51 protein-coding genes and 1 pseudogene are annotated in these 45321 nt (G+C 70.2%); 37 read left to right on the top strand and 15 right to left on the bottom strand.

The window, feature by feature from the left end; translation table 11 throughout:
- Nucleotides 1-40 precede the first annotated feature (40 nt).
- The 4 genes from E1J50_RS10015 to E1J50_RS10000 are packed head-to-tail and all read left to right on the top strand — an operon-like array spanning nt 41 to nt 3492.
- A complete protein-coding gene (locus E1J50_RS10015) occupies nt 41-568 on the top strand; it encodes an arsenate reductase ArsC (protein ID WP_050735114.1) in 528 nt (175 codons plus the stop codon).
- The gene (arsC, locus tag E1J50_RS10010) at nt 568-993 is read left to right on the top strand and encodes an arsenate reductase (glutaredoxin) (protein WP_050735113.1); all 426 of its coding nucleotides are present in this window, start codon (nt 568-570) and stop codon (nt 991-993) included. The genes E1J50_RS10015 and arsC overlap by 1 nt, the downstream gene beginning before the upstream one ends.
- Before the next feature lie 35 nt (nt 994-1028).
- Nucleotides 1029-2324, top strand: coding sequence for an arsenic transporter (locus E1J50_RS10005; protein WP_132253033.1), 1296 nt, complete (start codon nt 1029-1031; stop codon nt 2322-2324).
- A gap of 7 nt (nt 2325-2331) precedes the next feature.
- Nucleotides 2332-3492, top strand: a complete 1161-nt coding sequence (locus E1J50_RS10000; RefSeq protein ID WP_050735111.1) for an MFS transporter — start codon at nt 2332-2334, stop codon at nt 3490-3492.
- A 242-nt stretch (nt 3493-3734) separates the two neighbouring features.
- Here the strand turns inward: E1J50_RS10000 and E1J50_RS09995 are convergent, their stop codons facing one another.
- The 8 genes from E1J50_RS09995 to E1J50_RS09960 all read right to left on the bottom strand — a co-directional run bounded on the left by E1J50_RS09995 (nt 3735) and on the right by E1J50_RS09960 (nt 12181).
- Nucleotides 3735-4211 carry a DUF411 domain-containing protein gene (locus tag E1J50_RS09995; protein WP_132253035.1) on the bottom strand — a complete coding sequence of 159 codons (477 nt, stop codon included), beginning with the start codon at nt 4209-4211 and terminating at the stop codon, nt 3735-3737.
- A 20-nt stretch (nt 4212-4231) separates the two neighbouring features.
- Nucleotides 4232-7384 carry an efflux RND transporter permease subunit gene (locus E1J50_RS09990; protein ID WP_132253030.1) on the bottom strand — a complete coding sequence of 1051 codons (3153 nt, stop codon included), beginning with the start codon at nt 7382-7384 and terminating at the stop codon, nt 4232-4234.
- Complete coding sequence (locus tag E1J50_RS09985) at nt 7381-8904, bottom strand: efflux RND transporter periplasmic adaptor subunit (RefSeq protein ID WP_050735109.1); 1524 nt, start codon at nt 8902-8904, stop codon at nt 7381-7383. Before E1J50_RS09985 ends, E1J50_RS09990 begins: the two co-directional genes overlap by 4 nt.
- Nucleotides 8901-9305, bottom strand: a complete 405-nt coding sequence (locus E1J50_RS09980; protein WP_050735155.1) for a FixH family protein — start codon at nt 9303-9305, stop codon at nt 8901-8903. The genes E1J50_RS09985 and E1J50_RS09980 overlap by 4 nt, the downstream gene beginning before the upstream one ends.
- Nucleotides 9306-9386: 81 nt before the next feature.
- A complete protein-coding gene (locus tag E1J50_RS09975) occupies nt 9387-9800 on the bottom strand; it encodes a hypothetical protein (RefSeq protein ID WP_050735108.1) in 414 nt (137 codons plus the stop codon).
- 577 nt (nt 9801-10377) lie between these two features.
- Nucleotides 10378-10620, bottom strand: a complete 243-nt coding sequence (locus tag E1J50_RS09970) for a hypothetical protein (protein ID WP_039903393.1) — start codon at nt 10618-10620, stop codon at nt 10378-10380.
- A gap of 359 nt (nt 10621-10979) precedes the next feature.
- A complete protein-coding gene (locus E1J50_RS09965) occupies nt 10980-11630 on the bottom strand; it encodes an NrsF family protein (protein ID WP_132253028.1) in 651 nt (216 codons plus the stop codon).
- Nucleotides 11627-12181: a sigma-70 family RNA polymerase sigma factor gene (locus E1J50_RS09960; protein WP_039903061.1), complete on the bottom strand. Its 555-nt coding sequence runs from the start codon at nt 12179-12181 to the stop codon at nt 11627-11629. The genes E1J50_RS09965 and E1J50_RS09960 overlap by 4 nt, the downstream gene beginning before the upstream one ends.
- Nucleotides 12182-12703: 522 nt before the next feature.
- Here E1J50_RS09960 and E1J50_RS09955 point away from each other — a divergent pair.
- The 11 genes from E1J50_RS09955 to E1J50_RS09905 all read left to right on the top strand — a co-directional run bounded on the left by E1J50_RS09955 (nt 12704) and on the right by E1J50_RS09905 (nt 22337).
- Nucleotides 12704-13315 carry a DUF2231 domain-containing protein gene (locus tag E1J50_RS09955; RefSeq protein ID WP_050735106.1) on the top strand — a complete coding sequence of 204 codons (612 nt, stop codon included), beginning with the start codon at nt 12704-12706 and terminating at the stop codon, nt 13313-13315.
- Between the two features lie 245 nt (nt 13316-13560).
- Nucleotides 13561-13989, top strand: coding sequence for a hypothetical protein (locus E1J50_RS27790; protein ID WP_238195257.1), 429 nt, complete (start codon nt 13561-13563; stop codon nt 13987-13989).
- 168 nt (nt 13990-14157) lie between these two features.
- Nucleotides 14158-14454 carry a hypothetical protein gene (locus tag E1J50_RS09945; RefSeq protein ID WP_007564146.1) on the top strand — a complete coding sequence of 99 codons (297 nt, stop codon included), beginning with the start codon at nt 14158-14160 and terminating at the stop codon, nt 14452-14454.
- A 47-nt stretch (nt 14455-14501) separates the two neighbouring features.
- The gene (locus tag E1J50_RS09940) at nt 14502-16034 is read left to right on the top strand and encodes a TolC family protein (RefSeq protein ID WP_132253025.1); all 1533 of its coding nucleotides are present in this window, start codon (nt 14502-14504) and stop codon (nt 16032-16034) included.
- Between the two features lie 41 nt (nt 16035-16075).
- Nucleotides 16076-17494: a multicopper oxidase family protein gene (locus E1J50_RS09935; RefSeq protein ID WP_043380886.1), complete on the top strand. Its 1419-nt coding sequence runs from the start codon at nt 16076-16078 to the stop codon at nt 17492-17494.
- Nucleotides 17495-17657: 163 nt separating this feature from the next.
- Nucleotides 17658-17948 carry a copper-binding protein gene (locus E1J50_RS09930; protein WP_007563975.1) on the top strand — a complete coding sequence of 97 codons (291 nt, stop codon included), beginning with the start codon at nt 17658-17660 and terminating at the stop codon, nt 17946-17948.
- A gap of 75 nt (nt 17949-18023) precedes the next feature.
- Complete coding sequence (locus E1J50_RS09925; protein WP_007563973.1) at nt 18024-18734, top strand: copper-binding protein; 711 nt, start codon at nt 18024-18026, stop codon at nt 18732-18734.
- A complete protein-coding gene (locus tag E1J50_RS09920) occupies nt 18734-19444 on the top strand; it encodes a transglycosylase SLT domain-containing protein (RefSeq protein ID WP_007563971.1) in 711 nt (236 codons plus the stop codon). Before E1J50_RS09925 ends, E1J50_RS09920 begins: the two co-directional genes overlap by 1 nt.
- A gap of 121 nt (nt 19445-19565) precedes the next feature.
- Nucleotides 19566-20363, top strand: a complete 798-nt coding sequence (locus E1J50_RS09915) for a GNAT family N-acetyltransferase (protein ID WP_132253022.1) — start codon at nt 19566-19568, stop codon at nt 20361-20363.
- Nucleotides 20364-20429: 66 nt separating this feature from the next.
- Entirely contained in the window at nt 20430-21734 is a 1305-nt protein-coding gene (locus E1J50_RS09910; RefSeq protein ID WP_007563965.1) for an ABC transporter ATP-binding protein, read from the top strand.
- Between the two features lie 201 nt (nt 21735-21935).
- Nucleotides 21936-22337 carry a MerR family DNA-binding transcriptional regulator gene (locus E1J50_RS09905; protein WP_308445189.1) on the top strand — a complete coding sequence of 134 codons (402 nt, stop codon included), beginning with the start codon at nt 21936-21938 and terminating at the stop codon, nt 22335-22337.
- 129 nt (nt 22338-22466) lie between these two features.
- Here E1J50_RS09905 and E1J50_RS09900 read toward each other — a convergent pair whose 3' ends face one another.
- Both E1J50_RS09900 and E1J50_RS09895 read right to left on the bottom strand, forming a co-directional pair.
- Nucleotides 22467-22691 (bottom strand): GDCCVxC domain-containing (seleno)protein, encoded by a 225-nt coding sequence (locus E1J50_RS09900; protein ID WP_007563961.1) that lies wholly within the window; start codon nt 22689-22691, stop codon nt 22467-22469.
- A complete protein-coding gene (locus E1J50_RS09895) occupies nt 22691-23113 on the bottom strand; it encodes a hypothetical protein (RefSeq protein WP_007563959.1) in 423 nt (140 codons plus the stop codon). The genes E1J50_RS09900 and E1J50_RS09895 overlap by 1 nt, the downstream gene beginning before the upstream one ends.
- Before the next feature lie 69 nt (nt 23114-23182).
- On the opposite strand from E1J50_RS09895, the gene E1J50_RS09890 reads away from it, so the two are divergent.
- The gene (locus E1J50_RS09890; protein ID WP_007563956.1) at nt 23183-23608 is read left to right on the top strand and encodes a MerR family transcriptional regulator; all 426 of its coding nucleotides are present in this window, start codon (nt 23183-23185) and stop codon (nt 23606-23608) included.
- Nucleotides 23609-23753: 145 nt separating this feature from the next.
- On the opposite strand, the gene E1J50_RS09885 is transcribed toward E1J50_RS09890, so the two are convergent.
- Nucleotides 23754-24299, bottom strand: coding sequence for a MerR family transcriptional regulator (locus E1J50_RS09885; RefSeq protein WP_007563954.1), 546 nt, complete (start codon nt 24297-24299; stop codon nt 23754-23756).
- 67 nt (nt 24300-24366) lie between these two features.
- On the opposite strand from E1J50_RS09885, the gene E1J50_RS09880 reads away from it, so the two are divergent.
- The 6 genes from E1J50_RS09880 (at nt 24367) to E1J50_RS09855 (ending at nt 29303) form a co-directional block, all read left to right on the top strand.
- Nucleotides 24367-25122: a cation efflux transmembrane domain-containing protein gene (locus tag E1J50_RS09880; RefSeq protein WP_050735098.1), complete on the top strand. Its 756-nt coding sequence runs from the start codon at nt 24367-24369 to the stop codon at nt 25120-25122.
- A 47-nt stretch (nt 25123-25169) separates the two neighbouring features.
- Nucleotides 25170-26156 carry a cation diffusion facilitator family transporter gene (locus tag E1J50_RS09875; protein ID WP_132253020.1) on the top strand — a complete coding sequence of 329 codons (987 nt, stop codon included), beginning with the start codon at nt 25170-25172 and terminating at the stop codon, nt 26154-26156.
- 7 nt (nt 26157-26163) lie between these two features.
- Nucleotides 26164-26850, top strand: a complete 687-nt coding sequence (locus E1J50_RS09870; RefSeq protein ID WP_007563950.1) for a ZIP family metal transporter — start codon at nt 26164-26166, stop codon at nt 26848-26850.
- A gap of 12 nt (nt 26851-26862) precedes the next feature.
- The gene (locus E1J50_RS09865; RefSeq protein ID WP_007563949.1) at nt 26863-27609 is read left to right on the top strand and encodes a response regulator transcription factor; all 747 of its coding nucleotides are present in this window, start codon (nt 26863-26865) and stop codon (nt 27607-27609) included.
- Entirely contained in the window at nt 27606-28940 is a 1335-nt protein-coding gene (locus E1J50_RS09860; protein ID WP_007563947.1) for an ATP-binding protein, read from the top strand. The genes E1J50_RS09865 and E1J50_RS09860 overlap by 4 nt, the downstream gene beginning before the upstream one ends.
- Before the next feature lie 99 nt (nt 28941-29039).
- A complete protein-coding gene (locus E1J50_RS09855; protein ID WP_007563945.1) occupies nt 29040-29303 on the top strand; it encodes a hypothetical protein in 264 nt (87 codons plus the stop codon).
- A 213-nt stretch (nt 29304-29516) separates the two neighbouring features.
- On the opposite strand, the gene E1J50_RS09850 is transcribed toward E1J50_RS09855, so the two are convergent.
- On the bottom strand, nt 29517-29756 hold the full coding sequence (locus E1J50_RS09850; protein ID WP_007563942.1) for a hypothetical protein: 240 nt from the start codon (nt 29754-29756) through the stop codon (nt 29517-29519).
- Nucleotides 29757-29928: 172 nt separating this feature from the next.
- The gene (locus tag E1J50_RS09845) at nt 29929-30165 is read right to left on the bottom strand and encodes a hypothetical protein (RefSeq protein ID WP_007563940.1); all 237 of its coding nucleotides are present in this window, start codon (nt 30163-30165) and stop codon (nt 29929-29931) included.
- A gap of 230 nt (nt 30166-30395) precedes the next feature.
- Between E1J50_RS09845 and E1J50_RS09840 the strand changes: the two genes are divergently transcribed.
- From E1J50_RS09840 to E1J50_RS09775, 14 genes are all read left to right on the top strand, one after another.
- A complete protein-coding gene (locus E1J50_RS09840; protein WP_039902985.1) occupies nt 30396-30767 on the top strand; it encodes a hypothetical protein in 372 nt (123 codons plus the stop codon).
- 120 nt (nt 30768-30887) lie between these two features.
- Nucleotides 30888-32240 carry an efflux RND transporter periplasmic adaptor subunit gene (locus tag E1J50_RS09835; protein ID WP_007563937.1) on the top strand — a complete coding sequence of 451 codons (1353 nt, stop codon included), beginning with the start codon at nt 30888-30890 and terminating at the stop codon, nt 32238-32240.
- 11 nt (nt 32241-32251) lie between these two features.
- Nucleotides 32252-35500 carry an efflux RND transporter permease subunit gene (locus tag E1J50_RS09830; RefSeq protein ID WP_007563935.1) on the top strand — a complete coding sequence of 1083 codons (3249 nt, stop codon included), beginning with the start codon at nt 32252-32254 and terminating at the stop codon, nt 35498-35500.
- 5 nt (nt 35501-35505) lie between these two features.
- Nucleotides 35506-36063, top strand: a complete 558-nt coding sequence (locus tag E1J50_RS09825; protein ID WP_007563933.1) for a hypothetical protein — start codon at nt 35506-35508, stop codon at nt 36061-36063.
- Nucleotides 36064-36103: 40 nt separating this feature from the next.
- Nucleotides 36104-37045 (top strand): cation diffusion facilitator family transporter, encoded by a 942-nt coding sequence (locus E1J50_RS09820; protein ID WP_007563931.1) that lies wholly within the window; start codon nt 36104-36106, stop codon nt 37043-37045.
- A gap of 225 nt (nt 37046-37270) precedes the next feature.
- On the top strand, nt 37271-37549 hold the full coding sequence (locus tag E1J50_RS09815) for a hypothetical protein (RefSeq protein ID WP_124262910.1): 279 nt from the start codon (nt 37271-37273) through the stop codon (nt 37547-37549).
- A gap of 184 nt (nt 37550-37733) precedes the next feature.
- On the top strand, nt 37734-38342 hold the full coding sequence (locus tag E1J50_RS09810) for an MFS transporter (RefSeq protein WP_245516505.1): 609 nt from the start codon (nt 37734-37736) through the stop codon (nt 38340-38342).
- Between the two features lie 130 nt (nt 38343-38472).
- Complete coding sequence (locus E1J50_RS09805; protein ID WP_050733501.1) at nt 38473-38910, top strand: EamA family transporter; 438 nt, start codon at nt 38473-38475, stop codon at nt 38908-38910.
- Between the two features lie 67 nt (nt 38911-38977).
- Nucleotides 38978-39637, top strand: a complete 660-nt coding sequence (locus E1J50_RS09800; RefSeq protein WP_050733500.1) for a response regulator transcription factor — start codon at nt 38978-38980, stop codon at nt 39635-39637.
- Nucleotides 39634-40929: a sensor histidine kinase gene (locus E1J50_RS09795; RefSeq protein ID WP_007563921.1), complete on the top strand. Its 1296-nt coding sequence runs from the start codon at nt 39634-39636 to the stop codon at nt 40927-40929. The genes E1J50_RS09800 and E1J50_RS09795 overlap by 4 nt, the downstream gene beginning before the upstream one ends.
- 92 nt (nt 40930-41021) lie before the next feature.
- The gene (locus tag E1J50_RS09790) at nt 41022-41798 is read left to right on the top strand and encodes a COG4705 family protein (RefSeq protein ID WP_050733499.1); all 777 of its coding nucleotides are present in this window, start codon (nt 41022-41024) and stop codon (nt 41796-41798) included.
- Between the two features lie 68 nt (nt 41799-41866).
- Nucleotides 41867-42274: a histidine kinase gene (locus tag E1J50_RS09785; protein WP_132253018.1), complete on the top strand. Its 408-nt coding sequence runs from the start codon at nt 41867-41869 to the stop codon at nt 42272-42274.
- A gap of 29 nt (nt 42275-42303) precedes the next feature.
- A complete protein-coding gene (locus E1J50_RS09780; protein WP_007563915.1) occupies nt 42304-43143 on the top strand; it encodes a COG4705 family protein in 840 nt (279 codons plus the stop codon).
- Entirely contained in the window at nt 43116-43895 is a 780-nt protein-coding gene (locus E1J50_RS09775) for a COG4705 family protein (RefSeq protein WP_007563913.1), read from the top strand. The genes E1J50_RS09780 and E1J50_RS09775 overlap by 28 nt, the downstream gene beginning before the upstream one ends.
- A 117-nt stretch (nt 43896-44012) precedes the next feature.
- Here the strand turns inward: E1J50_RS09775 and E1J50_RS09770 are convergent, their stop codons facing one another.
- A complete protein-coding gene (locus E1J50_RS09770) occupies nt 44013-44222 on the bottom strand; it encodes a hypothetical protein (protein WP_007563911.1) in 210 nt (69 codons plus the stop codon).
- Nucleotides 44223-44285: 63 nt separating this feature from the next.
- Between E1J50_RS09770 and E1J50_RS09765 the strand changes: the two genes are divergently transcribed.
- Nucleotides 44286-44579, top strand: coding sequence for a hypothetical protein (locus E1J50_RS09765; RefSeq protein ID WP_007563909.1), 294 nt, complete (start codon nt 44286-44288; stop codon nt 44577-44579).
- A 491-nt stretch (nt 44580-45070) separates the two neighbouring features.
- Here the strand turns inward: E1J50_RS09765 and E1J50_RS09760 are convergent.
- Nucleotides 45071-45321 (bottom strand): annotated as a pseudogene (locus E1J50_RS09760) (DNA gyrase subunit B); the annotation flags it as partial.

The raw sequence follows: 45321 nt of genomic DNA, 5'->3' as shown, positions 1-45321 counted from the left end.
GCCCTCGCCGCCTGCAACTGCCCACCCGGAGACACCCTCTATGCCTGATCGCGTCTACAACGTCCTGTTTCTCTGCACCGGCAACTCGGCCCGCTCGATCCTGGCGGAAGCGATGCTGAACCAGGATGGGCAAGGCCGCTTCCGGTCCTACTCCGCCGGTAGCCAGCCCAAGGGCGAGCCGCATCCGCTGGCGTTGCAGACGCTACGGGAGAGCGACTACCCCGTGCACGGGCTGCGCTCGAAGTCCTGGGACGAGTTCGCCGCGCCCGGTGCTCCGGTGATGGATTTCGTGTTCACGGTCTGTGACAACGCAGCCGGCGAACCCTGCCCCTTCTGGACTGGTCAGCCCGTGACCGCTCATTGGGGCATCGAGGACCCTGCCGCTGCGGAAGGCTCGGAGATCGAGCGCAAGCGCGCCTTCGTGACAGCGCAGCGCTACCTGAAGAACCGCATCGCGGCCTTTATCGCCCTGCCGCTCGGCAGCCTCGACCAGGCGGCCCTGTCGGCCAAAGTCAGAGAGATCGGCCAACAAGCCGGTGCCACCGCGCTCCGGCCGGAGGTCGCTTGATGGACGTCATCATCTACCACAACCCGGACTGCGGCACGTCCCGCAACACCCTGGCGATGATCCGCAACGCCGGAATCGAGCCTCATGTGATCGAGTATCTGAAGACGCCGCCCGCCCGGGCGCTGCTGGTGCAGCTCCTCGCCCGGGCCGGCCTGCCCGTCCGCGACGCACTGCGGGAGAAGGGCGCGCCGTTCGCCGAGCTGGGCCTTGGCGATCCGGCATTGACCGATGCGCAGCTGCTCGATGCCATCGAGGCGCATCCGATCCTTCTCAACCGCCCGCTGGTGGTCAGCCCCAAGGGCGTGCGGCTGTGCCGGCCGTCCGAAGCCGTGCTGGACCTCCTGCCGGGGCAGCAAGGCGAGTTCGTCAAAGAGGATGGCGAGCGGGTCGTGGACGAGCACGGCCGCCGCGTCGGCACTGCCTGAACCCCAACCCCGACCCATAAGAAGAAAACGCCCGGATGCTCGCGCTCGCCATCTTCCTCGTCACCCTCGTCTTCGTCATCTGGCAGCCAAGGGGCCTCGGGATCGGATGGAGCGCGCTGGCAGGCGCGGCGGTCGCGCTCGCCACGGGGGTGATCCATCCGGGCGATATTCCGGTGGTCTGGCATATCGTCTGGGACGCCACCTTCACCTTCGTGGCGCTCATCATCATCTCGCTGCTGCTCGATGAGGCCGGTTTCTTCCATTGGGCGGCGCTGCACGTCGCCCGCTGGGGCAGTGGGTCCGGCCGGCGGCTCTTTCCGCTTGTCGTGTTGCTCGGCGCGGCCATCGCTGCGGTGTTCGCCAACGACGGCGCGGCGCTGCTGCTGACGCCGATTGTGCTGGCGATCCTGCTCCGGCTCGACTTCAAGCCGGCGGCGGCGCTGGCATTCATCGTCGCCTGCGGGTTCGTGGCCGACAGCACCTCCCTGCCGCTGGTGATCTCCAACCTGGTCAACATCGTCTCCGCCAACTTCTTCGACGTGACCTTCGGCAGGTATGCGGCCGTCATGGTGCCGGTGAACCTGGTGTCCCTGGCGGCGACCCTGGTGGTGCTTTGGGCTTTCTTCCGGCGCGACGTGCCGGCGGCCTACCCGGCGGCCGCCTTGGAGCGCCCGGTCGGGGCCATCCGCGATCCGCTGGTGTTCCGGGCGGCGTTCCCGCTGCTTGGCGTGCTCCTGCTCGCCTACTTCGTCACCGCGCCGTTCGGCGTGCCGGTGGCGGCCGTCACCTGTGCCGGTGCGGCCGTTCTTCTACTGCTTGCCGACCGGGGCAGGGTCATCCCGATCCGCAAGGTGCTGACCGGCGCCCCCTGGCAGATCGTGCTGTTCAGCCTCGGCATGTACCTCGTGGTCTACGGCCTGCGGAACGCCGGCCTGACCGACGAGCTGGCCACGGGCTTGGTCTGGCTCGCCGGCCATGGCCCGTGGGTCGCCACGGTCGGCACCGGCTTCGCGGCGGCGATCCTGTCGTCCGTGATGAACAACATGCCATCTGTGCTGATCGGGGCGCTCTCGATCCAGCAGGCGCCGGACCTGTCCCCGCTGACGCGCGAGCTAATGGTCTATGCCAACGTGATCGGTTGCGACCTCGGCCCGAAGTTCTCGCCAATCGGCAGCCTCGCCACGCTGCTCTGGCTGCACGTCCTTGACAGCAAGGGCCAGAAAATCACCTGGGGCCAGTATATGAAGGTCGGGCTTGTCATCACCCCGCCCGTGCTGCTGGTCACGCTCGTGGCGCTGGCGGCTTGGCTGCCGCTTCTCGGCACCCGGTAGGCAGCCCGTGTCCGAGGCCCGCCGCTGGCCGGTGATCTCCGCCCTCGGCGTCGTGCAGATCCTCACCTGGGGCTCGTCGTTCTACCTGCCGGCGGTGCTTGCCGGCCCGGTCGCCGAAAGCACCGGCTGGCCGCTCGCCTGGGTCGTCGGCGGACTGTCACTCGGCCTGCTGGTCGCCGCGTTCGCCTCGCCGCATATCGGGACGGCGATCCACCGCCACGGCGGCCGGCCCATCCTGGCGCTGGCCGCGCTGCTGCTGGCTGCCGGGCTGACTATGCTGGCGCTGGCTCCGATCCTGCCGGTCTACCTCGCCGGCTGGCTGCTGCTCGGCCTCGGCATGGGTTGCGGCCTGTACGATCCGGCATTCGCGACCCTCGGCCGGCTCTACGGCGCGGCGGCGCGGCCGGCGATCACCACCCTGACCCTGTGGGGCGGGTTCGCCAGCACCGTTTGCTGGCCACTTTCCGCCTTCCTGGTCGCGCATTTCGGATGGCGCGGTGCCTGCCTGGCCTATGCCGGCCTGCACCTCGCGGTGACGCTACCGCTTGTCCTCCTTCTGATCCCCAAGGCCCCGGCACCGCCGTCGGCGGGGCATCACCAGGACCGAACCGGCCCGCTGTCCGCGAAGGAACGGCGGGCGTTCCGGCTGTTCGCCGGCGTGCTGATAATCGGCGGCGCGATCATGTCGCTTGTTTCGGTGCACCTGCTGACGCTCCTGCAGGCGCGGGGCGTGGCGCTCGCTTCGGCCGTCTCCTACGGGGCGCTGATCGGCCCGGCTCAGGTCGGCGCCCGCGTCGCGGAAATGTCGTTCAAGGGCCGGCACCATCCCCTGTGGACCCCGACCGCAGCCCTTGGCCTCGTCGCCCTCGGCCTGGTGCTGCTCGCCGGCGGCCTGCCCGGCGTCGGGGTCTGGCTGGTCCTCTACGGCGGCGGCAACGGCATCTATTCGATTGCGCGGGGCACGGTGCCCTTGGCCCTGTTCGGCCCCGTTCGCTATCCGCTGGTCGTCGGCCGCTTGGCACGGCCGGGGCTGATCGCGCAGGCGCTAGCGCCGCCGGCCGGCGCTTTCGTGCTGACCTACGCCAGCCCGGATGCCCTTTGGTGGCTCCTGCTCATCCTCGGCCTCGCCAACCTCGGACTTGTCGGCGGGTTGTGGCGGACACGGTAATCGCTCCACCGCTTCGGCAGCTATGGGAACTCGGTCGCGCTTCAGCATCCTTGGCTTCGACTTCCCAGTCCCCGGGACAATCGCCCCCCACGCCGTCCGTCCGCTTCGGCCAGGGTGGGCGGACCGGCCGGCCGACCAAGCTCCGCGAGAAGCCGGGCATCGGCTCCTGGGGGGATGCCTCAACGTCGGTTCACCGCCCCGAACGAGTACGGTGACGGCGAGCGCCCGCGCGACGGCTGCGCTCAAGCCGGCGCGCCTCCACGATAACGGGCGAAGGCGCCGCGCCCCTCCGGCCCGAACAGGACCACCTCGTAGATGTCGGGCTCCCTGCCCTCGACCTCCATGCCGGGCGAGCCGGCCGGCATGCCCGGAACGGCCAGCCCGGTTCCGTTCGGGCGCTCGGCCAACAAGCGCCTGATGGCGTCCGCCGGCACGTGTCCCTCGACCACGTAGCCGTCAACGAGAGCGGTGTGGCAGGAGGCGAGGTCCCTCGGCACGCCGAGACGCGCCTTCACCGGGTTCACGGGACCCTCGGTCACCGTCACCGTGAAGCCGGCCTGTCGCAGGTGGTCCACCCACTTCGCGCAGCAGCCGCAACTCGGGTCCTTCGTCACGGCGACGGTCGGCAGGCTCTCCCCCATCACGGGTCGTCCGAGGGACACTCCCGCCGCCAAGCCCGCGAGCACGGCACGCCGGGACGGCATCATGTCTGACTTCATCATTCGCTCCTGTCGATTCCTCATTCGGCCGCCAGAGGCATCCGTGCACCCTCCGCGGCGGCCTCCGGCAACCCGCGACCTTTCACCAACGCGTAGACGGCCGGAATCACGACGAGGGTCAGCACGGTCGAGGACACCATCCCGCCGATCATCGGCACGGCGATGCGCTGCATGACCTCGGAGCCCGAACCGGTGCTCCAGAGGATGGGCAGGAGACCCGCCATGATGGCGACCACCGTCATCATCTTGGGCCGCACCCGCTCGACGGCGCCGACCATGATGGCCTGCCGCAAGTCCTCGCGCGTGAGGGGGCGTCCCTCACGCCGGCACCCTGCCCGGACCTCGTCGAGGGCGTGGTCGAGGTAGACCAGCATGATCACGCCGGTCTCGGCCGCGACGCCGGCGAGCGCGATGAAGCCGACCGCCACCGCCACCGACATGTTGAAGCCCATCCACCACATCAGCCAGACGCCGCCGACGAGCGCGAACGGCAGCGAGAGCATGACGATGAGGGTCTCGGTCAGACGGCGGAAGTTCAGGTAGAGGAGCAGGAACACGACGAGCAGCGTCAGCGGCACAACGATCCTGAGGCGGGCTTCGGCGCGCTCCAGGTACTCGTACTGCCCGCTCCACTGCAGCGTCGTGCCCTGGGGCAACCTGACCTCCCTGTCGACCGCGGCCCGGGCGTCGGCCACGTAGCCGCCGAGGTCGCGCCCAGTGAGGTCGACGAAGATGTAGACCGCGAGCTGGCCGTTCTCGGTCCGGATCGAGGTCGGCCCCCGGGTAAGCTCGACCTTCGCGACCTCGCCGAGCGGCACCGTCCCGCCGGCCGGCAGCGGCACCTGCACCTCGTCGGCGATGGCCCGCGGGTCGGAGCGGAAGGCGCGCGGGTAGCGTACGTTGACGGTGTAGCGCTCGCGGCCCTCGACCGTGTTGGTGACGCTCTGCCCGCCGAGAGCCGAGGCGACCACGTCCTGGACGTCGCCCACCATGAGCCCGTAGCGGCCGAGCGCCTCCCGGTCGGGCGTGATGTCGAGGAAGTACCCGCCGATGACCCGCTCCGCGTAGGCACTCGACGTGCCCGGCACGTCGCGCACCACTGCCTCGACCTGACGGGCGACCTTCTCCATGGCGCCGAGGTCGGTGCCGAGCACCTTGATGCCGACCGGCGTCCGGATGCCGGTCGAGAGCATGTCGATGCGGGCCCGGATCGGCTGCGTCCAAGCATTCGAGACGCCCGGGAACTGCAGCGCCCGGTCCATCTCCGCCTTGAGGCTCGCGAGCGTCACGCCCGGGCGCCACTCGGCCTTAGGCTTGAGGCTGATGATGGTCTCGGCCATCTCCATCGGCGCCGGGTCGGTCGCGGTGCTGGCGCGCCCGGCCTTGCCGTAGACCGAGGCGACCTCGGGGAAGGACTTGATGATCCGATCCTGGGTCGCCAGCAACTCGCCCGCCTTCGTCACCGAGATGCCGGGCAGGGTCGTCGGCATGTACATCAGCGTCCCCTCGTCGAGTTCCGGCATGAACTCCGAGCCGAGCTGGCGCGCCGGCCAGACGGTGACCGCCAGGACGCCGAGGGCGAGCAGGATGGTGGGCAACCGCGCCCGCAGTACGCCTGCGATGACCGGGCGATAGAGCCAGATCAGGAGCCGGTTCACCGGGTTGCGATGCTCCGGGACGATCCGTCCGCGCACGAACAACACCATCAGCGCCGGCACCAGGGTCACCGACAGGAGCGCCGCCGCCGCCATGGCGAAGGTCTTGGTGAGCGCGAGCGGCCCGAACAGGCGCCCCTCCTCGCCCTCCAGGGTGAAGATGGGCAGGAAGCTCACGGTGATGATGAGGAGTGAGAAGAACAGCGAGGGGCCGACCTCGCCCGCCGCCTCGACCAAGATCTCGACCCGCGGCTTGTCCGGCGGCGCCCGCTCCAGGTGCTTGTGGGCGTTCTCGATCATCACGATGGCCGCGTCGATCATGGCGCCGACCGCGATGGCGATGCCGCCGAGCGACATGATGTTGGCGCCCAGCCCCAGCGCCTTCATCCCGGCGAACGCCATCAGGATGCCGACGGGCAGCATCAGGATGGCGACCAGCGCGCTTCGGACGTGTAGGAGGAACACGATGCATACGAGGGAGACGACGACGCTCTCCTCGACAAGCGTGTGCCGCAGCGTCTCGATGGCCGCGTCGATGAGTTGCGAGCGGTCGTAGACCGGCAGGATCTCGGTGCCGGCCGGCAGGCTTTTCGCCACCTCCGCGAGCTTCGCCTTCGCGTTCTCGATGACGGTCAGGGCGTTCGCGCCGAACCGCTGCAGGACGATGCCGCCGGCGACCTCGCCGTCACCATTCATCTCGGTGATGCCCCGCCGCTCGTCAGGCCCGAGTTCGACCCGGGCGACGTCCCGCACCCGCAGGGGAGCACCACCGGTGGTCTTCAGGACGATGTTGTCGATGTCGGCCACGCTCCGCAGGTAGCCGCGTCCGCGCACTATGAACTCGAACTCGGAGAGCTCGACCGTGCGGCCGCCGACGTCGGCGTTGCTCGCCCGGATCGCGTCCCGGAGCTTGTTGAGCGAGATCCCCTGCGCCCGTAGGCGGTTCGGGTCGACCACGACGTTGTACTGCTTGACGAAGCCGCCGACGCCCGCGACCTCGGCCACGCCCTCGGCCCGCGACGCCCCGAAACGGACCACCCAGTCCTGGAGGGAGCGCAATTCCGCGAGCGTGCGCTCCTTGGCCACGACCACGTACTGGTAGACCCAGCCGACGCCGGTGGCGTCCGGACCGAGGGTCGGGGTCACGCCCGCCGGCAAGCGGCTGGCGGCCGCGTTGAGGTACTCCAGCACTCGACTACGGCCCCAGTAGGGATCGGTGCCGTCCTCGAAGATCACGTAGACGAAGCTGACCCCGAAGAACGAGAAGCCGCGCACCACCTTCGCCTTCGGGACCGTCAGCATGGCGGTCGTGAGAGGATAGGTGACCTGATCCTCGACCACCTGCGGGGCCTGGCCCGGGTACTCGGTGTAGACGATGGCCTGCACGTCCGAGAGGTCGGGGATGGCGTCGAGCGGCAGCGTTCGCAGCGCCATGACGCCAGCGGCCACGGCGAACACGGTGCCGACCAGCACCAGGACGAGGTTGCGGGCCGACCAGCCGATGAGGCGCGCGATCATGGCTTGCCCTCAAGGTTCGAGGCCTGCCGGTCGCTCGCCTTCGGGGCGGACATGGACTGAAGCGCCGCCTTCAGGTTGCTCTCGGCGTCGATCAGGAAGTTCGCCGCCGTGACGACCCGGTCGCCGGCGTCGACGCCCTCGCGGACCTCGACGTAGCCCGTGCCGCGAACCCCGACCTTGACCTCGCGGGGCTCGAAGCGCCCCCCGCCCCTGTCGAGCAGCACCACCTGCCGTGCACCTGTGTCGATGACCGCGTCGTCGGGCACCGCCACGACGGGCTTGCCCGCCCCCGTGGCGATCTCGACCTCGGCGTACATGTCCGGCAGGAGCGCGCCGTCCGGGTTCGGCAGCTCGATGCGCACCCGCGTGGCCCGGGTGTCCGGGTTTACCTGCGGATAGATCACCCCGACCTTGCCGGAGAAGGTCCGGCCCGGGGCCGAACGCAGGCGCACGGTCACGGCCTGTCCGGCGCGAACCCCGGCCAGGTCGCGCTCGGGCACGTCGGCCAGCACCCACATGACCGAGATGTCGCCGATCCGGAACAGGGTGTCGCCGGCCGCGGCCTTCATGCCCTCGACGGCCGAGCGCTGCAGCACCAAGCCGTCCCGGGCCGACGACCAAGTGATGGCCATCGGCACCTTCCGGGTGCGCTCCATGTCGTCGATGACGGCCTCGGAGACGTTGAGGTTCTGCAGGCGTCGCCGAGCTCCGTCGAAGCCGGGGTTGGCGATGAGCTGCGCGGCGGCGGAATTGATGTCGGGGGAGTAGACGTGGACCAGCGGCTGGCCCTTGCGGACGCGGTCGCCGGTGGTGACGTCCTCGACATGGTCGACGTACGCGTCCGACCGGGTCGCGATGACCGTCACGCGCCGCTCGTCGAGGGCGACGGTACCGGGCACGCGCACCGGCTGCGCCACCACCCGCCGCTCCACGGTTTCGGTTCGGACGCCGGTCCGCTGGACCTTGCCGGGGGAGACCGTCACGACGTTGCCGCCCTCGTCCTCGCCCGCGTAGACGGGGATGTAGTCCATCCCCATCGAATCCTTTTTCGGGGTCGCCGAGGTGTCCGGCAGGCCCATCGGGTTGCGGTAGTAGAGCACCTTGCGCGTGCCCCGGTCGGGCTTTCCGGCCGCCGCCGTTCCAGGCGCCGCCATGCCGTGCCCGGTCACGTCGTGGCCGGCCATGTCGGGGGATGTCGTCTCGCTCCCTTGTGCCTGGTCGAAGCGCACGTCCTCGCTGGCCCGAACCGCCCGGAAGTCGTGCCCCTCCGCAGTCGTTCTCGGCGACGCGGAGTAGACCGGCTTCCCATCCGGATCCTGGTAGTAGACCACCGGACCCGTGACCTTCGGCGGCGCCGGTGCCTGCGGACCCGGCATGCCGGTCGGCAGCCAGTGGGCGAACTCGGTCCGTGCGCGCTCGACGAGGACCGGAACGGGGCTGCCATCGCGCCCCGCCCAGTACCCGGTGCCCCCCGCCGCCAACGCGGCGAGGATCCCGGCGAGCCATGCCGAGCGGCTCACTTGACCGCCTGGAAGACGAGCCTGTCCTCGACGGTGCCGGTTTCGCCCTGGACCTTCGCCCCCAGCGAGAGCCGCCAGCCCCCGGCCATCGTGAGCTTCGCCTTGAAGCGGTAGATGCCAGGCTCCGTCGACGGGACCTGCTCGATCGTCGAGGTCATCTCGTCCATGCTGTCGGGCGCCATGTCGATGCGCTTGGCGAAGATCACCGCGTCCGGAACGGGCTTGCCGGTGCGCTTGTCCATGAGGCGCACCGAGAGGATGGTCTCGCCGACCTTCGCCTCCGTCCGGGTCGGCTCGAAGGCGTAGTCCTTGATGCCGGCGAGCGCCGGCAGGGCCGGGACCGACAGCGCGGCGCCGAGCAGCGCGGCACCGAGGGCGCGCGCGAAGGGGTACGTGGTCACGGATTTCGTCTCCTGAACGCGATGGATGGCCACGCGCGGACGCGCGGCGTCGTGCCGGCGTTCACGCCGGCGGCATCGGGCTCAGGCTCGGGGGGGCTCAGGTAGGGGGCGGCCGGACAGGCTGGCGAAGGACGCCGCATCGGGCCACACCCGGCTCGTCCGCGTCGCCACCGGGGCCGGGACGGACGCCGCGGTCGGCAGGAGGGAGGCGACGCTGGCGAGGCAGAGCGCCAAAAGCGGACAGCCGGCCTTGGCGCAGTCGGGCTTCGCCACCTTCCCGGGCGGGCAGCACGGCATGTCGGCCATGTCCGCGTCGCCCACGTCCATCCCCTCCATCTCGGCATGGGCAATGGCCGAGGTCGCCTCAGGCGCGGCTTGCGCCATGATGAACGCGCGCATCCCCGCGGCGGCCGCGGGCGCGGCCACCGGCGTCAGGGCGAGGCTGAGTACCGCCAGGAGCGGCAACAGTCGCCGAAGGGCGATCAAGAACGTCACGCAGGTACGATGCCAGCTTTTCGATCCGGGCGGAAGGCCAGTGTCACGGGAGACGGCGCGTCTCAAGTCTTGAGGGTCAAGGTTTCGTTCCGTCGGGCGGTCGATCCGCCGACCGACCTCGCCGGGCGGGCGTCTCGGCGACCCGTTTCTCGTGAGCCCGCCGGACCGCGCCATGGCGCGTCCGGCCTGCCGTGCCATGGCCGTCCCCGAACGGCAGGCAGAGGCCGGATCGAGGCCGCTACCCATGGAAGCCGCATCGACACCGTCGGTCCCCTGGCAAGCCCGCGGACATGGTGTGGCCGTCTGCCGGGCGCGCAATCTGGAAGGCGGTCAACAGGGGAATGGTCGCGTGCATCGCAGGCGTGAGCCGGTCGTCGCCCTCGGGCTGTTGCGCTGGCCGCCCATCGCAAGGGCGCAGGTTCCGGGCTCCCGGCATCCGCGCGCGTGCTGTCCGGGCATCTGGGAAACCTACCGCACACTTGGCCCTCCGCGCGGTAGGCGGTGCAGGGCGGCGCGCCAAACCTCACCCCGTACAACCCCAATCGGCCGGTCCGGCGGTTCGGACCCCGCGGGAGGTTCAGAAGTGCTGGGCGGGGGGTGCCGACCGGGCGGCGGCAGGGCGACGGGGCACCGCGCTGATCGATCCGGTCGTCAGGCCGACGTCCGGAGCTTCGACCTGAGGCGTTTCGGTCCGTTGCGATTGATGCGTCTGGGGCAGAAAACGGGGTGGGACGTTGTCCATCCATCCCGCGAGCGCGTAACCCGGCAGTCCGGCGAGCATGGCGATTCCTGCAAAGGCGGGGATGATCTTGCTTTTCATGGCGGAACCCGTTGATCTGACGAGAAGCTTGCCGCTCCTTGTCTTTAAGTCCGGATGTCTTGGACGTACCGTTACAGCGCGCTGCGAACCTTTGTGGGGTTGGGCCGGGGTCGCCCGGCGCGGCGCCTCGCTCACCGGGGGGATGATCCTGCAAGCGATTGTGGGATGCGCGGCGGCCGCATTGCCTCGCGCGGCCGGGCGGGTGGGAGGGTCATGCCCGTCGTCGTGCCGGATCCCATCCGCGGCGATACCGCAGCGAGGCCCGTGACATGAAGCGTCGGCCGGCGACAGGCCCCCAAACCGTCGCGTCGCCCCTTGAACCCCGGCAGGCGATCCGGAGGATGTTCCGAACCGGCTCGCTACCAGCGAAGGAGGCGCGGTCCCAGGAGCGCTCCGACGAGCGTGCACATCGCGATCGTCCCCCCGTACCAGACGGCGACGAACGGTACGGTATCGTCCATGCAGTGCAGTGAATAGCCGAGCGCGCTCACGGCTCCCGCGGAGAGGCCGACCAGGGCACCCGCCCGCACGAGATCCGTCGGCGCTCCGAACCGTCGAACCGCCCAGGTGACGACGGCGAACGGCACGACGGCGATCACGGGGATCGAGATGAGGCATTCGAGCCAGGTGTGACCGGATACCATGCCGTGCCAATGTTCGGTCGGCGCCATCAAAAGGCTCACGCACGCCAGCGCCGCGACCACGAGGAACGGCAAGGCGGCGACCCCGAGATGGACGCGGCTCTCGCCGCCGGGCCTGACCGCCCTGACGAGATACCGGAGCGCGAGACTCCCGACCGCGGCCGCGAACGAGAACTTGAACGCGAGGACCAGGAGCGGCCGGACCTCGGTCAGGCCGGGACGCAGGCCCAGAAACGCCAGCGCCAGGCACAGCGCGGCCGTCGCGCCGACCGCGACCGCCAGCGCGAGCCGGCGGGTCATCCAGGGGGCCCCGACCGGTTCGCGCTCGAAGCTGGCGCCCAGCAGGCCGATGAGTTCGTCGGTCTTCATCTCGCCTTGCCTCCCACGAGATTGGCCAGGGTCTTCAGGCCGCGGTGGACGCTCACCTTGATCGCGGTCTCGGACATCCCGGCACGTTCGGCCGCCTCGGCGGCGCTCAGGCCCTCGACCTTCGTCGAGAGGATCGCGTTCCTCATCTTGGGCGGTAGGTGCGCCAGGAGGCGCTCGACGTCGAGCGAGCTCTCCGCCGCGACATGATCGTCGCGAGCCACCAGCACGCCGGCATCCTCGACCGGGACGTCGGCCGCGGCCGTACGCGTACGCCGAAAATGGTCGATGAGCTTGTAGCGGGCGATGGCGTGGATCCACGGCGTCACCGGTTGCGTGACGTCATAGGTGTGCCGCCGCACATGGATCACCATCAGCGTCTCCTGGACGAGATCCTCCGCCTCGGTGTCGGTACGGCCGGAGCGAGCCAGCTTGCCTTTGTAATACGCGCGTAGGTGCGACCCGAGCCGCCCCAGGAAGCGCCGGTAGTCGGCCGCGCTGCCCGCAAGGCTGGCGATGAGCAGCGCGCGCAGTTCCTCTTCCACCTGCAGCACCGGGACTAGGCGGGCCGGTTCGTAGCCGCTGAGCGGATGTCAGAGATACGTCGCATGTTCCGCCACCCCACCGTGTCCTCACGACCGCAGCACCATCCTGTAGGAGCGTGTCGTACGGCGATCTGCGCCCTGAGGCTCGTCGGCCGAAAGCGACGTATGATCGGCCGCGCCGCTCGGAGAACAATCCGCAAGCGGCCGCCGAAACGTTACAGCGCTCGCGGCATGCCCGGGAGCGTAGGCATGTGCCGCGCATAATTGCCAAGCCTATGCCCCGATCTTAGACCCAGCCGTACCCGACGCCACGGGCCGGGCGGGAAGCCTCCGGAGCCTCGCCGCCGGCGCTCTCCCTTCGCATGGACAGGCTTGCCGAGAGCGCCGCGGAGAGGGCGGTCTCCGATCCGGGGAAGACGGCGGGCTCGGCCCGGGGCCGGCGTTCGGCGCCATCGCTTTTCCCCTCACCGCGGGCGGTCCGGGCAAGAAGCCGGCCCGTCCCGCCATCGACGTTTTCCTAGGAGTACGATCATGATCGAGGTGATCCCGAACTGGCATCCGGTCGCGGTCCATTTCACGGTCGCCCTCCTCATCACGGCCAGCGTCCTCTTCGCCGCGGGGACCCTGTTCAGGAAAGCGGCATCGGGAGGCGCGCTCACGGCCGCCGCCCGATGGAACCTCGCGATCGGCGCGGCAGTCACGGTCGCGACCCTCGCCACGGGTTGGTCGGCGTACAACACGGTCGATCACGACGCGCCCTCGCACGCGAACATGACCGTCCACCTTCGCTGGGCCGTCGCCACCGCGCTCGTGTTCCTCGCCGCCGCCGGCGTCGCCTGGCTGGAGCGCCGGAAGGTCGCAGGCGCGGGCGTCCTGCTGCTGGTGCTCCTCGCCGGAGGTTCCGGGGCCCTCGTGGTCACGGGCTGGCTCGGCGGCGAGAACGTCTACCGTTACGGCCTGGGCGTCATGGCGCTCCCGAGATCGGGCGACCACGTCCACCCCGCAAGCGGCGGCCATCCCCATGAGCACGGCCACGACCACGAGACCGCGGACGCCCCAAAGACGCCCGATGCCGCCGCGGGCAAGGTAGTGACGCGCCCGGCGCCGGACGCCCCCTCCACACCGCACGAACACGCTCATTGACGGACGGGCCGCGGTGATACCCGTCCCGGGTACCCCCAAGCGCCCGTCGCATGAACGCGGCGGGGGTCCTGGCACCGGTGTGGCGGTCAATCCGCCGAGTGCGGCTTCGCCGTCGACACCGGCATGTGGCGAACTTCCAACACGCTGAGTTTGTGGGACATCGGTCGAGCACCACGGATTGCAGCTTCCACCCCGGCGTGAGAATGTCCGCGAAGATTAGGCAGGGGCCCTGATCAGTGAATGTCGTGCGCGCATTGCTGCTTGCCGTACTCGCCTTGGCCTTGGCCATCGCGCCGGCAGCGCCGTGCACCATGGGCCGGCAGTCGATGGCTCACCGCCACATAGCAGCCGCCGCGGCGACGCCTCTCGCGCACGCCGCCGGCGCCTTGGGCGGCCAGAACGAGCCGGACGAGGCTGGGATACGGGGGACTTCCCTCGCCGTGCCGGCGGCGGCCGCCGACGAAGGATGCCCCGGCCATCGGCATCGCCCCAAGCATCCTCCCTGCCCGGCGACCTGCTGCCCGCTCGCGTGCCAAGCCGCGCTTCCCACCCTGCCATGGGCGAGCATCACCCTGGAATTTCATCCGTCCGAGCGGGTCCTGATCGTCCAGGTGGACGGGGCCGTCGACGCGCATCCGCTACGGATCGAGCGGCCGCCGAGGCGCCAAGCGTGACGCGCGGGCGGATCTAGCGCCCGCCCCCGGCCGCTCCGAAGGGACGGCCTCGCACACCCACAACGAGCCGACGCCTTCGCCGGGCGCGACGCCGTCGCCGCTCGACCCGCGGCCCGTGCCACGCCTGGGCCTGCCTTCGGCCGTCCGCCTCACCTCGGGAAATCCAAGATGTTCAAGTTGCCGAGACCGGCCGCGCTCGCGGCGGTCCTGCCGCTCGCCGGCTGCATGCCCGCCGCCGTTCCCGCCGGGCTCGTCCTGCCCTCGGAGCCGGACATCCCGGTCCGGCCGCCCCGCTACGCGAAGGTGACGCAGGGCGTGAAGGATTTCGGCGTCGTCGACCCAAAGGATTGGCGCGAGCTCAATCGCCAGGTCGCGCCGAAGGCCGGGTCCGGCGGTACGGGGGGCATGCCGGGCATGGACGGGATGCCCGGCATGGGCGGCAAGCGCGATTCGGGGGGCCGGTGATGGCCCGTCGCTGTAACCAAACGGGCGGCGGCGCCGGACTACCGGGCATGAGTGGCACGACGACCGCGCCGGGACACGCCGGTACGAGCGCGCGACCGCCGGACGAGGCCGTCCGGGGGCGGTTCGTGCGCGTGGCCGCGAGCATCACCGGCCTCGGCCTCGCCTTGGCAGGCTGCGCGAGCTTCTCGCCGGACGCGGGCCTCTCCGTGGCCGGCGGCTACGCGGCGCTTGAACTGCGCAAGGACATCGTGAAGGCGGACGACCAGGGCGTCGCGCCGAGCGCGGACGCCCGCGTGGACGCGTTGCTGCGCCGTCCCTTGACCGCCGACGGCGCGGTGCAGGTCGCGCTCCTGAGGACCCGGGGCTTGCAGGCCGCCTTCAACGACCTCGGCGTCTCCGAGGCGCAGTACGTGCAGGCCACGCTGCCGCCCTCGCCGCGCCTCTCGATCACGCAATGGGGATTGGGTTTCAACACGGAGATCGAGCGCTCCGTCGCCGCCAGCGTGCTGGAGTTGGCTACGCTCCCGGTGCGCGCCGAGATCGCGCGGCAGCGGTTCACGGCCGACCAGTACAACGCGGCGGAGCAGGTCCTGCGGCTCGGGGGCGAGGCGCGCCGGCAATTCTACCGTACCGTCGCGGCCAACCAGGCGACCGCCTTCCTCGAACAGGCGCTGGCCGGCGCGGAATCCGCCTCGACGCTGGCCAAGCAGCTGGGCGAGACGGGGGCTCTGAACAAGCTGGAACAGGCGCGCGAGCACGCCTTCTACAGCGAGTTGGGCGCGCAGCTCGCTAAGGCGCGGGTGCAGCAACGCGCCGAACGGGAGCGGCTGACCCGACTGCTCGGTCTCTGGGGGCGGGACATCGATTTCCGCCTGCCCAACGGCCTGCCGCCCCTGCCCGGGAGGCTCGTCGACGGGCACGCCATCGAGGCCGAGGCGATGATCAAGCGGGCCGACGTGCAGGCAGCCCGCTTCGAGCTGCAATCGCTCGTGGGGCAGTTCGGGCTGAACCAGGCCAGCGGCTTCGTCAGCGTCTTCGATGCGGGCTTCGCGAACCGGTTCTCGCGGTCGAGGACCGCGGGGGGCGAGGGCGGTGCCCCGAAGGTCGACAAGGCCAGCCTGAACGGGTTCTCGGCGGATCTCGTCATCCCGATCTACGACTTCGGGGCCACCGCTGTCCGGGGGGCGCAGGAAAGCTACCTCGCCAGCGCCAACCGCCTCGCCGAGCGCGCGGTCAACGCCCGCTCCGAGGTGCGCGAGGCTTACCAGCGCTATCGCGGCCAGTACGACATCACTCGGCATTACCAGACGAGCGTCCTGCCCCTGCGGCGGACGATCCAGGACCAGGCGCTGCTCCAGTACAGCGGCATGCTGCTGGACGTCACGACGCTGATCGTCGACGCCCGGGCCAGGATCCTGAGCAACATCCAGGCGATCGAGGCGCAGCGCGACTTCTGGATCGCGGCGACCGACCTCAAGGCGGCGACCGTCGGCGGCGGGTTCTCGGGGGGCAACTTCGGCGGCGAGGCCGCCGGGGGCACCCCGGGCACGAGCCTCGCCGTCGCGACGCCCGGCGGCTGAGGTCGGGGGCCCGCGCCGCCCATGACATTCGGAGGGAAACCATGACCGACATCTCGCGCAGAGGGATCCTGGGAGCGGGCGGCCTCGTGCTCGCCGGCACGTCGATGATCAGCGGGCGCGTCCAGGCCGCGGGCCTGCCCGAGGCCCCGATCATGGACAAGGCGACCATGCAGCCGCCGCTCTATCCGACGAGCGGGCCGGACTACCAGCCGGTGGTGACGCTCAACGGCTGGACGCTGCCGTGGCGCATGCGCGGCGACTGGAAGGAGTTCCACCTCATCGCCGAGCCGGTCGTGCGCGAGATGGCGCCCGGCATGGACGCGCGGCTCTGGGGCTACAACGGCCAGTCGCCGGGACCGACCATCGAGGCGGTCGAGGGCGACAAGGTCCGCATCTTCGTCACCAACCGCCTGCCGGAGGCGACCGCCGTGCACTGGCACGGGCAGACGCTGCCCAACGGCATGGACGGGGTCGCCGGCCTGACCCAACCCGGCATCCCGCCGGGCAAGACGTTCGTCTACGAGTTCATCCTCCGGCGCTCCGGCACCTTCATGTACCACCCGCACTCGGACGAGATGGTCCAGATGGCGATGGGCATGATGGGCTTCTTCGTCGTGCATCCGCGCGACCCCGCCGAGCGGCGGGTCGACCGCGACTTCGTCTGGCTGCTGAACGCCTACGACATCGAGGCCGGGTCCTATGTGCCCAAGGTCAACACGATGCTCAACATGAACATGTGGTGCTTCAACAGCCGGGTGTGGCCGGGCATCGATCCGATGGTCGCGCGCCAGGGCGACAAGGTCCGGATGCGCTTCGGCAACCTGACCATGACCAACCACCCGATCCACGTCCACGGCGTCGACTTCAAGGTCACCGGCACGGACGGCGGCTGGATCAACGAAAACTATCAGTTGCCGGAGGTGTCGGTCGACGTCGCGGTCGGGCAGATGCGGGCCATCGAGTTCAACGCCGACAACCCGGGCGACTGGGCGATCCACTGCCACAAGTCGCACCACACCATGAACGCCATGGGCCACAACGTGCGGACCTACATCGGCGTGAACCTGAAGAGCACGGCCAAGCAGATCCAGAAGATCGCCCCAGGTTACATGCCGATGGGTTCGACGGGCGGTGGCATGATGTCCGAGATGGAGATGCCGCTGCCCGAGAACACGCTGCCCATGATGACCGGCGCGGGCCCGTTCGGGTCGGTCGAGATGGGCGGGATGTTCACGGTCCTGAAGGTCCGTCCGGGACTGGCGGCCGGCGATTACCGCGACCCCGGTTGGTACAGGCATCCGGAAGGCACCCTCGCATACGAGTGGACCGGCGAGCCGATGCCGGAGCCGGCCCGCGCCCCGGACACCCCGAAGGCCCGGCGCGCCCGGCAGACCGACCTGCGGGTCGTCGATCCGCGGACGCGCCGCACGGCCTCGAACGCGGGCGGCCACGAGCACTAGGCGGACGCCCACAACGCGCCAGACGGCCTGCCGGAATCGCCACGAGCGAGGCAGGCGAACCCGTTCGGAACGGGAGCGATCCCGTCCGAAGTCCGCCGCGCCGGTCGCCGATCCCCTCAACGGCGCCGGCGTGGCGGTTCAATCGACCTGAGGAGAAGAAACCATGAGAAGCAAGTTCCCGCTCGCCGTCCTTTCGGCGGCCTTCCTGGCGATCGCGGCGCCTGCATGGGCGCAGTCCGTGAAGGGGACGGTGACGAAGGTAGACCCGGCCGCGGGCAAGGTCACGCTCGACCACGCGGCGATCCCGAAGCTCGACATGGATGCGATGACGATGGCGTACCCCGTCAAGGATCCCGCGATGCTCAAGGATCTGAAGGCCGGCGACAAGGTCGATTTCGACGTCGCGGAGGCCGGCGGCGCGTACACCGTCACGAAGATCCAGAAGACGAAGTAGCGCCCTGGAGGGAAGCCCCGTGCGGCTTCCGCCCGGTCCCGCGCGAGGGCTTCGGAGCCCTGAGATGGAGCAACCATGCGACGCCTGATCCTGTCCACCGCGCTCGCGGCCGCGCTCGTCGGCCCGATCCCGCAGCACGCCGGCGCGCAGCCCGCCAAGGGCGCGCCCGCAGCCCTGGAGCGGGCGCGCGAAACGATGTCGAACCGTTTCCGGGACACGAAGCTGACCGGCGACCCGGACCGGGACTTCGCGGAGCTGCTGATCGCCAGCTACGAGGAGACGTTGTTCCTGGCCAAGACGCAGCTCGACTACGGCGGAGACCGGCAGCTGCGCGAGCTCGCGCAGAAGATCCAGGACGAGCAGCAGGCCAAGATCGACGCCCTGAAGCAGTGGCAGGTCCGCAGCCGCGAGGCCGGCTACCGGCCGCAGCCGAACCAGACGCCGTCGGGCGAGGGACCGTTGGACCGTCGAGCGAAGGGCGACCCGGCCCAGGGTCAGCCGGAAACGCCCCCCGCGGAGAAGGCGGCCCCGCAGCCGGCTCCGCAGGCGACGCCGTCGAACGCCCCGCTCGTCGCCGGAACCGTCAAGAAGGTCGACGACGCCGCGGGCAAGGTGACCCTCGACCACGAGACCATCCCGAACATCGGGATGGACGCGATGACGATGGCCTACAAGGTCCAGGACCCGGCCATGCTCAAGGGCCTGAGGCCCGGCGAGCGGGTGCGGTTCTCGGCCGACCGCGTGAACGGTTCGATCGCCGTCACCCGCATCCAGAAAGCCAAGTAGTGGGATACGGCCGGAACGTCCCACGCCCGGCGGCACCTCGCGCCCTGGGCGTCCTCCTCGGCCTCGCCGCCGTTGCCGGCGCCGGGGCGGCCGCGGCGGAGGGCACCACGGGACCATCCGCGACGGCCACGGCCCCCGGGAACGCCAAGGCCCGCGGTCGCACCGCCTATGGCGAACTCCTCATGCGGGAGGCGACGGCACGCGGGGTCCCGCCCGCGCTCGCCGAGGCGGTCGCGTTCGTCGAGAGCGGCTACGACGCCGGGGCGGTCGGAACGGTCGGCGAACTCGGGTTGATGCAGGTCCGGCCGGCCACGGCGGCGATGCTCGGTCATCGCGGGCCGGCCGCGGAACTTCTCGACCCTGCCACGAACATCCGCTTCGGCGTCGCCTACCTCGCACGGGCCTGGAGCCTCGCGGGCGGCGATGTCTGCCGTGCCCTGGCCAAGTATCGTGCCGGCCACGGCGAGGAGCGCATGACGCCGCACTCCGTCGATTACTGCCGGCGCGCCCACGACCGGCTGGCCGCCATGGGGTCGCCGCTCGCGGCGGTCGCGGCGACGGCCGGTCCCGGCATCCCGCGGACATCCGCATCGAAAACCCGCGCGGCGCCGACGGCCGTCATGTTCCTCGCGAACCGGTTCTGGGCCGCGCACGTCGCGCGCGTCCGGGCCGTCGAGATCCGGACCGCCCGGATCATGGAGGGCGGCTGATGCGGCCCGAATGGGCGGCGCTCCCGCCGCTCCCCTGGGTGCGCCGGAAGGCGCCGGTCACCCGTGCGCGTCGACGCATGGCCGCCCTGGTGCGCCGGCGGCGAATGGAGGGAGGCTCGGCATGACGTTCAAGCCTTACCCGCACGCGCGCGGCGACGGCTCCCTCGGCGATGGCTTGGCGATGCTGCGCGCCAGGGTGGCCCGGCGCATCGCCCTGGGCCCCTACTCCAGGCGGGTCTCGATAGGTTTTGGGCGGAACCTGTCGGTCGCCATCGAACCGCCGGTCGCCAAAATCCCGGTGCGATTGCGCGACTTCCGGCCGGACGACCTCGCGGCCCTCTTCCCCTCCGGCGGCGACGAGGCGGCGAAACGCGAACGCGATGACGTCGAGTGGCGAGTGCGTGCCGCCGCGCACGGCGTCCTGCCGAGCCGCTGCTACGTGCTCGAAGAGGTCAGGTCGGGCCGCCCGTGCCACGTCCAGTGGCTCACCGACCCGGGTTACGGCGACGCGGTCCGTCGGTCCGGGGCCCTGCCGGTTCTGGCAGCCGACGAGGCCATGCTGGAGAACGCCTTCACGCCGAAGGGCTTCCGCGGCCTGGGCGTCATGGCCGCCGCCGTGTACCTGATCGCCGAACGCGCCCGGTCACTGGGCAAGGGACACTTGGTGGCCTTCGTCGACGCCGACAACGCCGCCTCCCTCAAGGCGGTCGAACGGGCGGGCTTCAGACCCTGTTCGATCCGCACGAGACGCCAGTTCGCCTTCGGGACGTTCCGAACCGTCCGATTCGAACCGCGGGCGGGGGCCGTGGGTCGCGGCGCGCGCGCCACGCCGCGGGACGAGGGCTACGGCGCTCACCCAGGGGACGGCATCCAGTCGGAGGTGGACGCACGAGAGGCGGAGCCGCCGGATGCCGACTGAGCCCATCAATCACGCCGGGTCGCGAAGCGCGCCCTCCCCTCCCGGACATTCGGACCGATCCGCCCCGTGACGGCAATCGAAGCCATCCACGCCCTCGCCCACAGGCTCACGGGCCTCGACTACCCACACGGCCACTGGTGGATCGTCGCCGATGCCCTCCTCGTCTTCGTCGTGGCGCCTGTGTGGACCGCGTGGCTCGTCGGCCGCGCCGCGCTGCGCCGCCGTCGGCGGACGGCGGATGCTGTCGCCGCGGCGGGAGCCACCGATGCCCTGCGGGACGCCCCGTCCCGTGGCCGTCGGCATCGCGGCTTCGCGCTCCGGCCGGGACGGCGCCTGGAGGCATACGTCCTGGGTGCCACGGCGGGCATCCAGGTCCGCTTGGTCTTCCTGTCTCTCGCCACGCTGCCGGCCGCCTGGCTGACCCTTGAGATACCCAAGCACATCGTCAACCACACGCTCGACGACGCGCGGGGCGACGGGCATCCCGGCATGACGTTCCTGGGACTCCCCCTCGGCCGCACGGAACTCCTGTTCGCGCTGTGCGCCGGCTACCTCGCCGTCCTCACCGTGAACGGCCTCCTGAAGTACGCGGCGAACCGGGTCCGCGGACGCGTCAACGAGCGGGTCGTGCGACGCCTGCGCCTGGCCGTCCTGCGGCGCGTGCGGACGGAGCGCTCGGTCGAACGCCGCACGACGCTCTCCGCCGTGGCGGTCCAGGAAGTCGAGCCCATCGGCTACTTCGGCGGCAGCCTCGTCGCGGTCCCCATCGTGCAGGGGGGCGTGCTGGTCACGAGCGTCGCCTTCCTCCTGCTCCAGGACGTCGCCCTTGCCTTCGCCGCGCTGATCATGCTGCCGGTGCAGCTTACGGTCCTGCCGCGCCTCCAAAGGCGTCTGAACGCGAAGGTCCGGCAGCGCGTCCTCGCCACGCGGACGCTGGGCGCCCTCGTCACCACGCCCGAGGTCGCCGGGCGTCCGGGCCTCGCCCCTTCCGCGGCGGAGCGCGATGCATCCGCCTCGTCGTTGCGGCGCCACATGGCGCACGTCGAGGAGCTTGAGCGGCTCCGCGTCGCCATCAACGACATGAAGGGCGGCATCAAGAGCCTGTACAATTACACGTCCAACCTCACGCCGTTCTTCTTCTTCCTGATCGGCGGCTATCTCGTCGTGCAAGGCCGCCTCACGCTCGGCGCCCTGGTGGCGGCGCTCGCGGCCTACAAGGAGATCGCGCCCGCCCTCAGGGAGCTGTTCGATTTCGCCCAGGATTGGTCGGACGCGGCGGCGCGCTTCGCCGAGGTCACGCGGGCCGTCGACCTTCCGGCTGCCGTTCAGCCAGGCATCACGAGGTCGGTTTCGGCACGGGAGGCGGCCTAGCCGACGGGCGCCCAACCTGTGCCGTTCCCCGACCGCGGCCTCCCCCCGCTCCGCCTCCCGGGGCCCGCACCATACGAGGTCCTGGCGCGGCCGCCCCCGGTAGCGAAGGCGACCGCGGCCCTCGGGGCTCCACCGTCGGTGCTTCCGGCCACGGCGACGTCGCGTGCCCTAAGGCCGTCCGGCGCGGCTCGGCCGGCGGCGATGCGAGCACGCTCCGGATCACACCGGCGTTCGAGCCGAGCGAAGCGGTCGCGGGGCCGGGTCGGTCGCGGCGTCCAGACTCATCCGGGTGCGCCGACGTGCCTCGACGGAACTAGGAGTGGGGCGATGAGGATCGGGGAGGTGGCACGCGCCTGCGGGATCTCGCCCAAGATGATCCGCTACTACGTGCGGACGGGCCTGATCCCGACACCGACCCGGTCGGTGTCGGGCCTTCGGGTTTACGCCGAGGACGAGGTGCGCAGGCTGCGGTTCGTGCACGCGCGGCATCCGTCGATAGTCGCGCCGCCGCTGGCTGCCATGGGGCGCGCGTGCGCCACGTTCACAATCCTACGATTCTGGGCAGGTTTCTGGCTGCTGCGCCGGCAGTGTTTTTGTCCTTAGCGCGCCAGACTGGGACGCTTTGCATCAGGCGACCCGCACGGCGTTCGGATGGGTTTGCGCAAGCCGACCTCGGTTTTGGCGCAGCGCCACTCACCGGGTGGGCGTGATGGAGCTAAACAGTATGGCTGCTCAGCCCTTGCAGCAGCTCGCCGGTTCATTTCGTTCCTGAGCTTCCTGGATCGGCGGGCACGGGACATCGCCGTACGAGCAGAATACACAGCAATCGCCCTTCTTCGGGCGGAGCAGAGTGCCGCAGCCAGGGCATTCGTAGAAGAACTGGCAGGCGTCGGTCGGCATCGTTTCCGAAGCCCGGTGCCCACAATGCGGACAGGTCAGGATCGAGATCAGCTTCATCAGGCTGTCCGCAGCATCTTGATCAGGGCGGGCTCAAAGTAGCTCCCGGCCGCAGCGGCGGCGATGAACAGCGTGGCGAGGCTGAGAAGCACCAGGGGGGCGGATGACCGACGCGGAGCTGGGCATGATCCATCCGGCCCGCAAGCAGCCCGTCGCCGCCGCGCGTAGAAGAACCAGCCGGCGATGACCGCCAGGACGCTGACGAGCATCAGCGGCGTGCGAAGAGAGGCGAGCACGCCGAGGACCGTGAAGACCCCAGCACCGATCCCGAGGCCGCCCAAGACTATGGGCAGCACGCAGCACGACGAGGCCGCCAGGGCACCGAGCCCCGTGATGGCGCCGAGCGCAGCGATGCTGCCAACGCTGACCGCGGCCGGTTCGTGGACGGGTCGTTCGGCAGGCGGTGTCTGATCGAGGGTCATGTCTCGTATCCATCGTGATCCTCGGCTACCCTGCATCCTGTAGCCACTACAGGATCAAGGGCGATCTTCATGGGTACGGCTAAGGGGGCGCGAAGCGGGGCCCTGACCATCGGTCAATTGTCGCTGCGGACCGGCGTCAACATCGAGAACATCCGGTACTTCGAGAAGGTCGGCCTACTCCCTTCGCCCCCGCGCACCGAGGGTGGCCATCGGTCCTACGGCGTCGAGCACGAGCGCACCCTGGCCTTCATCCGTCGCGGACGCGAACTTGGCTTCACGCCGAACGAGGTTCGGGCGCTGCTCGAACTGCGTCGGCCTGGTAAGGCAACCTGCCGCGAGGGACAGGGGATCGCGAGGCACCACCTTGACCGGGTGCGTGCGAAGATCGCGGACCTGTCAAGGCTCGAACGTCTCCTGGCCGAAACCATCGAGCAGTGCCCCGGTGGGGCGGCTCCTGGATGCCCGGTGCTCGATATGATCGACCCCGCCGAGTGAGCTTCGGAGCACCCATCCGACGCCTGCATCCTCGGTAGACCCAGAGGCCCCCACCGTCGGTCCGCTCCGGCCGCGAACCAGAGCGGTTACAGGAAGCGGTCCTGGCATTCGGTTGCTTCAAACCTCGAATGTTCGGAAGTCCCAATCACGGCTGAGCCCGGCCCTCCCGAAATATCATGTCGTCTTCCTGATCGAATGTCGACGACGATGCGCTCCGGGGCCGGGCTCCCTGCTTCGCTTCCGGCCTTGTGGGACGCCGGCTCCGGGTAGCGCGGTGGCCCTCATCCTCGCAGCAGGCATGGTCCGAGAGGACCTCGATGACACGGCACTCGCCGACCCGGCCTTGGCCGCACGCGTCGGTCATGCGGGCGAGCTCGCCCTTCAGGGCCATGAGCCGCTCGATGCGGCGCTCGACCTCGGCCATGTGACGCCGGGCGATCTTGTCGACCTCGGCGCAGGAGCGGTCGGGCTGGGCGGCCAGCGCCAGTAACTCACGGATGGCGTCCACCTCGAAGCCGAGCTCGCGCGCGTGGCGGATGAAGGCCAGGCGCTCGATGTCAGCCCGCCCATAGCGGCGGCGGCCGCCTTCCGTCCGCGGCGGCGGCGGCATCAAGTCGGCCGTCTCGTAGTAGCGGATGGTCGTGGCGAGCACGCCGGTACGCCGCGACAGCTCGCCTATCGACAGCTCCATTTTTCCGCTTGCTCCTCTAGTCGCTGGAGGAAGTAGGCAGTCGTCCACGACTTGGAAAGGAGGCGTCATGGCCAAGGAGTGCTGCGGCTCGACCGTTGGCTGTCAGGCATCGAGGGCGGAACGTGCGCATCCGGCGGCGCCGCCGCAGGTCGTCGCGGGGGGCGATTGCGGCACGGGGGATGCCTGCGGCTGCTCTGGGGGCGTGCCCGTCTTCGACGGGGTCGACCCGCGCTACAAGCGCGTGCTGTGGACGGTCATCGCCGTCAACGGCGCCATGTTCCTGACCGAGATGGCCGCCGGGCACCTTGCCGGCTCGCAGGCGCTCCAGGCCGACGCCCTCGACTTCCTGGGCGACACGGTCACCTACGGCCTGAGCCTCGCGGTCATCGGAGCGTCCCTCAGGGCTCGGGCCACGGCGGCGCTCGCCAAGGGGCTGTCCCTCAGCGTGATGGCAGTCTGGGTCTTTGGCTCGACTGCCTACCACGTCCTGGTGCTCGGGGTGCCCAAGGCCGAGGTCATGGGCGTCATCGGGCTGATGGCCCTGGCAGCCAACCTCGGCTCGGTACTGCTGCTGCGCCCCTACAAGGACGGCGACGCCAACGTGCGCTCGGTCTGGCTGTGCTCGCGCAACGACGCCATCGGCAACGTCGTGGTGATGGTGGCTGCGCTCGGTGTCTGGGGTTCCGCGTCGGCCTGGCCCGACCTCGCCGTCGCGGCGGTGATGGCCGGCATCTTCCTGACCTCGTCGGTGCAGATCCTGCGGCAGGCCTGGGCGGAGTATCGCGAAGGCGCCGTCACGACGCGAACCGCGGCGTCCGGATAAGGCGCGCACCGATCCGCGTACAGACCAAGACGGATACAGGGACGACCATGACATCACACGACGCACGCGCAGGAGATGATCACGGATCGCATGACCACGACGGCGAGGCGGGTCACGACCATGCCGGGCATTCCCATGGGCCAGGGCACAGCCATGCCCCCGCAAGCTTCGGGACGGCATTCGCCATCGGCATCGCGCTCAACGTCGGCTTCGTGGCCGTCGAGGCGACCTACGGGGTCCTGGCGAACTCGGTGGCCCTGCTCGCCGATGCCGGCCACAACCTCTCGGACGTGCTCGGCCTCATCGTGGCCTGGATCGCGACGGTGCTGGCCAGGCGGGCCCCGAGCGCGCGGTTTACCTATGGGATGAAGGCCTCGTCGATCCTGGCGGCCCTTTTCAACGCCGTGTTCCTGCTGGTCGCCGTCGGCGCCATCGCGTGGGAGGCGATCCAGAGGTTCGGTGAGCCCGTCCCGGTCGCAGGCAAGACCGTGATGGTCGTGGCCGCAATCGGCATCCTGGTGAACGGCATCACCGCGTGGCTGTTCGCCTCCGGGGCCAAGGGCGACATCAACATCCGCGGGGCGTTCCTGCACATGGCGGCCGACGCCGCCGTCTCGGCCGGGGTGGTCATCGCCGGCCTCGTCATCCTCTACACCGGATGGACGTGGCTCGATCCGGTGGTGAGCCTCGCCATCGTGGCCGTCATCGTCTGGAGCACGTGGGGGCTCCTGCGAGACAGTCTTACGCTGTCCCTCGCCGCCGTCCCGCCGGGCATCGACCCGGTCGCCGTACGCCGCCACCTCGAAGGGCTGCCCGGCGTCGCGGCCCTGCACGACCTGCACATCTGGGCGATGAGCACCACGGACACCTGCCTCACGGCGCACCTCCTCATGCCCGGCGGCCGTCCCGACGACGCCTTCCTGATGGCGGCGGCCACCGGCATCAGGGAGCGGTTCGGCATCAGCCACACGACCCTCCAGGTGGAGACGAGCGAGGCCACCGCCTGCGCCCTGGCTCCGGACCACGTGGTCTGAGCGCGGCATGCAAGCCTGGTCCTATACCCTGATCCCCGCCGCGGCCGCCGTCGTCGGCGCGGCGGTGGCGGTCAACCTGCGGCCGGGCCCCGTCCTGGTCAGCGCCATCCAGCACTTCGCCGCGGGCGTCGTCTTCGCGGCGGCCGCGGGCGAGATCCTGCCCGACGTCAAGCATGCCGGATCGCCCTGGGCCATGCTGGTCGGGGGCGCGCTCGGCGTCGCCGCGATGCTCCTCGTCCGTATCCTGGAGAAGCGGGTGAAGGGGCCGGCCGGGCTGATGTCGGTCACCGGCATCGACATCCTGGTGGACGGCCTCGTCCTCGGCATCGCCTTCGCGGCCGGGGCGAAGGCCGGCATCCTGCTCACCGTCGCGCTGACCATCGAGGTGCTGTTCCTGGGACTAACCGTGGCGAACGAACTCGGCGAGGGCGGCGCGTCGAAGGGCAAGGTGGTCGGCCTGACGGCCGCCCTCGTGCTGCTGCTCCCGCTCGGAGCCCTGCTCGGCGGGCCCGTCGGCTCGCTGCCCGCCGCCGTCCAGGCCGGCTTCCTCTCCTTCGGCCTGATCGCCTTGCTGTACCTCGTGACCGAGGAACTCCTCATCGAGGCGCACGAGACCGAGGACCGCCCCTGGGTGACGGCGATGTTCTTCGCGGGCTTCCTGCTGCTGCTCCTGCTCGACGGGATGATCGGCTAGGCTGTATCCGGAATGCTTGCCGCGGGCGAAACCAGGTCCCTCCCGGACGAGGCCCACATCCTGCTCGTCGAGGACGACGACGGCATGCGCGTGCTCGTCGGCCGCATCCTGCGGGAGAGCGGCTTCCGGGTCACGGGCTGCCGCGGCGGCGCCGAGATGTGGTCGCTCCTGCCCGACACGCCGGTTGACCTCGTCCTCCTCGACGTCATGCTGCCGGGCGCGTCCGGGTTCGACCTGCTCAGGGCCCTGCGGGCGAAGGGCACCGTCCCGGTCATCATGCTGAGCGCCCGCAACGAGGAGGCGGACCGGGTGCTCGGCCTGGAACTGGGCGCCGACGACTACGTCGCCAAGCCGTTCGGGCGCCCAGAACTCCTCGCCCGGATCCGGGCGGTGCTCCGCCGGTCGGCGCTCGCGCCGGTGCCGAGCGCGGCGTCGCGGCCGGAATCCCTCGCCTTCGCCGGCTGGCGGCTCGACCTGCGCAGCCGCGCCCTGACCGATCCCGAAGGCGCCGCCGTCGACCTGTCGGGCGCCGAGCACGACCTGCTGCTGGTGTTCCTGGAACACCCGGGCCGGGTGCTCGGCCGCGAGCAGATCCTGGAGATGGGCCGCGGGCGCCTCTCCGCGCCGTCGGACCGCAGCGTCGACACCCTGGTCAGCCGGCTGCGGCGCAAGCTCGAACCGCCCGCGGGGACGGCCGCCGTCATCAAGACGGTGCGGGGCACCGGCTACATGCTGGCCGCCAAGGTCGAGCGGGCATGAGGGGCGTCCTCGGCCTCGCCCGCAGCCTGGAGGGGCGCACCGTCGTCGTCCTGCTCCTGGCCGTGCTCCTCGTCCATGGCGGCGCGCTGGCGATCTACCGCCTCTCGGCGGCGGCCGCCGCCGACGAGGCCTTCGCCACCGAGGTCGCCCGCCAACTCGTCATCGCGCGCGAGGCCGTGTCGCGGCGCCCGCCGGAGGAGCGGGCTGACGAGGCCGAGGCCCTCTCGTCGAACCATTTCGAGATCGGCTGGGACGCCCCAGCGCCGGCTCGCCCCCCGGGGGCGACCGATCCCGCGCTCCGGGACCTGCGCGACCGCCTCCTCGCCCTCGAACCGGTCCTCGGGGCGGGGCTCGCCCTGAACCTGGAGGCGCCGGACGAGCCGCTCCACCGGCAGGACCTGCGCGGGATCATCCCGCTTCCGGACGGGAGCGCGCTGACCTTCCGGTCCGCGCACGCCCCGAGCCTCGTCCCCGTCGCGCCCTGGGCCTCGCTCGCCACCGCCATGGCCATCCTCGTCGGGGTGGCCGCGGTCGTCCTGATGCATCGGATCGCCGGCCCCTTGCGGGAGCTGACCCGGGCCACCGGACGGATCGGCCACGGCGCCCCCGTCCGGGTTCCCGAGATTGGTCCCGACGAGACCCGAGGGATCGGCCGTGCCCTCAACGCGATGCAGGAGCGCATCCACCGGCTGGTCGGCGAGCGGACGCAGGCGCTCGCCGCCGTGTCCCACGACCTGCGAACGCCCATCACCCGGCTCCGCCTGCGCCTCGACCACGTCGAGGACCCGGCCGGGCGCCGCGCCATGGCCTCCGACCTCGACGACATGCAGGCGATGGTCGACGCGACGCTGGCCTACCTGGGGGGCGACGCCGACCCGGAGCCGCGGCAGGTCACCAACGTCGCGAGCATTTTGATGGGGGTCGCCGACGCCTCCGCGGATGCCGGCCGGGCGGTCGCATACGGAGGACCCGGCCGGGCCCTGGCGACGGTGCGCCCAGTCGCCTTCCGGCGGGCGCTGGAGAACCTCGTGGACAACGGCGTGCGCTACGGCGCGCGGGTGCGCATCGCCCTGGCGGCCGAAGAGACAGCGCTGGTCTTGCGCATCGACGACGACGGGCCCGGCATCCCGGCATGCGACGTCGCCTGCGCCTTCGAGCCCTTCACCCGCCTGGAGGGGTCGCGCAACCGAAACACCGGCGGGACCGGACTCGGCCTGACCATCGCGCGGCGGGCCGTGGAAGCGGAGGGAGGCACGCTCATCCTGACCACGAGGCCGGAGGGCGGATTGCGGGCCGAGATCCGCGTGCCCCGGGCTGGGCGCGGCGGCTGACACACTTCGTCACGAACGCGGCGTCCCGGAGACAAACGGCTTGGCTATCTCGGACTTCGAAGCGGCCGACGCGGTCGGCGCCGAACAGGAGACCGACAGATGAAGCGCACGCTCGCCGCCGTCCTCGCCGCCGGGATGCTGGCCGCGGCCACGGGGTCCGCCTTCGCCGTGGACAGCCACGGCAATGCCTCGAACCCCGAGCGCGCCGTCCCGAACACCGGTGGCGTGTCGGGCGGCCCGGCCCATCGCGACGACCCGCGCGTCAGCGAGGCCCGTGAGAAGCGGCCCGACGGCAAGCCGGCGCATTCGGACAACGACGGGCATGCCCACGGGCACAGCCACGACAAGCCCGGCAAGAAGTGAGCTCGCCGGGCAGGCCGCGGGGGCGGGAGGCGCGGACATGCGGATGCTGCCCCTGCTCGTCGTCTTCGCGCTCCTGGCCGCGGTGATCGGCTACGCGCTCGCCGAGCCTGCTCGGCACGTCGTTCACGATGCGCCGACCCCTCGCGCGTCGTGATGCGCCCGCACCGGCGCGAGCCGGTGCGGGCGACCTCTTCTCGACGCCAGGCGGCGACCTCAGTCGTCGAAGTCGTGATGGTGATGGTGCCGCTCGAACCGGCCCGGCCCGTAATCCTCGCGGCGCGGGTGATGGTGCCGGACCACGACGTCGTCATGGTTGCCGTGGCGGTAGACATCGACATGGTCGTGCGGCCGCCGCTCGCCGTAGCCGTAGCCGCGCTCGTAATACTGGGCCGAGGCCGCGGCCGGCGCGAGGAGGATGGCCGCCGCCATCAAGCCTGCTAGGTGCCGTCGCATCGCTGTCTCCTCCGGGGATTCCTATTGCGGCGGTTTGCGCGGCGGCCGTTGAACAGGTTCTGAGACCGTCGTTCAGGAAGCCGTCACCCCAGGTTCGCCGACGTCCTCGAAATGCGAGGGGCCGGGCCGGACGTCGCTGCCCCCGGCCCGGCCCCGTCGCGATGTCAGCCGCTCAGTGGCGGTGCTCTTCCACGACGGTCTTCTCGTGATGGTCGTCATGATGTTCGTGCACGACCGGCCGGTCGCGATGGTTCTCCTCGACGGTGGTGTGCGTATGGTCGACATCGCGGCGGTGGCCGTCGCCGTGAACCCCGACTCCGCCGGGGCCGACGTCCACGTGCTGGGCGAGCGCACCGACCGGCGCGAGGGCCAGGGCGGCCGCGGCGGCGGCGGCGAACATGATCTTCATCCAAGGATCTCCATGTTTCGCGGTCGGCCGGGAATGCGGCCCCCCGCGAAACCGTTCCCGGATTTTCCTCGCCCGGTATTCGTCTCGGCCGAGCGAGAAACGGCTTGGCCGCTTTCGCGTCGTGACCGCGGCTGACCTTGCATGGCGGCCACAAAATCTGTTCAGACCGGGTTCAAGAGGCCAGGACGATGCCTTGTCCGATCCGGGATAAATCGCGCATAAGGCCGGAGATGGGTTCAGGACGCGGGCATAGCCGCAGGTGGGCGGCACGGGGATGGTGGGCGTTCGCCGCACGCCTGCTCGCGCTCGCCCTCGCCCTGTCCCTCGTCGCGCCCGCCGCCGGCCTCGCCGCCGACGTCGCGTACCACGATGGCGGCGGCAGGCACGTCACGGAGATCGCGAGCATTGAGGCCGCGCCCGACACCGGCGCGACCGACCCCGGCATGGCCTGCCACCTCCATTGTGGCTGCCACCAGGCGGCACCCGCCGTGGCGGACTTCTCGGAGCCGGTCTTCGGGGTCGCCCGGCTGGCCTATGCGCATTTGAGCCAGACGGTTTCCTCCGTCTCGCCGGACCGCCTGCCGAGGCCCCCCCGCGCCTGAGGTGACGCCGCAGAGGCGCGTCCCGAACCCGGAGCCCGCGCTCCGGGCCACTCCTCACGCCACAGAAGCGGGACTGCCGCGTCCGTCCGAACGGCGCCCGATCCCGGCCGAGCAGGTCTCATGCGCATCCTCATCACCGCGGTCCTCGTGGCCGCCGGCATCGTCGTCGGCGCCGCCGTCCCCGCCATATCCGCGTTCGTCCGCGGCCTCCTGACATCGGCCGGGCTGCCGCCGGCCATCCTCACCTTCGCCGCCGGCCCGCCCCCTGGCGGGAAGGCGCCGAAGGACGAGGCCGACCATGCCGAAGGCGACGGCCACGACCACGGCAAGGCCGCCGCGCCGAAGGCCGAGGGAGCCCACGCTCACGGCGAGCACGAGCATTCCGAGGCGGAGGGCGAGGAAGGCCACGTCAAGATGACGGCCGAGCAGGTCGAGGGGCAGGACATCGGCGTCGCCAAGGCCGAGGGCGGGACGCTCTCGCGACACGTCCTGGTGCCCGGCACCATCACGCCCGATACCGACCGGATCGCCCGCGTCCCCGCCCGCGTCGTCGGCACGGTGTCCGAGATGCGCAAGCGCCTGGGCGACGACGTCAGGAAGGGCGAGGTGGTCGCCCTCCTCGACAGCCGGGAAGTCGCCGACGCCAAGAGCGAGTACCTCACCGCGATGGTCCAGTCCGACCTCCAGAAGATCAACTTCGAGCGCCAGCAGAAACTCTTGGCGTCGGCGGCGGCATCCCAGGCGGCGTTCGACAACGCCAAGGCCGTGTTCCAGGAGAACCAGCTGCGCGTCGACCTCGCCCGCCAGAAGCTCTCGGCGCTGGGCCTGAACGCCGCCGAGGTCGCCGCCGCGCAGAAACGCGACGAGGCGACGCCGAACGCCTCGACGCTGCGCCAGTACGAGCTGCGGGCGCCCATCGCCGGCCGCATCGTGGAGCGCAAGGTCGATGTCGGCACGGCGGTGGGCAAGGAGGGCGACCCTGCCGACGTCTACACCGTCGCCGACCTCTCGACCGTCTGGATCGAGCTCGCGGTCCCCACCTCCGACCTCGCCGAGGTCCGGGAGGGCGCGCGGGTCACCGTGAACCGCGGCGGCCGCAGCGAGCAGGGCAAGGTGGTGTTCGTCAGCCCGCTGCTGAACGCCGACACCCGGTCCGCCCGGGTCGTGGTCTCGCTGCCCAACAAGGACATGGCCTGGAGGCCCGGCACCTACGTCACCGCCGAGGTCGAGACCGCGACGGACCAAGTGCCGGTGCGGGTCGCCAAGTCGGCGCTCCAGACCGTCGAGGGCAAGCGCGTCGTCTTCGTGCGCACGGACGAGGGCTTCGAAAAGCGCGAGGTCGAGCTCGGGCGCTCCGACGACGACGGCTTCGAGGTCGTCTCGGGCCTCAAGCCCGGCGAGACCATCGCGGTGGCCAACACCTTCCTCCTCAAGGCCGAGCTCGGGAAGAGCGAAGCCGACCACGACCATTGAGGAAGCCCGACATGATCAGCCGCATCCTCGACTTCTCCGTGCACCAGCGCTGGCTGGTTCTGCTCCTGTCGCTGCTGGCCGCCGGCTTCGGCGGCTACTCGGTCACCAAGCTGCCGATAGACGCGGTGCCCGACATCACCAACAACCAGGTGCAGATCAACACGACGGCGCCGTCGCTCTCGCCCGTCGACATCGAGAAGCAGGTCACCTACCCGGTCGAGACCGCGCTCGCGGGCATCAAGGGGCTCGAATACACCCGCTCGCTCTCGCGCAACGGCTTCTCGCAGGTCACCGCGGTCTTCGCGGAGAAGCTCGACATCTACTTCGCCCGCCAGCAGGTCGCCGAGCGCCTCGCGCAGGTGAGGCGGGACCTGCCGCCCGGCACCGAGCCCAGCATGGGGCCGATCTCGACCGGGCTGGGCGAGATCTACATGTGGTCGATCCATTACGCGAAGCCCGGCGAGCGCACGGTCTCGAAGGCGGGCAAGCCCGGCTGGCAGCCCGATGGCAGCTACCTGACCCCCGAGGGCCAGCGCCTGAAGACCGAGCTGGAGCAGACCGCCTACCTGCGCACCGTCCAGGACTGGATCATCCGCCCCCTAGTCAAGACCGTGTCCGGCGTGGCCGGGGTCGACGGCATCGGCGGCTTCGAGAAGCAGTACCACGTCCAGCCCGACCCGACGCGGCTCGCGTCCCTCGACCTGTCCTTCTCGGACGTCGCCCGGGCGCTGGAGGCCAACAACGCCAACCAGGGCGCCCGCTACCTGGAGGACAACGGCGAGGGCTACGTCGTGCGCGCCGCCGGCCGCCTGGAGAGCATGGACGAGATCGGCGACGTGGTCGTCGCCACCCGGGGCGGCGTGCCGGTGCGGATCAAGGACATCGCCGAGGTCCGCATCGGGCGCGACCTGCGCACGGGCTCGGGCAGCGAGGACGGCCAGGAGGTCGTCGTCGGCACCGCCCTGATGCTGATCGGCGAGAACAGCCGCACGGTGGCTGCCGCGGTCGACGCGCGCATGGAACAGATCCGCAAGAGCCTGCCGCCCGGCGTCGAGGTCCAGACCGTCCTCGACCGGACCCGGCTCGTCGAGGCGACCGTGAAGACGGTGGTGAAGAACCTGTCCGAGGGCGCGGCTCTCGTCATCGTCATCCTGTTCCTGCTGCTCGGCAACATCCGGGCCGCCATCATCACGGCCCTGGTCATCCCGGTCGCCATGCTGATGACCATGACCGGCATGGTCGAGGCGAAGATCTCGGCCAACTTGATGAGCCTCGGCGCCCTCGATTTCGGGCTGATCGTCGACGGGGCGGTGATCATCACCGAGAACGCCCTGCGCCACCTCGCAGAGAAGCAGCAGGAGCTGGGCAGGGGGCTCGACACCGAGGAGCGCCTCCAGACGGTCCGCGCCTCAGCCGAGGAGATGATCAAGCCGTCGCTCTACGGGCAGGCGATCATCATCTTGGTCTACGTCCCGCTCCTGACCTTCACGGGGGTCGAGGGCAAGATGTTCGAGCCGATGGCGCTGACCGTGATCATCGCGCTCGTGGCGGCCTTCGTGCTGTCGCTGACCTTCGTGCCGGCGCTCATCGCCATCGTCATCACCGGCAAGGTCACGGAGAAGGACAACCTCATCATCCGGGCGCTCAAGGCCGCTTACCGCCCGGTGCTCGGCGCGGCGGTCCGGGCGCCGTTCGTCTTCGTCGGCGCGGCGCTCCTGCTGCTCGTCGGGGCGGGCATCCTGTTCACCCGCCTCGGGACCGAGTTCATCCCGCAGCTCGACGAGAAGAGCATCGCCCTCAACGCCACCCGAATCCCATCGACCTCCCTCACCCAGTCGCAGGCGATGCAGCTCAAGGTCGAGAAGGTGGTCTCGAAATTCCCGCAGGTGGCCTACGTCTTCTCGAAGACCGGCACCGCCGAGGTCGCCTCCGACCCGATGCCGCCGAACTCCTCAGACACCTTCGTCATCCTGAAACCCCAGGAGGAGTGGCCCGAGCCGAGCCTGTCCAAGGCCGAGTTGCAGGAGCAGATCGAGAAGGCGGTCGGGGCGCTCGCCGGCAACGTCTACGAGTTCTCCCAGCCGATCCAGCTGCGCTTCAACGAGCTGCTCGCCGGCACCCGGGGCGACCTCGCCGTGAAGGTGTTCGGCGACGAGTTCGAGCCGATGCTGAAGGCGGCCAACCAGGTCGCGGCGGTCCTGAAGGGCATCGACGGCGCCGAGGACGTCAAGGTCGAGCAGACGGCGGGCCTGCCGTTCCTGGAGATCAAGATCAACAAGGCCGAGGCGGCGCGCTACGGCCTGAGCACCGGGGCGATCCAGGAGGTCATCGGCGCGGCCATCGGGGGACGGGACGCCGGCGTCGTGTTCGAGGGCGACCGTCGCTTCCCCATCGTCGTGCGCCTGACCGACAAGGTCCGCGAGGACCGGGAGGCCCTGGAGAACATCCCGGTGCCGCTGCCGGCGGGCCCGAACGGCCGGGCGAGCTCGGTCCTGCTCAAGCAGGTGGCGAGCTTTTCGGTCACCGAGGGACCGAACCAGATCTCGCGCGAGAACGGCAAGCGGCGGGTCGTGGTCACGGCCAACGTGCGCGGGCGGGACATCGGCTCGCTCGTCGCGGAGGCGCAGGCGAAGGTTGGAAGCCAGGTGCAGCTGCCGCCAGGTTCCTACCTCACCTGGGGCGGGCAGTTCGAGAACCTCGCCTCGGCCAAGCGGCGGCTGATGGTGGTGGTACCGGTCTGCTTCTTCCTGATCTTCCTGTTGCTGTACTCGGCCCTGGGCTCGCCGCGGGACGCGCTGCTGGTGTTCAGCGCGGTGCCGCTTGCCCTCACCGGGGGCATCTTCGCGCTTTGGCTGCGCGGCATGCCGGTCTCGGTACCGGCGGCGGTCGGGTTCATCGCGCTCTCGGGCGTTGCGGTCCTCAACGGCCTCGTCATGCTGACCTTCATCAAGCAGCTCGTGGCGGAGGGCCGGCCGAAGCGCGAGGCCATCCTGGAGGGCGCCATGACCCGGTTGCGGCCGGTGGCGATGACGGCGCTGGTCGCCTCGCTCGGCTTCGTGCCCATGGCCATCGCCACCGAGACCGGCGCCGAGATCCAGCGGCCGCTCGCCACCGTGGTCATCGGTGGCCTGATCAGCGCCACCCTGCTGACCCTGATCGTGCTGCCGGCCCTGTACGCCCGGTTCGGCAAGGTTGTCGTCCCGAAGGTCGCGGAGCGGCCGCGGGAGCCGGGGCCACGACACCTCAAGGCGGCGGAGTAGACGAGATGCGACGCGTCCCAACCTGGTTGGCGGCTCCTTTCGCCTTCCTCGCGCTGACGGGTGCGGCTCCGGGCGCGGACGGAGGCGTCGGCGAGGCTCCGTTCGGCCTCGCGTGGGGGCCCGTCGCCGACGTGCCGCGCCCGCTCAAGGCCGACCGCGAGGCCAACCTGACCGCGCTGTACTACCCGCGTGGCTGGCGGCCGGCCGTCGGGTCGGCAACGGCCGAGGTCGTGCTGGTGGTCTGCCGCGAGGAGGGTCTGCAGGAGGTCGTCTGGGTGGGGCTCCCCCTGGCGGGCGAGGAACTCGCGCGCGTGCGCCGCGCCATCCACGACGAAGGGGTGCGCCGCTACGGCGAGCCGACACCGGGGCCATCGGCCGATTCCGAGCTCTGGCCCGGCGGTCGGGCTCTCCTGGCCAGCCGCGAGGCTCCGGACGGGCGGCACGAGCTCGTCATGGCGGCGTTCGGTCCCGGCTACGCGGCCTGCTCGGCCGCCCACCTCGCCGCGACCGGACACCCCGCCGGCGCGCACGTGGCCGAGCTCATCGGCTCCTCCGGCCCCTGAGGCGGCCGGTCCGGGACGGCAACGAAAGACTGGGAGCGACATGGGACACGGACACGCGCACGGCGGCGGCCACGGGCATTCGCACGGCGGCGGCATACCCGCGGGCTCGGCGGCGGGCAGGAACAAGGGGCGCCTAGCCTGGGCGCTCGCCCTGACGCTGACCTACATGGCCGCGGAGGTCGTCGGCGGCCTGCTCACCGGCAGCCTCGCGCTGCTGGCCGATGCCGCCCACATGGTCACGGATGCCGGCGGCCTCGCGCTGTCGCTGCTCGCCATCCACTACGCGGCCAAGGCGCCGTCGCCGGGCAAGAGCTTCGGCTACATGCGCTTCGAGATCCTGGCGGCCCTCGCCAACGCCGTCGTGCTGCTCGGGGTGACGGCCTACATCCTGTACGAGGCCTACCGGCGCTTCTTCGAGCCGACCGAGATCCTCGGCTGGCCGATGATGCTGGTCGCGTTCGTCGGCCTCGGGGTGAACCTCGCCAGCATGAGACTCCTCGCGGGCGGATCGTCGGAAAGCCTCAACGTCAAGGGCGCCTACTTCGAGGTCTTCTCCGACATGCTGGGTTCGGTCGGCGTCATCGCCGCGGCCCTCGTGGTGATGGCGACGGGCTGGCGATGGGTCGATCCGCTGGTCGGCGCCGGCATCGGCCTGTTCATCGTGCCGCGCACCTGGCGCCTGTTGAGCGAGGCGCTTCACATCCTGCTGGAGGGAACGCCTCTGGGTGTCGATCTTGCCGCGCTACGAACGGAGATCGAGGCGATGCCTGGCGTGCGGCGCGCCTACGACCTTCATGCCTGGACGCTGACCTCCGGCTTCGACGCGATGAGCGGCCACGTGGTCATGGACGACGTCGCCGCCGGACCCGACCTCATCCGCGCGGTCCGGCGTCTGGTGAAGGAGCGACACGGCATCGAGCACGTCACCGTCCAGGTCGAGGACGAGGCGCTTTCGGCCGAGGCCGCGCGCCTGCCCGTGTGACGGCGAGCATCCGGCATGAGCAAGAAATCGGCGCGGCTGCAGAGCGAGTGGGCGCCAAATCCTCGGCGCAAGCGACGGGTCAGGCCATACGTCCGCAAAGCCGCGGATCGAATGATGATAGCGATCTGTATCGGATTGCCTCTGGCCGTATTGTTTCTCCAATACTTCAAGCACCTCATGAAGTGATGCCTGAGTAATGATGCTTGACTATGCAAGGTGTTTTCAATGAATGATCTACAAACGCACCATTTTGCCGTGACGACAACGGCGATGCTTGCGGTTCTGAGAACATCGACCATCGCCATGATGACCCTTCTCATGCAAAAACTTTCAGCACCTGAACGGGAAGAGGTTTTCGCAGAGATCGCGGCGACAATCGGTGAGTTGCCCCCGGATTATTCCCAGGCAGGCCCCGTGGGGACCAAGTTCTACGAAGAGGTGGTGGCCGAGGCGCCGGCGCTCGCGAAGGCATTCGTCCAAGATTTGCGTAGATCTCTTGGTTGAAATCCGATGAGACCATTTATCAGTTATCGAGTGTTGGTGACGGAGAGCAGAGGTCCCGCGGACCTGACGCGCCTGTCGCCTTTTCTGTGCTCGGTGCCCGGCCCGTCACTGAGGCTTAGGCGTCTCCGTATCGAGTGCCAACTGGGCATGGCGGATCTTCCTGGCGACACCGCGCCTGCGCGGGTTGCTCGCCCTGAATTTCGCCGTCGCGGCGGCCGGCGCCATGGTCATCGTCAATACCGTGGTAATCGTCCAGGCCCTGCTCGGACGCCCCCAGCACGACGTCGCCCTTGCCCTTGGACCCTTCGGCGCGGGCTCGATGGCCGCCGCCCTGGTCCTACCGCGGGTCCTGGACCGCCTGTCCGACAGGGGTGTGATGCTGCCGTCCGCCGCCTTCCTCGGAGTCGTCCTCGTCGGGGTCGCTGCCCTGACCTGGTGCGGGGCCATCGGCTGGCCCGTACTGCTCGGGACCTGGCTCGTCCTTGGGATCGGCTACTCCGCCGCCCAGTTCGCGCTCTCGCACGCGTCGTGGCTCCTCACTTACCCGCTGGCGGGCTGCCTCGGCGCTGCCGTCGGGATGCCCGCGACCCTGGCGGCACTCGGCGCCCTGACCGTCGCGGGCGTCGCGGCGGCGGCCATGCTTTGGCCTGCATCCGACCCGGACGTCGTCGCACATGCCCACGCGGACCTCGACCCGTCCCACCCCCCCGTGCGGGGGATCGGTCAGGGCCGGCACGAGCATGCTTTCGTCATCGACGACCTGCATCGGCAATGGCCGTCCAGGGCGAATTAGGAACCACACGGCGAGCGTTGGAACGGCGACGCTCAGGGGGGGCGTCGGGTGCCGGACATCCCTCATCCGATGGTCTGTCGGGGGCCGTGAGGATTGCGTCGCGGCAGGTCCGCATCGAGGGGAACACGGCATGAGGACGTTGCTCGGATCCTGGCAGCTGTGGGCGCTGCTTTCTGCCGCCTTCGCGGCGTTGACCGCGATCTTCGCCAAGGTCGGCATCGAGAACGTCAATTCCGACTTCGCCACCTTCATCCGCACGGTCGTCATACTCTGCGCCCTCGGCGCCATCCTGGTCGGCACGGTCCAGTGGGTACCGGTCGGGTCGGTCTCGGCCAGGACCTACGTGTTCCTGGTGCTCTCGGGCCTCGCCACGGGCGGCTCATGGATCTGCTACTTCCGCGCCCTCAAGCTCGGCGAGGCCAGCCGCGTGGCCCCGGTCGACAAGCTCAGCGTCGTGCTGGTGGCCGTCTTCGGGGTCGTCTTCCTCGGCGAACGTCTATCTCCACCGAATTGGCTCGGCGTCGCCCTCATCGCCGCCGGGGCCGTGCTCGTCGCCTATCGAGGATGAAGCCGGCGGGAAGGGATGCGTCGCGGCGCAGTCCAGGGCGAGGGCTCGAAACCGGACGGACCGACCGATGCGCGTGCTGTTGATCGAGGACGACCGGATGATCGGCGAAGGGCTGTCGAACGGCCTCTCGGCCGAGGGCTATTCCGTCGATTGGGTCCGCGACGGCGGCGAGGCCGAGACGGCCCTGCTCAACGGCGGCCACGCGCTCGCGCTGCTCGACCTCGGCCTGCCGGGCGGGGACGGACTTCGGGTGCTTCGATCCGCCCGGGCGGCCGGGATCGACACGTCGGTGCTCATCATCACGGCGCGGGACGGCCTCGAAAGCCGCGTCGCAGGCCTCGACCTCGGGGCGGACGATTACCTGGTCAAGCCGTTCGAGATGCGCGAGCTGCTCGCCAGGATGCGGGCCATCCTGCGCCGTCGGGCCGGGCGGGCGAGCGCGCGGCTCGTGGCCGCCGAGACCGAACTCGACACGGAAAGCCACGTCCTGTCCCACGCCGGGACCGTCGCGGTCCTGTCGGCGCGCGAATACGCCCTCATGCACGCCCTGATGGAGCGACCGGGGCGCATCCTCTCTCGTGCGCAGATCGAGGAACGCATCTACGGGTGGGGCGAGGAGGTCGAGAGCAACGCGGTGGACGCCCTGATCCTCACGGTCCGTCGAAAGGTCGGCAAGGGCGTGATCCTGAATGTCCGCGGCGCAGGTTGGATGGTACCCAAGCCATGAGGGCCGCCTCCCTGCGCCGCACGACGCTCGTCTGGATGACCGCCCTGCTCGCCGGAATCGGCTTGGCCGCGATGGTCGCGGCCTATGCCCTCGCGCGGATCGAGGCGGCCGATTTCCTCGACGGGCAGTTGCGGCAAGTCGCCCTCAACGCCGGTCCCGGGCTAACGGACGCGGACGCGCCGCCCGCCGCCGACCAGGACCCGGAGGACCAACTCGCCGTCACCATCTGGAAGGACGGGCAGGTCCTGCGCGACGACCGCGGCGTCGACGTCCGCCACCCCGGCCGCACGGGATATGCGAACGTCGTCATGGGCGGCGAGCTCTGGCGCACATACACGACCGCCAACGGCACAACGACGGTCCGGGTCGCCCAGCGCGACGTCGTGAGGGCGGAGTTCGCACGCAATGCGGCGCTCGGTGCCGTGGCCCCCCTGCTGCTCCTCGTCCCGCTGTCGTGGATCGTCGTCGGCTGGGCGATGAACCGGGCGCTCGGGCGGCTCGACGGCTTGGTGCATGACCTCGCCGGGCGCGGCGCCGCCGCCCAAGGCCCCTTGCCGACGCGCGGCGTGCCGACGGAGGTGGCGCCCCTCGTCGAGGCCATGAACGGGCTCATCCTTCGCCTGCAGGCCGCTCTGGCCGCCCAGAAGCGGTTCGTCGCCGACGCGGCGCACGAACTGCGTACGCCGCTCGCCGCGATGCAGATCCAACTCGACTCCCTCGGCGGGCCTGCCGGTGGCGGGAGCGACGCGCGGCGTACGGCGCTGGCGGACGGCCTCCGGAGGGCGAACCGGCTGGTGGATCAACTGCTCCGTCTCGCCCGGCTCGACGACGGTGCCGAGGCGCGTCCTGCATCCGTCGACCTCGGCCAGCTCCTGCTCGACTGCGTCGCCGACCACGTCGTGCTCGCCGAGCGCAAGGACATCGACCTGGGCGTGCATATCGAGACACCCGCGACGCTTCACGCGTCGGAGGACGAGGTCCGCGTCCTGTTCGCCAACCTCGTCGACAACGCCCTGCGCTACACGCCGTCCGGAGGCCAGGTCGACGTCCGTCTGCTGAACCGGGACGGTGCGTGCGTCGTCACGGTTCGGGACACCGGCTGCGGGCTGCCGCCGGGAAGCGAGGGCCGCCTGTTCGACCGCTTCTTCCGGGCCGCGCCACCGGAAGTCGAAGGCACAGGGCTCGGGCTCGCCATCGCCCGCCGCATCGCGGAGCGCAACGACCTCGGCCTGACGGTCGAAAACCGACGTGACGGGCAGGGGACCCTCGCAACCGTCAGACTGCCGGCCTGAGGCCGAGCCTGCGGCTCCTTTGGACGAAGCTCATTCTGCCCTCATTATGGCTCGCTATCACGGTGCCCGACCATGACGGACGGGAGACGGGGATGAGCGAGATCCAGCGCCAGATCTTGAACAAGGTACCGGAGGTCACCGCGGTCTTCTGGGTCATCAAGATACTGTCCACGACCGTCGGCGAGACCGGCGCGGACTACCTCGCGGTGAACGTCGGCCTGGGTGCCGCCGTCACCGCCACCCTCACGGCCGGCCTCCTCGCGGCCGTCCTCGCCCTGCAGGTGCGCGAGTGGCGCTACTTGCCCTGGACCTATTGGTCGACCGTCGTCCTCGTCAGCGTGGTCGGCACGCAGGTTACCGACATCCTGACCGACAAGCTCGGCGTGAGCCTCTTCGTCAGCACCGGCGTGTTCGCGGCCGCCCTCGCCACCGTGTTCGCCCTTTGGTACGCGACCGAGCGGACGCTCTCGATCCACGCCATCGTGACCCGGCGCCGCGAGGCGTTCTACTGGCTCGCCATCCTCCTGACCTTCGCGCTCGGCACGGCCGCGGGCGACCTGGCTACCGAGGCGCTGGGGCTCGGCTTCAATCTCGGCGTCGTCATCTTCGGCACGATGCTGGCCGCCCTCGCCCTCGCCTGGCGCCTCGGCACGAACCCGGTGACGATCTTCTGGCTCGCCTACATCGTCACGCGCCCCCTCGGCGCATCGCTGGGCGATCTGCTGTCGCAGGCACGGGAATACGGCGGCCTCGGCTTCGGCACGGCCTCCACCAGCCTCGCCTTCTTCGCCGTCATCGTCGCCCTGGTGACGTCCCTGAGCCTCGTCTCCGGACGCCCTGGCGAGCCGGCCGGACAGCGGCGGGCCTGACCGTCCGCCGCCTCCCGCATCCCCATCCTCCAGTCCTTCCAACGCCGCACGACACGGAGCGAATGACCATGCGAAACATCCTCCTCGCCGCCATCGCCGCGACGGTCATCGGCGCCACGGCCGCCCCCCTGGGCCTGCAGGCGATGCAGGACGCCGCCGTCGGAGCGACGCCCAAGGCGATGGCGGCCTCGAAGCTCGGCGACCTCTCCAAGTTCCGGACCATCGTCGTCGACGTAAAGGCGATGACCGACCGGGGCGACCTCGCCGCCGCCAAGACGCGCATCAAGGACCTGGAATTGTCCTGGGACGCGTCCGAGGCCGGCCTGAAGCCGCGAGCCGCCGCCGACTGGCACGTCGTGGACAAGGCCATCGACCGCGCCCTCGACGCGCTGCGGGCGTCGAACCCCGATCCGGCCGCCTGCCGTCGCGCGGTCGACGACCTGCTCGCCATCATCGACCAGACCCACACCGCCTGAGCCGGCACTCGCTTTCCCACGGCAGCCCGATGCAACCGACCGAGCGACCCGGACACGTCGAACCCGCCAAGGTGCCTGAAGCCACCGCCGGGTTCTGGGCCATCAAGATCGTGGCCACGACCCTGGGCGAGGTCGGCGGCAACGCCGTCACGTTGACGCTCGGCCTCGGCTATCTCGCCGGCACGGCGATCTTCGGGGCCGCCCTGGCGGTGCTGCTCGCCGCACAGGTCCGGGCGGACCGCTTCCAGCCGCTCCTGTACTGGGCCGTGGTCACCGCGACGACGCTCGCAGGCACGACCCTCGCCGACTTCTGCGACCGGTCCCTCGGCATCGGCTACGCGGGCGGGTCCCTGGTGCTGCTCGGATCGGTCGTCGCGACCCTGATCCTGTGGAAGCGCACGCTCGGCACGGTCGCCGTGGAGACGGTGCGGTCCCCGCGGGCCGAAGGTTTCTATTGGGCCACGGTCATGTTCTCCCAGACGCTCGGCACCGCGTTGGGCGACTGGATGGCCGACAGCAGCGGGCTCGGGTACAACGGGAGCGCGCTCCTCATCCTCGTCGCGCTGGCCGTGGTCACGGCCCTCCATCTGCGTACGCGCGTTTCCAGGCCGATGCTGTTCTGGACGGCGTTCGTCCTGACGCGGCCGCTCGGCGCCACCCTCGCCAACTCGCTCGACAAGCCGGTCGCTTCCGGCGGCCTGGGCATCGACGACATCACGATCTCCGGCGTCCTCGCGATCGTCATGGTCGGGCTCGTCCTCCTCATCCCGCAGCGTGCCGGTCGCCGGGCGGCCTGCGCCGACGCGCCGTCAGGTTTCCCCTCGAAGAAGGAGCAGGTCCGATGGACGACCGTTACGAACGCGCCCTGAGCAAGGTACCCGAGGTCACGCTGGGCTTCTGGATCGTCAAGATCCTGGCCACCACGCTCGGGGAGACCGGCGGCGACACCGTCACCATGACCCTCGATTGGGGCTATCTCGCCGGCACCGCCCTGTTCGCCGTGCTGCTGGTCGGGCTCGTGGTCGCCCAGATCATGTCGAAGCGGTTCCACCCGGTCCTGTACTGGTCCACGATCGTCGCCTCGACCACCTTCGGTACGACGATGGCGGACTTCGCCGACCGCTCGCTCGGCATCGGATACACCGGCGGATCGACCCTGCTCCTCGCCTGCCTCGCGGCCGTGCTCGGGCTCTGGTATGCGACCGAGGGCACCGTGTCGGTGGACACGGTTTCGACCCCGCGGGTCGAGGCGTTCTATTGGGGGGCGATCACCTTCTCGCAGACGTTGGGCACCGCGCTCGGCGACTGGCTCGCGGACACCGGCGGCCTCGGCTACGAGGGTGGCGCCCTCGTCTTCGCGGCGGCGCTCGCGGTCGTCATCGCCCTGTACTACCGGACCTCCGTTTCACGGGTCACGCTCTTCTGGGCGGCGTTCATCCTGACCCGCCCGCTCGGGGCCACGGTGGGCGATTTCCTCGACAAGCCGGTCGCCGACGGCGGGCTGAACCTGAGCCGGCCGCTCGCCTCCGCCGTGATCGGGGCCTTCATCGTCGCGCTCATCGTCCTCCTCCCGCAAAGGGCCGGTCGGCATCCGACAGAGGGAGCGCAGGCGTCGCGGTGACCCGGACGTTCCCGTGCGAGCGCCGAACGGCCACCGTGCCTTGCCCGCAGCTTCCGGATCGCCACGTCCAAGCGTATGAGGAGGGGGAACCTCTAGGGCCATAGCATGCCCGCTGCGTTACGCGACGACTTCATCGGGCTGGATGAGTACGAACGCCTTTGCGAAGCGGCGGAGGAAGGGGAGCGGCTGGAGTACATCGACGGGCAGGTAATCCGCATGCTGGTCGGCGGCTCCATCGCCCACGATGCCTTGACCCGGCCCCTCGATGACCTGACGGTACGACCGCGGCGGGAAATGGCTCGAATACCAGACGCTGCCGGACCTCATGCATTTCGTCCTTGTCGCGCAGGACCAGCGCCGGGTTGATTTCTTTCACCGTCAGGGAGACGGATGGCACTACGAAGTCCAACAAGGACCAACGCCGTCCTCCGGCTAGCGGCCATCGGGGTCGAGTTGAGGCTCGACGATCTCTACTCGTCCATCCCGATGCTCGCCCTGGAGGACGGCGACCTTGCTACCCAAGCCACGTTCGCCCCCGCTCAGGTATCGGGCATCGCGGGGATGAAGGGTCTTCCACGCTCGCCGGACATCTACGCCAAGGTTACGGAGATGGACGCCGGCGAGTGTGAGGCGGCCGTAGCTGCCATCGTCGGCTTGGTCGGTACGCCCGCGATGGTGGACTGAGAGTCCGTACTGCCGGAGCGGTTGCAGGACCGGCTGGATGCTGTTCTGAGCGCCAGCACTTACAATGAGGCAGTCCTTTCAGGAGCCGGGCGGCTTAATCATAACCGAAGGGGGGCGGCCCCATGAGGGCTTGGGCCTCCTCCGACGCCCGGTCGACGTTGCGAGGGTGTTTGCCCGCTCTGGCACCCGCCGCGACGACCAACGCCGGATGGAACCCCGTCTTCCTTACCCACTCCGAACCTAAGCGGTCCGTACCCCGACGGCTTCGGCGGCCATGGCGCTCAGCAGGTAACCATCCCCGAAGCGTTGGATCTCGGTCACCAAAGGGCACTGACGAAAGCTCGATGTTGACAGCGGAGAGCATCTCTGAATCAATGCTCTACCGGCCTGAAAACCGGCCGATATGCCGGCGAGGTCAGGCTTCTCAGTAAATCGGTCCACATAACTCGCTTCCCGGGATATGTTTTACTGAGAAATTACAGGCCGTCCCGTCACACGTCGAGATTCGCCACGCTCAGCGCGTTCTCCTGGATGAACTCGCGGCGGGGCTCCACCACGTCGCCCATCAGCTTGACGAACAGGTCGTCCGCGTCGGTCGTGTCCTTGACCTTCACCTGCAGGAGCGAGCGCACGTCGCGGTCGAGCGTCGTTTCCCAGAGCTGCTGGGCGGTCATCTCGCCGAGGCCCTTGTAGCGCTGGAGCTGCAGCCCCTTGCGGCCGAAGGCCATCACCGCCTCGAACA

Source organism: Methylobacterium segetis (assembly GCF_004348265.1).
GTDB classification, from domain to species: Bacteria; Pseudomonadota; Alphaproteobacteria; order Rhizobiales; family Beijerinckiaceae; genus Methylobacterium; species Methylobacterium segetis.
Note: the sequence above shows the minus strand (reverse complement) of the source record. Positions and strands in the feature narration are given on the sequence as shown.

Bases quoted from the DNA above. Each gene is read 5' to 3' on its own strand.
- E1J50_RS09770 (WP_007563911.1), bottom strand. From the start codon at position 44,222: ATGAGGTCCGGCAGCGTCTGGTATTCGAGCCATTTCCCGCCGCGGTCG.
- E1J50_RS09840 (WP_039902985.1), top strand. From the start codon at position 30,396: ATGGGTTCAGGACGCGGGCATAGCCGCAGGTGGGCGGCACGGGGATGG.
- E1J50_RS09880 (WP_050735098.1), top strand. From the start codon at position 24,367: ATGGCCAAGGAGTGCTGCGGCTCGACCGTTGGCTGTCAGGCATCGAGG.
- arsC (WP_050735113.1), top strand. From the start codon at position 568: ATGGACGTCATCATCTACCACAACCCGGACTGCGGCACGTCCCGCAAC.
- E1J50_RS09930 (WP_007563975.1), top strand. From the start codon at position 17,658: ATGAGAAGCAAGTTCCCGCTCGCCGTCCTTTCGGCGGCCTTCCTGGCG.
- E1J50_RS09900 (WP_007563961.1), bottom strand. From the start codon at position 22,691: ATGAAGCTGATCTCGATCCTGACCTGTCCGCATTGTGGGCACCGGGCT.
- E1J50_RS09875 (WP_132253020.1), top strand. From the start codon at position 25,170: ATGACATCACACGACGCACGCGCAGGAGATGATCACGGATCGCATGAC.
- E1J50_RS09800 (WP_050733500.1), top strand. From the start codon at position 38,978: ATGCGCGTGCTGTTGATCGAGGACGACCGGATGATCGGCGAAGGGCTG.
- E1J50_RS09895 (WP_007563959.1), bottom strand. From the start codon at position 23,113: ATGACCCTCGATCAGACACCGCCTGCCGAACGACCCGTCCACGAACCG.
- E1J50_RS09935 (WP_043380886.1), top strand. From the start codon at position 16,076: ATGACCGACATCTCGCGCAGAGGGATCCTGGGAGCGGGCGGCCTCGTG.
- E1J50_RS09820 (WP_007563931.1), top strand. From the start codon at position 36,104: ATGGGACACGGACACGCGCACGGCGGCGGCCACGGGCATTCGCACGGC.
- E1J50_RS09995 (WP_132253035.1), bottom strand. From the start codon at position 4,211: ATGAAGTCAGACATGATGCCGTCCCGGCGTGCCGTGCTCGCGGGCTTG.
- E1J50_RS09955 (WP_050735106.1), top strand. From the start codon at position 12,704: ATGATCGAGGTGATCCCGAACTGGCATCCGGTCGCGGTCCATTTCACG.
- E1J50_RS09780 (WP_007563915.1), top strand. From the start codon at position 42,304: ATGCAACCGACCGAGCGACCCGGACACGTCGAACCCGCCAAGGTGCCT.
- E1J50_RS09965 (WP_132253028.1), bottom strand. From the start codon at position 11,630: ATGAAGACCGACGAACTCATCGGCCTGCTGGGCGCCAGCTTCGAGCGC.
- E1J50_RS09785 (WP_132253018.1), top strand. From the start codon at position 41,867: ATGCGAAACATCCTCCTCGCCGCCATCGCCGCGACGGTCATCGGCGCC.
- E1J50_RS09835 (WP_007563937.1), top strand. From the start codon at position 30,888: ATGCGCATCCTCATCACCGCGGTCCTCGTGGCCGCCGGCATCGTCGTC.
- E1J50_RS09990 (WP_132253030.1), bottom strand. From the start codon at position 7,384: ATGATCGCGCGCCTCATCGGCTGGTCGGCCCGCAACCTCGTCCTGGTG.
- E1J50_RS09970 (WP_039903393.1), bottom strand. From the start codon at position 10,620: ATGAAAAGCAAGATCATCCCCGCCTTTGCAGGAATCGCCATGCTCGCC.
- E1J50_RS09845 (WP_007563940.1), bottom strand. From the start codon at position 30,165: ATGAAGATCATGTTCGCCGCCGCCGCCGCGGCCGCCCTGGCCCTCGCG.
- E1J50_RS10015 (WP_050735114.1), top strand. From the start codon at position 41: ATGCCTGATCGCGTCTACAACGTCCTGTTTCTCTGCACCGGCAACTCG.
- E1J50_RS09860 (WP_007563947.1), top strand. From the start codon at position 27,606: ATGAGGGGCGTCCTCGGCCTCGCCCGCAGCCTGGAGGGGCGCACCGTC.
- E1J50_RS09795 (WP_007563921.1), top strand. From the start codon at position 39,634: ATGAGGGCCGCCTCCCTGCGCCGCACGACGCTCGTCTGGATGACCGCC.
- E1J50_RS09925 (WP_007563973.1), top strand. From the start codon at position 18,024: ATGCGACGCCTGATCCTGTCCACCGCGCTCGCGGCCGCGCTCGTCGGC.
- E1J50_RS09870 (WP_007563950.1), top strand. From the start codon at position 26,164: ATGCAAGCCTGGTCCTATACCCTGATCCCCGCCGCGGCCGCCGTCGTC.
- E1J50_RS10005 (WP_132253033.1), top strand. From the start codon at position 1,029: ATGCTCGCGCTCGCCATCTTCCTCGTCACCCTCGTCTTCGTCATCTGG.
- E1J50_RS09865 (WP_007563949.1), top strand. From the start codon at position 26,863: ATGCTTGCCGCGGGCGAAACCAGGTCCCTCCCGGACGAGGCCCACATC.
- E1J50_RS09905 (WP_308445189.1), top strand. From the start codon at position 21,936: ATGCGAGCACGCTCCGGATCACACCGGCGTTCGAGCCGAGCGAAGCGG.
- E1J50_RS09855 (WP_007563945.1), top strand. From the start codon at position 29,040: ATGAAGCGCACGCTCGCCGCCGTCCTCGCCGCCGGGATGCTGGCCGCG.
- E1J50_RS09885 (WP_007563954.1), bottom strand. From the start codon at position 24,299: ATGGAGCTGTCGATAGGCGAGCTGTCGCGGCGTACCGGCGTGCTCGCC.
- E1J50_RS09940 (WP_132253025.1), top strand. From the start codon at position 14,502: ATGAGTGGCACGACGACCGCGCCGGGACACGCCGGTACGAGCGCGCGA.
- E1J50_RS09815 (WP_124262910.1), top strand. From the start codon at position 37,271: ATGAATGATCTACAAACGCACCATTTTGCCGTGACGACAACGGCGATG.
- E1J50_RS09825 (WP_007563933.1), top strand. From the start codon at position 35,506: ATGCGACGCGTCCCAACCTGGTTGGCGGCTCCTTTCGCCTTCCTCGCG.
- E1J50_RS09830 (WP_007563935.1), top strand. From the start codon at position 32,252: ATGATCAGCCGCATCCTCGACTTCTCCGTGCACCAGCGCTGGCTGGTT.
- E1J50_RS09890 (WP_007563956.1), top strand. From the start codon at position 23,183: ATGGGTACGGCTAAGGGGGCGCGAAGCGGGGCCCTGACCATCGGTCAA.
- E1J50_RS09765 (WP_007563909.1), top strand. From the start codon at position 44,286: ATGGCACTACGAAGTCCAACAAGGACCAACGCCGTCCTCCGGCTAGCG.
- E1J50_RS09790 (WP_050733499.1), top strand. From the start codon at position 41,022: ATGAGCGAGATCCAGCGCCAGATCTTGAACAAGGTACCGGAGGTCACC.
- E1J50_RS09945 (WP_007564146.1), top strand. From the start codon at position 14,158: ATGTTCAAGTTGCCGAGACCGGCCGCGCTCGCGGCGGTCCTGCCGCTC.
- E1J50_RS09915 (WP_132253022.1), top strand. From the start codon at position 19,566: ATGACGTTCAAGCCTTACCCGCACGCGCGCGGCGACGGCTCCCTCGGC.
- E1J50_RS09850 (WP_007563942.1), bottom strand. From the start codon at position 29,756: ATGCGACGGCACCTAGCAGGCTTGATGGCGGCGGCCATCCTCCTCGCG.
- E1J50_RS09805 (WP_050733501.1), top strand. From the start codon at position 38,473: ATGAGGACGTTGCTCGGATCCTGGCAGCTGTGGGCGCTGCTTTCTGCC.
- E1J50_RS09775 (WP_007563913.1), top strand. From the start codon at position 43,116: ATGGACGACCGTTACGAACGCGCCCTGAGCAAGGTACCCGAGGTCACG.